This is a genomic window from Dethiosulfovibrio salsuginis, assembly GCF_900177735.1.
GTDB lineage: Bacteria > Synergistota > Synergistia > Synergistales > Dethiosulfovibrionaceae > Dethiosulfovibrio > Dethiosulfovibrio salsuginis.
Genome location: NZ_FXBB01000021.1, coordinates 1 through 45,009 on the forward strand (window position 1 = coordinate 1; position 45,009 = coordinate 45,009).

44 protein-coding genes and 1 tRNA gene are annotated in these 45,009 nt (G+C 54.5%); 40 read left to right on the forward strand and 5 right to left on the reverse strand.

Annotated elements, in window-relative coordinates; genetic code table 11:
* The 10 genes from B9Y55_RS13255 to B9Y55_RS08425 all read left to right on the forward strand — a co-directional run.
* Positions 1 to 239, forward strand: a 239-nt coding sequence (locus B9Y55_RS13255; protein WP_159448291.1) for a hypothetical protein, incomplete at its 5' end; no start/stop codon positions are given.
* Between the two features lie 146 nt (positions 240 to 385).
* The gene (locus tag B9Y55_RS08385) at positions 386 to 1,273 is read left to right on the forward strand and encodes an alpha-1,2-fucosyltransferase (RefSeq protein WP_085544908.1); all 888 of its coding nucleotides are present in this window, start codon (positions 386 to 388) and stop codon (positions 1,271 to 1,273) included.
* Between the two features lie 5 nt (positions 1,274 to 1,278).
* Positions 1,279 to 2,205, forward strand: coding sequence for a glycosyltransferase family 2 protein (locus tag B9Y55_RS08390; RefSeq protein WP_085544909.1), 927 nt, complete (start codon positions 1,279 to 1,281; stop codon positions 2,203 to 2,205).
* Complete coding sequence (locus B9Y55_RS08395) at positions 2,198 to 2,959, forward strand: glycosyltransferase family 2 protein (RefSeq protein WP_085544910.1); 762 nt, start codon at positions 2,198 to 2,200, stop codon at positions 2,957 to 2,959. The genes B9Y55_RS08390 and B9Y55_RS08395 overlap by 8 nt, the downstream gene beginning before the upstream one ends.
* 420 nt (positions 2,960 to 3,379) lie before the next feature.
* The gene (locus B9Y55_RS08400) at positions 3,380 to 4,903 is read left to right on the forward strand and encodes an S-layer homology domain-containing protein (protein WP_085544911.1); all 1,524 of its coding nucleotides are present in this window, start codon (positions 3,380 to 3,382) and stop codon (positions 4,901 to 4,903) included.
* 95 nt (positions 4,904 to 4,998) lie between these two features.
* Positions 4,999 to 5,724: a hypothetical protein gene (locus B9Y55_RS08405; protein WP_085544912.1), complete on the forward strand. Its 726-nt coding sequence runs from the start codon at positions 4,999 to 5,001 to the stop codon at positions 5,722 to 5,724.
* An 89-nt stretch (positions 5,725 to 5,813) separates the two neighbouring features.
* Positions 5,814 to 6,962 carry an AAA family ATPase gene (locus B9Y55_RS08410; protein ID WP_085544913.1) on the forward strand — a complete coding sequence of 383 codons (1,149 nt, stop codon included), beginning with the start codon at positions 5,814 to 5,816 and terminating at the stop codon, positions 6,960 to 6,962.
* Entirely contained in the window at positions 6,959 to 7,567 is a 609-nt protein-coding gene (locus B9Y55_RS08415) for a DUF4276 family protein (protein ID WP_085544914.1), read from the forward strand. Before B9Y55_RS08410 ends, B9Y55_RS08415 begins: the two co-directional genes overlap by 4 nt.
* A 58-nt stretch (positions 7,568 to 7,625) precedes the next feature.
* Positions 7,626 to 8,585 carry a 6-phosphofructokinase gene (pfkA, locus tag B9Y55_RS08420; protein WP_085544915.1) on the forward strand — a complete coding sequence of 320 codons (960 nt, stop codon included), beginning with the start codon at positions 7,626 to 7,628 and terminating at the stop codon, positions 8,583 to 8,585.
* A complete protein-coding gene (locus B9Y55_RS08425) occupies positions 8,582 to 9,421 on the forward strand; it encodes a glutamate cyclase domain-containing protein (RefSeq protein ID WP_085544916.1) in 840 nt (279 codons plus the stop codon). The genes pfkA and B9Y55_RS08425 overlap by 4 nt, the downstream gene beginning before the upstream one ends.
* On the opposite strand, the gene B9Y55_RS08430 is transcribed toward B9Y55_RS08425, so the two are convergent.
* Positions 9,405 to 9,884, reverse strand: a complete 480-nt coding sequence (locus B9Y55_RS08430; RefSeq protein ID WP_085544948.1) for an ECF transporter S component — start codon at positions 9,882 to 9,884, stop codon at positions 9,405 to 9,407. The two genes, B9Y55_RS08425 and B9Y55_RS08430, sit on opposite strands and share 17 nt — an antisense overlap.
* Positions 9,885 to 10,064: 180 nt before the next feature.
* Between B9Y55_RS08430 and B9Y55_RS08435 the strand changes: the two genes are divergently transcribed.
* From B9Y55_RS08435 to B9Y55_RS08475, 9 genes are all read left to right on the forward strand, one after another.
* Positions 10,065 to 10,520, forward strand: coding sequence for a hypothetical protein (locus B9Y55_RS08435; protein ID WP_085544917.1), 456 nt, complete (start codon positions 10,065 to 10,067; stop codon positions 10,518 to 10,520).
* 16 nt (positions 10,521 to 10,536) lie between these two features.
* Positions 10,537 to 11,889 carry a transcription termination factor Rho gene (gene rho / locus B9Y55_RS08440; protein ID WP_085544918.1) on the forward strand — a complete coding sequence of 451 codons (1,353 nt, stop codon included), beginning with the start codon at positions 10,537 to 10,539 and terminating at the stop codon, positions 11,887 to 11,889.
* Between the two features lie 52 nt (positions 11,890 to 11,941).
* The gene (locus B9Y55_RS08445; protein WP_085544919.1) at positions 11,942 to 13,408 is read left to right on the forward strand and encodes a LysM peptidoglycan-binding domain-containing protein; all 1,467 of its coding nucleotides are present in this window, start codon (positions 11,942 to 11,944) and stop codon (positions 13,406 to 13,408) included.
* Between the two features lie 98 nt (positions 13,409 to 13,506).
* Positions 13,507 to 15,093: a CTP synthase gene (locus B9Y55_RS08450; RefSeq protein ID WP_085544920.1), complete on the forward strand. Its 1,587-nt coding sequence runs from the start codon at positions 13,507 to 13,509 to the stop codon at positions 15,091 to 15,093.
* Between the two features lie 24 nt (positions 15,094 to 15,117).
* Positions 15,118 to 16,128: a hypothetical protein gene (locus tag B9Y55_RS08455; protein ID WP_085544921.1), complete on the forward strand. Its 1,011-nt coding sequence runs from the start codon at positions 15,118 to 15,120 to the stop codon at positions 16,126 to 16,128.
* Positions 16,125 to 16,583, forward strand: a complete 459-nt coding sequence (locus tag B9Y55_RS08460) for a hypothetical protein (protein ID WP_085544922.1) — start codon at positions 16,125 to 16,127, stop codon at positions 16,581 to 16,583. The genes B9Y55_RS08455 and B9Y55_RS08460 overlap by 4 nt, the downstream gene beginning before the upstream one ends.
* A gap of 12 nt (positions 16,584 to 16,595) precedes the next feature.
* A complete protein-coding gene (locus tag B9Y55_RS08465; RefSeq protein ID WP_085544923.1) occupies positions 16,596 to 17,753 on the forward strand; it encodes a hypothetical protein in 1,158 nt (385 codons plus the stop codon).
* Positions 17,743 to 18,279, forward strand: a complete 537-nt coding sequence (locus B9Y55_RS08470) for a hypothetical protein (protein WP_085544924.1) — start codon at positions 17,743 to 17,745, stop codon at positions 18,277 to 18,279. The genes B9Y55_RS08465 and B9Y55_RS08470 overlap by 11 nt, the downstream gene beginning before the upstream one ends.
* The gene (locus B9Y55_RS08475) at positions 18,261 to 19,979 is read left to right on the forward strand and encodes an LPS-assembly protein LptD (RefSeq protein WP_143340876.1); all 1,719 of its coding nucleotides are present in this window, start codon (positions 18,261 to 18,263) and stop codon (positions 19,977 to 19,979) included. Before B9Y55_RS08470 ends, B9Y55_RS08475 begins: the two co-directional genes overlap by 19 nt.
* A 39-nt stretch (positions 19,980 to 20,018) precedes the next feature.
* On the opposite strand, the gene greA is transcribed toward B9Y55_RS08475, so the two are convergent.
* Positions 20,019 to 20,513, reverse strand: a complete 495-nt coding sequence (gene greA / locus B9Y55_RS08480; RefSeq protein ID WP_085544926.1) for a transcription elongation factor GreA — start codon at positions 20,511 to 20,513, stop codon at positions 20,019 to 20,021.
* A gap of 141 nt (positions 20,514 to 20,654) precedes the next feature.
* Between greA and B9Y55_RS08485 the strand changes: the two genes are divergently transcribed.
* The 19 genes from B9Y55_RS08485 to B9Y55_RS08575 all read left to right on the forward strand — a co-directional run bounded on the left by B9Y55_RS08485 (position 20,655) and on the right by B9Y55_RS08575 (position 41,668).
* Positions 20,655 to 22,415: a ribonuclease J gene (locus tag B9Y55_RS08485; RefSeq protein ID WP_085544927.1), complete on the forward strand. Its 1,761-nt coding sequence runs from the start codon at positions 20,655 to 20,657 to the stop codon at positions 22,413 to 22,415.
* Positions 22,412 to 23,191: an undecaprenyl-diphosphate phosphatase gene (locus B9Y55_RS08490; protein ID WP_085544928.1), complete on the forward strand. Its 780-nt coding sequence runs from the start codon at positions 22,412 to 22,414 to the stop codon at positions 23,189 to 23,191. The genes B9Y55_RS08485 and B9Y55_RS08490 overlap by 4 nt, the downstream gene beginning before the upstream one ends.
* Before the next feature lie 5 nt (positions 23,192 to 23,196).
* A complete protein-coding gene (locus B9Y55_RS08495) occupies positions 23,197 to 23,784 on the forward strand; it encodes a Maf family protein (RefSeq protein ID WP_234986185.1) in 588 nt (195 codons plus the stop codon).
* Positions 23,781 to 25,694, forward strand: coding sequence for a DUF5693 family protein (locus B9Y55_RS08500; RefSeq protein ID WP_085544930.1), 1,914 nt, complete (start codon positions 23,781 to 23,783; stop codon positions 25,692 to 25,694). The genes B9Y55_RS08495 and B9Y55_RS08500 overlap by 4 nt, the downstream gene beginning before the upstream one ends.
* Positions 25,664 to 26,677, forward strand: a complete 1,014-nt coding sequence (gene csaB, locus B9Y55_RS08505; RefSeq protein ID WP_143340878.1) for a polysaccharide pyruvyl transferase CsaB — start codon at positions 25,664 to 25,666, stop codon at positions 26,675 to 26,677. The genes B9Y55_RS08500 and csaB overlap by 31 nt, the downstream gene beginning before the upstream one ends.
* Positions 26,674 to 27,480: a transketolase gene (locus tag B9Y55_RS08510; protein ID WP_234986186.1), complete on the forward strand. Its 807-nt coding sequence runs from the start codon at positions 26,674 to 26,676 to the stop codon at positions 27,478 to 27,480. The genes csaB and B9Y55_RS08510 overlap by 4 nt, the downstream gene beginning before the upstream one ends.
* Positions 27,473 to 28,411: a transketolase family protein gene (locus tag B9Y55_RS08515; protein ID WP_085544932.1), complete on the forward strand. Its 939-nt coding sequence runs from the start codon at positions 27,473 to 27,475 to the stop codon at positions 28,409 to 28,411. Before B9Y55_RS08510 ends, B9Y55_RS08515 begins: the two co-directional genes overlap by 8 nt.
* A gap of 1 nt (position 28,412) precedes the next feature.
* Entirely contained in the window at positions 28,413 to 29,108 is a 696-nt protein-coding gene (locus B9Y55_RS08520; RefSeq protein ID WP_085544933.1) for a cell division ATP-binding protein FtsE, read from the forward strand.
* Positions 29,095 to 29,979 (forward strand): cell division protein FtsX, encoded by an 885-nt coding sequence (locus tag B9Y55_RS08525; protein ID WP_085544934.1) that lies wholly within the window; start codon positions 29,095 to 29,097, stop codon positions 29,977 to 29,979. The genes B9Y55_RS08520 and B9Y55_RS08525 overlap by 14 nt, the downstream gene beginning before the upstream one ends.
* A 12-nt stretch (positions 29,980 to 29,991) precedes the next feature.
* Positions 29,992 to 31,182 (forward strand): murein hydrolase activator EnvC family protein, encoded by a 1,191-nt coding sequence (locus B9Y55_RS08530; protein ID WP_085544935.1) that lies wholly within the window; start codon positions 29,992 to 29,994, stop codon positions 31,180 to 31,182.
* A 19-nt stretch (positions 31,183 to 31,201) separates the two neighbouring features.
* Complete coding sequence (locus B9Y55_RS08535) at positions 31,202 to 32,449, forward strand: S41 family peptidase (protein ID WP_085544936.1); 1,248 nt, start codon at positions 31,202 to 31,204, stop codon at positions 32,447 to 32,449.
* A 118-nt stretch (positions 32,450 to 32,567) separates the two neighbouring features.
* A complete protein-coding gene (locus B9Y55_RS08540) occupies positions 32,568 to 33,854 on the forward strand; it encodes an adenylosuccinate synthase (protein ID WP_085544937.1) in 1,287 nt (428 codons plus the stop codon).
* Positions 33,855 to 33,928: 74 nt separating this feature from the next.
* Complete coding sequence (locus B9Y55_RS08545) at positions 33,929 to 34,378, forward strand: GNAT family N-acetyltransferase (RefSeq protein WP_085544938.1); 450 nt, start codon at positions 33,929 to 33,931, stop codon at positions 34,376 to 34,378.
* A 60-nt stretch (positions 34,379 to 34,438) separates the two neighbouring features.
* Positions 34,439 to 36,424, forward strand: a complete 1,986-nt coding sequence (locus B9Y55_RS08550) for a proton-conducting transporter transmembrane domain-containing protein (protein ID WP_143340879.1) — start codon at positions 34,439 to 34,441, stop codon at positions 36,422 to 36,424.
* 5 nt (positions 36,425 to 36,429) lie between these two features.
* Positions 36,430 to 37,341 (forward strand): respiratory chain complex I subunit 1 family protein, encoded by a 912-nt coding sequence (locus tag B9Y55_RS08555; RefSeq protein WP_143340880.1) that lies wholly within the window; start codon positions 36,430 to 36,432, stop codon positions 37,339 to 37,341.
* Between the two features lie 7 nt (positions 37,342 to 37,348).
* Positions 37,349 to 37,981, forward strand: coding sequence for a hypothetical protein (locus tag B9Y55_RS08560; protein WP_085544940.1), 633 nt, complete (start codon positions 37,349 to 37,351; stop codon positions 37,979 to 37,981).
* Between the two features lie 7 nt (positions 37,982 to 37,988).
* Positions 37,989 to 39,443, forward strand: coding sequence for a proton-conducting transporter transmembrane domain-containing protein (locus tag B9Y55_RS08565; protein WP_085544941.1), 1,455 nt, complete (start codon positions 37,989 to 37,991; stop codon positions 39,441 to 39,443).
* A complete protein-coding gene (locus B9Y55_RS08570; RefSeq protein ID WP_085544942.1) occupies positions 39,444 to 40,916 on the forward strand; it encodes a hydrogenase large subunit in 1,473 nt (490 codons plus the stop codon). It begins immediately after the preceding gene.
* Between the two features lie 17 nt (positions 40,917 to 40,933).
* Positions 40,934 to 41,668 (forward strand): NADH-quinone oxidoreductase subunit B family protein, encoded by a 735-nt coding sequence (locus B9Y55_RS08575; RefSeq protein ID WP_085544943.1) that lies wholly within the window; start codon positions 40,934 to 40,936, stop codon positions 41,666 to 41,668.
* Between the two features lie 51 nt (positions 41,669 to 41,719).
* On the opposite strand, the gene B9Y55_RS08580 is transcribed toward B9Y55_RS08575, so the two are convergent.
* The 3 genes from B9Y55_RS08580 to B9Y55_RS08590 form a co-directional block, all read right to left on the reverse strand.
* Positions 41,720 to 41,992, reverse strand: a complete 273-nt coding sequence (locus B9Y55_RS08580) for a type II toxin-antitoxin system YafQ family toxin (RefSeq protein ID WP_085544944.1) — start codon at positions 41,990 to 41,992, stop codon at positions 41,720 to 41,722.
* Positions 41,992 to 42,252, reverse strand: a complete 261-nt coding sequence (locus tag B9Y55_RS08585) for a type II toxin-antitoxin system RelB/DinJ family antitoxin (protein ID WP_085544945.1) — start codon at positions 42,250 to 42,252, stop codon at positions 41,992 to 41,994. The genes B9Y55_RS08580 and B9Y55_RS08585 overlap by 1 nt, the downstream gene beginning before the upstream one ends.
* Before the next feature lie 104 nt (positions 42,253 to 42,356).
* Positions 42,357 to 42,431: transfer RNA gene (locus B9Y55_RS08590), tRNA-Val, on the reverse strand.
* Positions 42,432 to 42,634: 203 nt separating this feature from the next.
* On the opposite strand from B9Y55_RS08590, the gene B9Y55_RS08595 reads away from it, so the two are divergent.
* Positions 42,635 to 43,090, forward strand: coding sequence for a hypothetical protein (locus B9Y55_RS08595; protein ID WP_085544946.1), 456 nt, complete (start codon positions 42,635 to 42,637; stop codon positions 43,088 to 43,090).
* A 37-nt stretch (positions 43,091 to 43,127) separates the two neighbouring features.
* Positions 43,128 to 44,762 (forward strand): carbon starvation CstA family protein, encoded by a 1,635-nt coding sequence (locus tag B9Y55_RS08600; protein ID WP_085544947.1) that lies wholly within the window; start codon positions 43,128 to 43,130, stop codon positions 44,760 to 44,762.
* Positions 44,763 to 45,009 lie beyond the last annotated feature (247 nt).

A 45,009-nucleotide genomic window follows, 5' to 3' on the forward strand; every position in this document is an offset into this window, starting at 1 on the left:
TAGAAAACCACGCTCCCGAAGAAGAGGCAAAGAGCGTCAAGGCCATGGGACCATTGATATACGCCGAGCACTTCAAGTTCATCGCCCCATCGCTGGTCCAGTTGGTACTACACCACCAAGGCTTTTTTGTGGACTACATGGATAACCTGCTCAAGTTCTCCTTTGCTGGGAAGGAATACCCATGGCGAAAGGACCATAAGCTTCCTCTGGAGAAGGTGTACCTTAAAGAAAACCATTAAGCAAAGAACATAAAATTCCGTTGACGCAAATGATACCCGTGAAACATCAAGTCTTACGTAACTAAGTTACCAGCTATGGGCTAGCGTTATTTTCTGAAATGCCTAAGAGTTAAGTAGCTAATTAAGCTAGGTTGGGTGTGGGTTGTGTGAGTATAATAATTAAATGTTGTGGCGGCCTTGGTAACCAGATGTTTCAATGTGCCTTTGGTCGAGCTTTGGCGTTGGATCTTGGTCTTGACCTAAAGCTTGATATATCCGATTTTGGAAGTGATAGTCGGCCTTTTTCTCTTGGTCTTTATAGTTTAGCTAAAAATACCCCTTTTGGTTGCTATCTCAGCACTAGCACGAGATTTAAGGTCAAGATGACTAGAAAACTCAGGAGGTGGGGCGTATGGGGAATGGATAAGAATATGCCTGAAGTTCTCGTCGAGCCCTTCCCTCCAGCCCTTGTTCCCCTATGTGAAATGCTATCTGAAAAGCCTAGTCATCTTTTTGTGGATGGATATTGGCAGTCTGAAAAGTATTTTTCTAGACACTCAGAGGTTATAAGGTCCGATTTTAGACTCATGGAGGAGTCCGCCGCCTTCCTGACTTGGAAAAAACGAATATTGAGCGAGTCCAGCCCATCCGTCAGTGTCCACGTCAGAAGAGGGGACTACGTTACCGATAGCTCTGCGAACAGAGTTCACGGTGTTCTCCCCATTGAATACTACGTGAGATCGAAAGAGATCCTTAATGCTATCTCCGATGATCTTGTCTTTTACGTTTTTACCGACGACCCTGTGTGGGTTAGAGATAATCTATGTTTGGGCGACAATACGGTTTACGTTTCAGGCCAAGACCTGAAGGACTACGAGGAACTTGCTCTCATGTCCTGTTGCGATCATCATGTAGTTGCAAACAGCTCTTTTAGCTGGTGGGGAGCTTGGCTCGGTCAGGAAAGTTCTACTGTGACGATAGCCCCAGGTCGCTGGTTTAGAAAAATGGATTCTAGTAATATCATTCCAGACAACTGGACAAAGATTTGGACGTGATACAAATGATATCGGTCGTTATAGTCACTAAAAACAGAGCAGAGGCTTTAAGAGAAATCTCTTTGCCCTCTCTTCTTGCACAGAAAGCACGTGGAGATTCCTTCGAGATAATCGTATGGGATGCCACGGAGGATGAATCTACGCTTAGCCTAATTGAGGAACAAAAGCTACTCTTTGAATCGAAAGGGATTAGCTTTTCGTATTTTAAGGCTACCAGGCCTGGAATGACCAAACAGCGAAATGACTCTATCAAGGCTGCTATAGGCAAAATACTGTTTTTTATAGATGACGATAGTGAGGTGTCTCTCGACGGTATCGATGCCATAAAGGAGTGTTTTAAGAAGAACCCTCGTTGTATGGGTGTGGGGCTGACGGTCAAAGACATCCCCATCGGATCGGAATACAGAGAATCTCAGCCTTCCTTGAAGGACTCCTTTTACGGCCTCGTCGGCTACAGAAAAAAAAGGACCGTCTCCCTATCCGGCTCTGCCAAAGGGATCTCCGCTCCTCCCGGTCCAGCTCAGTGGCTAAGCGGTTGCTCTATGGCTTTTCGGCGAGAGGTTTTTGACAGCATGAGCTTTAACGAAAAACTTGAGACTTTCACTCCCTACGCTATGTGCGAGGACATAGAGTTTTCCTACAGGGTCTTTAAAAAGTTTAAGGCTCCTCTGCTGATTGCCGATAGAGGCATGGTTATCCACCGCCCTAAACTGACCGACCGAATCTCCGGATCCTGGCAAAAGGCGGCAACCCTTTACTACAACAGGTATCTTCTGATGAAGACCACCTCGGAAGAATCCCCTGTTTTAGGCAGATTGCTATTTTTATGGACGTTTTTGAGACTGACTAAGAGAAATCTCAGAGAATATGGATTGAAAGATACGTGGAGGGGATTAACGATGGCGACAAAGGAGGTGCTTAAAGATGGCTAGGTTGTCCGTTTATATGATCACCTTAAACGAAGAGCTTCGTTTGCCGATAGCGCTGAAAGCCCTCTCTGGCATAGCCGATGAGATAATCGTAGTTGACTCTGGAAGCTCCGATGGAACTGTGGAGATAGCTAAGTCCTTTGGTGCCAAGGTTTTTTTCCGGGAGTGGGATAATTACTCATCTCAGAAGAAATACGCCGAGAATATCTGTTCCGGTGACTGGCTCATGAATCTAGATGCAGACGAAGAGGTTAGCCCTGCTCTGGCAAAAGAGATACTGTCCGCTATTCAGCTGGGAAAACACGATGCCTATCGCCTCAGAATTTCCGATATATATCCCGGTCAGAATAAGCCCAACCCATGGGTAAGGCACTATAAGGTCATAAGGCTATACCGAAAGGGTGTCGCTAAAATGGGGGATACCCTGACCTGGGATAGGGTAGCTCTTCTGGACAAAAATGCAAAGGTAGGATTGCTCAAAGGCTTTATTCTACACCGTTCTGTTACCTCGATCAGGCAAGCTCTCGATAAATACAACTCCTATTCCGAGGAGCAGGCTGTTGCGGCCTCTTTATCCGGTAAGAAATACTCTCCTTGGCGTATGGTGTTCGCCATAAACCTGAACTTTATAAGATACTTTTTCATTCACCGAAGGTTTCTCCATGGATTTTGGGGGTACATCGACTCGGTAAACCTCTCTTACGCTCGATTTTTGAAGTTCGCTAAGAGCTACGAGAGAGATAAACATGCTGACTAGTGGGAGTATTCAATAAGGCGTCGGAACAGAACAATACCCGATATGCCATTGTTTTAGCCTCCTCTTGCTTTATCTTTGCCGGGGCATTGTACCGCAAAAACCGAAAATCAGCCCTTGCGTCCTGGGAAATGGATGCTATAATGCTCCTTGAGGGGCTTTAGACCCCGGACGAAGGACATTGACAACTTGACCTTTGGATTCAACAGTTTCGATGATCGCGACGATATCCCGATGGCAAAGAAAGGAGGTGCACGACCCCCAGCCAAAAAGGAAGGAGCGATTTGAGAAAACGCATCGGTTCGTAAAGGGACGAGAGATCCCAGTTGGAGAAGGAAACGTGGAAACTTCCCGAGCGAAGGTCTTTCCGATCCCCTATGAGTCGAGCGATATAAAAACACTTAACCAAGGGGGTTAAACAACATGAAGAAATTTTGTGCTCTTCTGGCTGTAGTGGCTCTTGTGGCTTTTGCCGCTCCCGCTTTCGCAGCCAACCCGTTCATGGACGTTCCCATGAACCACTGGGCCTATGATGCAGTAGGCCAGCTCGCCGCTCGCGGTATCCTTTCCGGTTATCCCGACGGCACCTACAAGGGCAACCAGCCCATCACCCGTTACGAGATGGCTTCCGTCATCGCTCGTGGCATGGCCGTCATCGACATGGAGAAGGCCAGCAAGCAGGATGTCGAGATGCTTAAGCGCCTCGTAGTCGAGTTCAAAGACGAGCTTGACGCCCTCGGCGTAAAAGTCGACAAGATCGACAGCCGTGTAGCGGTCCTTGAGGAGAACATCGGCGGCTGGAAGTTCTGGGGTGAGTTCGAGTTCGACGTAAAATACGGTGATAAAAACACTGCGTCTGCCGTCGATCCAGGTGCTTACACCCGTGGAGATGCTGACTACACCCTCGGTAAGTATCGTCTTTGGATGAGCAAGAAGGTCGACGACAAGATCACCTTTATCGCTCGTCTTGGGAAAGCCGATTCTGTCCTCTGGGATGCTACTACTGGTGCTGCTGATAGTGGCACCGATGCTGTTGTTTGGCAGCGTTATTATATCGACGTGAAAGACATGTTCTGGGGCGTCGACATGATGGCCGGTCTCTGGCTCACCGATTGGGAGGGCGACGACGGCCTTTACACCATGGATGATGCTTGGTTCACCGACTTCACCACAAAGGGTTTCTATCTTTCCAAGGCATTTGGTATGGGTGAGTTTGCTGCCTTTGTTGGTCGTAATGATGCTACTACCGCTGATCGTTTAATTGGTGGTACTCGTGATCGTGATTCCCAGAACTACGGTCTTCGTGTGAAGTTCAACTTCAACGAGCAGTTCAATTTTGCTCTTAACGGGATTGTCCGTGATTACGACTATCCGGCAATCAATACCCTTGCCGCTGGAACGACGGATAAAGTGTCTGTTTTCTGGGCTAACTTCGGAGTTAACTTCACTCCTTCCATCGCTTTCAAGGGTGCTTACTTCATGCAGGCTTACGACTACGCAGTGGCTGCCCCGGCCGGTATCGACGATAGTCCCAAGGCTTGGAAGGCTATCCTTGACGTGAAGCAGGATGCCCTTAAGTTCACCAGCCTGTGGTTGGAGTACGCTAAGCTTGATGCCAACTTTGCCCTTGCCAACAGTCCTTACGGTGACTACGGATACGATGTTGTAAAAGAGACTTTCAGTGATGTTAACGATCGCACCGTCTGGGCCATCAAGGCGGAGCAGAAGTGGAACGATAAGTGGACCACCTTTGCCCGTTACGTCAAAGCTGAGCAGGATAACAGCAACAACGATCAGAAGCTCTGGACTCTCGGAGCCAAGTACTATTACACTCCTGCTCTTTCCTTCGAGCTTGCCTACGAGTCCCTTGATAGAGAAGTTAACGACGCTGGTGCTGCTCTTACCGACGACAGCGTAGTTCGTTTCCGTACTCACCTGAGATTCTAATTCAGGAAAATTGTTCCTTCAAACGGGAGGATCGGTCTTGACCGATCCTCCCGTTTTCTGTAGGATAGTCCTAACTTGCAGGAGGAGATGGGAGAATGCGAAGGTTTCTATTGGCGATAATGTTTCTAGTTCTGCTCTCAAATGTCTCGTTTGCTTCAAATACGGGATGGCATCAGAAAAAAGAGTATCGAAACGATCTAGACTCCAGCGTAACCATAGAGATGACCTACTATGCGGAAGAATACATAGAACAGTTGATTCAGGAGGAAGCCTCGAAAAATCTGTGGACTGCTGACGAGGTTGAGAATTACAAGTACACTCTTCTTAAAACCCTAAAGTTAGATGAGTTTATACCTGTTTTTGTCTCCTTCAAGAACAACGGACCTGCCATTCGATTGGCTCCTTTTGACGATCAGATAGATCTTTATGTAGGTAGCAAGAGGTATAAGCCAGCTGAATACGATAGGCGTTTCAATTTTAAGATAAGCGACTCCAGGGATGGCTTTGTCTATTTTCCTCGTTACGATGAAGAAACCGGTCAGCCTATCTTAAAAAAAGGAATGATAAAGGTGATACTCAGGGATACGGCCACACCTGTAACTATGGGTAAAAGGGTAGAGTTTCTTTGGGATATCAGAAACGATAATCCAGGAAAGGCCCTCTCGACAGGCAAGGCCGCCGACCGCCTTGAGCTCGACCGCCTCATAATCCGTCTGGGGAACCTGAAGGGCCAGAGGGCCGAGATCCAGAAGCAGTTGGACGAGTTGGACACAGAGCTCTCCACCATCCAGTCCAGAATAACCGAACTCCAGAGCAACTGATCATCGAAGCTCCCAGCTTGAACTGGGGGCTTTTTTCTTTGCCCGTGGTAGAATGGGGTCGGCTATCTTCTTGAGAGGAGTTTTTCGCTTTGAGCCTTATAACCAATATAAAAATAGATGGCTTTAGACGTCTACACAGTTTTGAAGTCGAGATGAGGCCCCTTATGGTCCTTATCGGGGCCAACGGTGTGGGGAAGACCTCTTTTCTAGACGGTCTGTCCCTTTTTTCCGCCTCTGCCTCCGGGAAGCTCAACAGGAATCTCTCCGATATGGGAGGTATCGAGAGCCTTTTGACGAGAGGCAGGGCAAAGGAGCTGTCCTTTGCCGCCCATATGGAGGTAGAGGGACGAAACCCCATCCAGTACGATCTGACCTTGGAGTCTAAAGGGGTCGGCTATTCCATAGCAGGGGAAAACCTAGTCCAGAAAAATGAACAGTTCTCAGAGCCTTTCAAGCATATTTGTTCTCATCCTGGGGATATAAAGTATTACGAGGTTGAAGGCAGAAACCTGGTCAAACCGGACTGGGATTACGACACCCTGGAGACATCTCTCTCCCAGGTTCCCAGGATGTTCCGTCAACCTGAGGAGTTAAGGACTATTCTCGCTACCGCAAACAGATATCATGTACTTGACGTAGGGGGCAGATCTCCGGTCAAACTTCCTCAGTCTATGAGACCAGCCCTTCATCCAGGGGAAAACGGCGAGGACCTAGTTCCTTTTCTCTATTATCTGAGGGAAAGCGACTCGGATAGGTTTGAATCGGTGGTCGATTCCATGAGAGCGGCTTTCCCCGGCCTTGAGGGATTCAGTTTTCCACCTGTAGCGGCAGGTATGCTTACTATGACCTGGAAGGATAGGGACTTTACAAAGCCAATCTACATGAACGAGCTTTCAGAGGGGACTTTGCGTTTTCTCTGGCTGGTGGCCCTTCTTCACAGTCCCAAACTTTCATATATCACTATGATAGATGAGCCAGAGACCAGCTTACATCCCGAGTTATTGGGTCTTCTGTCCGAACTAATGAGAGAGGCCTCAAAAAAGACCCAACTTGTCGTGGCGACCCACTCCGATCGGTTTGTAAGGTTCATGAAACCTGAAGAGGTTTTAGTGATGGATCTGGACGAGGACGGGTTAGCTGTTCCGGCCTGGGGGGATTCCCTGGAGCTTGGCGATTGGCTTGAGGACTACTCCCTGGACGAGCTTTGGAGAATGGGTCGCATAGGTGGTCGTCCATGAAGATCGTTATAATAGTTGAGGGAAAGACGGAAAAGGTCTTTTTGCCTCACCTCAGGGAGTTTTTAAAGGACAAGATCCCCAATCGCATGCCTAAAATTGAGCCTCTGAGCTACGATGGCAGAATCCCAAAGGGCGATAAGCTAAAGAATTTGGTGGATAAGCTCTTAAGAGATCGTCGTCCTGCGGATTATGTCATCGCTCTTACCGACGTTTACACAGGTTCCAATCCCCCTGATTTTAAGGATGCCGAGGATGCTAAGGAAAAAATGAGAATATGGGTAGGTAAGGAGCCTAGATTCTTTCCTCATGCCGCTCAGCACGATTTTGAGGCTTGGCTGTTGCCCTATTGGAAGACCATTCAATCCTTGGCTAAACATGACAGAGGGGCTCCTTCTGCCACTCCAGAGTTGGTTAATCATGGAAAACCTCCTGCTGAGTGTATAAAGGAAATCTTTGAAGCGGGGAAAAGCCGCAGCTATTCTAAAACTAGAGATGCAGCGAGGATTCTTAAGGATAACGATCTATCCGTATCTATCGAGAGATGTCCTGAGCTAAAAAAACTGGTCAACAGGATTATCGAGCTTTGTGGTGGGCAGGCCCTGTAGTTTCGTTTCTTCACCGTGATACAATAGGCTAGAGTCTTTTTCGTTGGGAGGGGTTTGTATGCGACGAATCGCAGTTCTCACCAGCGGGGGCGATGCCCCCGGAATGAACGCCGCCATCAGGGCGGTGGTCCGTACCGCTATTTACAGGAAGCTGGAGGTTTACGGAGTCTTACAGGGCTACGAGGGGCTTATGGACGGTGCCTTTCAGAGGCTCGAGCCTAGAGACGTCGGGGGCATTATCCACCGAGGCGGAACGGTCCTCCGCACCGCCAGGAGCGAGAGGTTCAAGACCGAGGAGGGCCTTCTTGCGGCCATATCCTCCATGGAGAAGGCGGAGATAGACGGTCTGGTGGTAATAGGGGGAGATGGGTCCTTTAAGGGGGCCTGGGAGCTCCACAGGCGTGGTGTCCCTGTGGTGGGGATCCCCGGCACCATCGACAACGACGTCGTGGGCACCGACGAGACCATCGGTTACGACACCGCCTTAAACACCGCCCTCGAGGCGGTCAAGAAGCTGAGGGACACCGCCTCCAGCCACGACAGGCTGTTTATAGTCGAGGTTATGGGCAGAGAGGCGGGGTTTTTGGCCTTAAACGTGGCGGTGGCAAGCGGCGCGGAGTTCGTTGTCGTGCCGGAGCGTAAGTTCGATATAGGTTTTCTGTGCGATCGGCTCCACCAGTCCCGAAAGTCGGGCAAACAGCACTCCCTCATCATCGTCGCCGAAGGGGCTATGTCGGCGGTGGAGATGAAGGCCAGGCTTCAGGATACCGGAGGATACGACGCCAAGGTCACCGTGCTGGGCTATATCCAGAGGGGAGGTTCGCCGACTTCCTTCGACACCATTCTGGCGTCCAGGTTGGGCTCTTTCGCCGTCGAGAGGCTGTTAGAGGGGGATAGAGGCATTATGGTGGGGACGGTGTGCCACGGCATGAAGGCATCCCCTCTGAAATCCTCCTGGGAGGGCAGAAAGCCCCTAAACCCCGAGCTTGTCGAATTGGTGGACAAGCTGAGCATATGAAGGACGTATGTGAATCGCTGATCTCCCTGGTGGCGTCCGACCGGCCAGGGAGAGGGCCTTCCAGGCTCTGTCGGTGGGATATGTTGTCCCGTGCCCTGGAGCTTTTAAGCGGGGCAAGCAGGGTTGGGGTGGTGACGGGGTTTTTCATACCCTCAGCGGGAGTGCCTGAGACCGACGGCCCCGGTGGGGCGGTCGCCTTGGCTAGGGCCTTACTCCTGTGCGGAAAGGAAGTGTCACTCTGGACAGATAGTTCATGTTTTTCGGTGGTCCAGGGGGCTTCCTCGGCGATCGGAGGACCTCCTGTGTCGGTGGCTGTTTCCGGTCCTGAGGTTCTGGACTGGGGGCCCGATCTGTTGGTCTATATAGAGAGGCTGGGCAGGGCGGAGGACGGGGAATATTACAACATGAGAGGCCAGGCTATAACCTCCACCGTTGTCCCACTGGACGAGGGGTTGCTCTTGGCGTCTCAAAGGGGGATAAAGTCCATCTCCGTCGGAGACGGTGGCAACGAGGCGGGAATGGGAAAGCTCTTTGAGGGGTTGTCTCGAATTCTGCCGGGTTACGGCTCCTGCCTTTCGGTGGTTTCCTCCGACGTGGCTATTCCGGTGGACGTGTCAGACTGGGGAGGCTACGCCCTTGCAGGGCTCCTATCCATGGAGTCAGGCCTCTGGTGTGGCGTCTCCGGCGAGGAGATCAGGGCTATGATAGAGGCGGAGGTCGCCGAAGGGGCGGTGGACGGGGTGACCCTCCTGGGGAGTCCGTCGGTGGACGGCTTTCCCCTGGAGGATCAGATGGCTATCGGAGAGGATATCCGTCGGCTTACAGCACCGGTTTGAGCTTGCTTTCCAGCAGAGAGGAAAGAGGGAGGGCTATGGCTATTCCGACTCCCGTCTGGACAAAGTCGGTGACCAGCTCCACCGGTGCGGCGGCCCAGCCGTACAGAAGCCCTGCGGATAGGGTGTAACCTGTGGCCATGACCGCAGCTCCGGCGATCATGGCCTTTAACCTGCCCCTAGGGGCCAGGGTTCCGACCACATATCCCTCAAGGCCCTTTATGAGCAGAGTGATAGGGGCCCAGATGGGATATCCAAGTATGAGGTCCGCTAGGGCCGCTCCCAATCCCCCTGCCACAGCCCCGTGTTTAGCCCCCCACAGTATAGCCACGGTGTAGATGATTCCCTCCCCCAAGTTGAAGTAGAGCCGAAACCCCGGAACGGGGACGCTGAGGATGGTTGCCCCGGTCACCATGGCGGCGGCAAGTGCGGCTAAAACCGTTTTTTTCGTCCTCTTATCGGTCATATACATCGTCCTTTCCATAAAAAAGTCCTGTTGCCCTTGCCTTATCCCTTAAGTTTCTGGTACTATCACACTGTGCTTTGTGCCCTATATTATAGGGTTGGTTTGTAGTTCTGGCCCGGTCCAGATTTAGGCCTTGTCCCTCCTCTTTGGACCAGTCCTTCGGAGAGTGGTGTTTCGCCCTTGAAGTCTAAAAAATCCTTTGCTCTCTTCTCCTTCTCTACCATACTCTTTTTCGCTATTTTCTTCGTCGTAATCACCGGCTACAGAGGGGATCTCGGTAGCTTTCGTCTTGATGAGGCTGTGGTGTGCATCGACGTCGACGATTCGGCTATCCCATGGGGTGTGGGGAATCGGTTTGAGTTCGGCGTCAGGCAGCTCTGTGTGCTTTTAGGCTACAGCGGCGGCGACGACGATATGGTCCGTTTCAGCTGGTTTTTTCGTGGACAGCTTGTCCACGAGGAGATCCAGATACTGGACGACGAGAGCAACTATCGCATGTTCTATATTCTGCGGGAGGACGGATCGCCCCTCCCTGTGGGATCCTATTCGGTTCAGATAGACGTCAACGAACGTAAGGCCAGAAAGATGGCCTTTTCCGTCGAACCAAGCGACGAATCTAAGGCAAATTCACAATGAGAGGAATAATCGCGGAATGACCCAGGAAATAAATCAAGAGGAAAGAAAAATAGAGCTAGAAGAAAACGGGGTCGTCTCCGATTCTCCTAAGGAGGAAGAGAGAAAGTCTCCTCCTAGGCCTAGGTATTCCTACGGCCGACTGGCGTCCTTTAGCCTGGTGGATCTCAAGCGGATCGCCAAGGAGGAGGATCTTACAGGCTTTTCGTCTTTGCGGAAAGACGACCTCATAATCGCTATACTGGAAGCTCAGGCTAAGCAGATGAACACCCGGTTCGGTGGGGGAACCCTTGAGATTCTTCCCGAGGGCTACGGGTTTTTGAGGCCTAAGGGCCTTCTTCCCAGCGACGGCGATATATACGTCTCGGCGTCTCAGATCCGTCGTTTTGGGCTCAGAAACGGCGACGTCATATGGGGCATGGTCCGTCGCCCTAAGGAGCAGGAGCATTACGAGGCGTTGCTTCGGGTCGAGGTGGTAAACTTCACCGACCCAGAGGCCGCCAAACGCCGTCCCCATTTTGGGCAGTTAACCCCTATTTTCCCCGATCAGAGACTTTCACTGGAGACCGAGAGCCGTCGGCTCTCAACCCGATTGATAGACCTTTTTTCCCCTATAGGAAAGGGCCAGAGGTCTTTGATCGTGTCTCCCCCTAAGGCGGGTAAGACCACTATACTCAAGGATCTAGCCAACGCCGTTACCACCAATCATCCTGAGATAATTCTGATGGTCCTTCTCATAGACGAGAGACCTGAGGAGGTAACCGACATATCCCGATCGGTGGACGGCGAGATAATCGCCTCGACCTTCGATCGCCCTGCGGAAGAGCATATGAGGGTTGCCAACCTCGCCCTTGAGAAGGCAAAACGGCTTGTGGAGGCAGGAAAGGACGTGGTGCTCCTTCTCGACTCCATAACCCGTCTCGCCAGGGCCTCAAACCTCACGGTGCCCCCTTCGGGGAGGACCCTTTCGGGAGGTATGGACCCCGCAGCTCTTTATTTCCCTAAGAGGTTTTTCGGCGCTGCCAGAAACATAGAGGAAGGCGGAAGCCTTACAATAATAGGGACCGCCCTTGTGGATACCGGCAGTCGTATGGACGACGTTATCTACGAGGAGTTCAAAGGCACCGGTAATATGGAGATCCATCTGTCCAGAAAGCTGGCGGAGCAGAGGATGTTCCCTGCGGTGGATATAGGCCGTTCTGGCACCAGACGGGAGGATCTCCTCATGTCCGAGGAGGACCTTCAGAAGCTCTGGGTCCTTCGGCGGAAGCTGGTCAACGTCGACGACGGAGGGGCTCTCAACCTTATCATGGAACGGCTGAGAAAGACGGCTAGCAACGTGGAATTTTTGCAGGGTATTAAATCTTCCTGATGTAAAAAATTAAATAATGGCGGACTTTACCGCCAAGGGGGAGTGGTGAATTTTGAGCGGAAGAAACTCTAGGTCTTCGTGGCATACGGGCTTTTTTATGGTCGTAGGCCTGTCCATTTGTGTCGGCGTTTTTCTGGCCGTTTCCGCCGGTAGACAGGCGGAGTCGGACGGATGGGGATATTCGATCGATTCCGATTCTGGCGACGGGGTTCCCTCGGGCTTTGTCGTAGTTGATATGTCCAGTGCTTTTGTGGCCATGAGGAATAACTCCGGTGATCCCGGTCCCACCGGAATAGGCCCTCTGTTCTCCGAGCCTATGTACGAGGAGGGCGACCTGATCCTAGACGAGGTTTTGCCCGACGATCCTAAAAGGCCCTCCCTCCTCCAGAGGATGGATAAAGGGGACAGGGAGAAAAGGCTGACCCTGGTCGATATAAGGGATTCCAGTGGGACAGTCTCCTCCTCCCGGAAGGATCAGTCTCCAGGGAAGGTTGACGTTCTGGAGGGGGTTACCCTCGACGAGGTGTCGGTGGCCTGGGTGGAGCATACGGTCCGGTCCGGTCAGACCCTGTTCGACCTGGCAAAAAACGCCAAGGTAACTCAGGAGCAGATCGCCAAGGCAAACGGTTTGACCAATCCTGACAGACTTTCGCTCGGTCAGGTGCTCCTTATACCTAACACCCCTGACGATATAGACGTGACTCTTGACGAGGTTCGTCGTCGTAAGGAGGAGCGTTTGGCCATAGAGAACAAGCTGGTTCCTCTGGAGACAAAGACTTACACCGTGAAGAACGGAGACAGTCTATGGAGCATCGCCAACGAGTTTAACGTCACCATAGATACTCTCTTCGGTGCCAACGATCTGAGAGACCCCGATCGCCTGAAGCCCGGTGTAACCCTTAAGGTTCCTAACCAGGACGGCCTGTTCTATAAGGTCAAAAAGGGAGATAACCTAGGGGCTATCTCGACGAGATATTCGGTAGATATTGACAAAATAGTAGAGATCAACGGTGTCGATCCCAAGAGACTGTCCATAGGTCAGGAGCTTTTCCTCCCCGGCGCCAGCCAGGTGGCTGTGGCACAGGGCTCCTCCCGCTCTAGCGGAAGATCTACTACCGCATCGAGTCGGTCCAGCAGCTCCTTCCGTTGGCCTGTTGTCGGCCGTATTAACAGCCCCTTCGGGTGGAGAAGGCATCCCCTATCGAAGCGTCGATCTTTCCACACAGGGGTCGATATAAAAGGCGCCCGTCACACTAAGATAAGGGCCGCTAAGGCCGGTACTGTGGTCCACTCCGGCTGGATGGGAGCATACGGCCGGGTGGTGGTCATAAAGCACGATAACAAATACAGCACCCTCTACGCCCACTGTCAGCAGCTTTACGTCAGAAAGGGACAGAAGGTCTCCGCCGGTGCGGTAATAGCAAGCGTCGGTACCAGCGGTCGCTCTACCGGTCCTCACCTCCATTTCGAGGTCCGGGTGAATAATAAGCCGGATAATCCCCTCAAATATCTCCGTTGAGGCCGAAGTTTTCCGTCGTTTCCTGTATAATCGGGCATGGGTCGGTATAACCGGTCATGCCCTTTTGTCGTTAATCTGTTTTGGGATGGTGAGATAATATGGCAAAGTTCGTCCTGGTGACAGGGGGAGTGGTTTCTTCTCTCGGAAAGGGTATCACCGCCGCTTCTCTCGGTGTATTGCTCAAAAAAAGGGGTTTCAATGTCTCCATAATCAAGCTGGACCCCTATATCAACGTGGACGCAGGGACTATGAACCCCTTCCAGCACGGCGAGGTTTTCGTAACCGACGACGGGGCGGAGACCGACCTGGACCTGGGGCACTACGAGAGGTTCATAGACGAGGACCTTTCCTCCGCCAACAACCTGACCACCGGAAAGATATACTCCAGGGTCATAGACAGGGAGAGGAAGGGAGGCTATCTCGGTGGGACGGTGCAGGTTATCCCTCACGTCACCGACGAGATCCAGCAGGCCGTTCTAAGGGCCTCCGAAGGGGTCGACGTGGTGATAGCCGAGATAGGTGGAACCGTAGGGGATATAGAGGGTTTGCCTTTTCTGGAGGCAATAAGGCAGCTTAGGAACAAAGTGGGCAGGGAGAACATCCTCTACTGTCACGTGACGCTGGTGCCCTATATAGGGGCGGCTGGAGAGCTGAAGACCAAGCCCACTCAGCACAGCGTTCAGGAGCTCAGAAAGATAGGTATCCAGCCGGACGTCATAGTCTGTCGGTCCGACAGGGCTGTCCCTCAGGACATGAAGGAAAAGATAGCCCTTTTCTGCAACGTGTCCTCCGATTCGATCGCCGAGGCCAGAGATGCGTCCACCATATATCAGGTTCCTTTCAGCCTTTACGACCAGGGATTCGATAAGCTGATCCTCGGTAAGCTCGGTCTCGACGCTGGCCCCGACCCCGATCTCTCCGACTGGAGGAAGGTGGTAGATGGTTTCGCCTCTCCCTCTGGCTCGGTAAAGGTGGCTATGGTCGGAAAATACGTAGGCCTTAAAGACGCCTATCTGAGCGTTATAGAGGCCCTTTACCACGCTGGGATACATAACGATGTTAAGATAGAACTTATACCGATAGAGGCGGAGGATATCGAGACGAAAGGGGCCGAGGCCCTTCTCGAGGGGGTAGACGCTATACTGGTCCCTGGAGGTTTTGGATCCCGAGGGATAGAGGGGAAGATAGCCGCCGCCAGATACGCCAGGGAGAACAAGGTTCCCTACCTGGGGCTATGTCTCGGTTTGCAGATCGCCGTTATGGAGTTCGCCAGAAACGTCTGCGGTCTGGAGGGCGCCAACAGCACCGAGATGGACCTGTTCACCGCCTATCCGGTTATCCACCTGATGGAGGATCAGCAGGGTGTGGTAGATCTCGGCGGTACTATGAGGTTAGGGGCCTACAGATGTGATCTCGTCGAGGGCACTAAGGTCAGAGACGCCTACGGGGTGGATCACGTTATGGAGCGTCACCGTCACCGTTACGAGTTTAACGGAGCGTACAGAGAGCGATTTGAGGGCGCAGGGCTTAAGGTAGCCGGTGTATATTCGGAGCTGAACCTGGTGGAGGTAGTGGAGCTTGAGGACCATCCCTGGTACGTGGGGGTTCAGTTCCATCCCGAGTTCAAGTCCCGCCCTGTGAGGCCTCACCCGCTTTTTATGGGGTTCATAAAGGCCGCTCTCTGATCCTGTATTAGGAGGGGTAGAGTCTTGTATAAGTCTATCGGTTTTTTTGCCCTTTGTCTGGCCCTTTGCGTCTTTGTAGGGGTGTCCCAGGCTTCCGACGAGAGTCCCGCTTTTCAGAGGCTCGACGACATGGAAAAAGTGGTCTACGGCGAGGTTAAAAGCGGAGGGCTTATCTCTCGGCTGAGCGACCTGGAAAAGTCCCTTTTCGGCAGAGAACTGCCTGGGACTGTCGCCGAGAGACAGACGGCGGTGGTGAACTTTCTGGAAAAAGGCAGCGATACCCAGCCATCTTTGCTTTTTAAGCTGGCTATCGCCGAGTGGATCACCGAACAGCGGTCCCAACCCTCTCGGCCTGTAACCGACAGGGTGCGGTCTCTGGAGCGGAAGCTCGAGGGAGAGGCTATGGGCGAGGGGCCTATGGCCATGAGGTTGGAGAGGCTTCTTGGCCTTCTGATAACCGAGCCGGTGAGGTGGGAAAACCTAAGCCTCGCCCAGGGTACGGTGGTAAGGGTGGCACTATCCAGGACGATCTCTCCTTCCAACGTGGCGGTAGGGGATAAGGTTAAAGGAACCCTTACAACCGACCTGGTGATCGGTACCCACCTTGTGGCCCCTAAGGGATCTATAGCCCAGGGAACGGTCTCTAAGGTGTCGAAGCCACGAAGTTTTGGACGTCCAGGGGAGGTCTCCTTTGTCTTCGATACGCTGTTGCCCCCCTCTCTTGGCCCTGTTCCCCTGATGGTAGGAGAGGAAGCTGTCAAGGCCGCCGAGGCGGAGAAGGCCCAGATAGCCGCAGCTGGTGGAAGCCTTGTAGGAGCCCTTTTGTTGGGGCCGGTGGGACTTGCCGGTGGCTTTCTGGTCAGAGGAGATGTCAAGGAAATACCGGAGGGAACCATATTTCACCTGGAGGTCGGTCAGCAGTCCTCCTCTTTGGCCTACCCCGTTCCTGAAGGACTTCAGAGCCTTATAGTGCCTACAGAGGTGGTAGGGGCTCAGAACACCGAAAAACCTAAAAGCGAGGTGGATAGTTTATGATCTCTAGAGGCAAAAAAATAGGTCGTTTTATGGCGGTAGCGGTGCTCTCGGGATCTCTTTTTGCCGGATCTCCCGCTATGGCAATCGATCTTGGCGATGTCCTTAAAGACGTCGCCGGTGTGGCTGTAGGTGGTTTTGTAATAGACCAGATAGCAGGCCCTATAAACGATTTTATAAACACCATCACCTTCAATAAAGGGGCCAAAGTGGAGGGCCATACTAAGGTGGTCCCTATCGTTTCTTTAGGAAGTGGAACCAGAATAGGCGCCGCCCAGGTTGCAGGACCTAGACAGGATGGGGTGGCTAAGGTAAAGGCGGTAGCAGCCATAGAGACCACCTTCAGGGATCGTTTCAGGGTTAAGATATTGGTGCCTGTGGACTCGGTCAATCCGCTTCAGAGATTTGTCAGAGTGCAAGGCGTAGGGGTCTCTGCGGTCATAGACTTCAAGCTTTAACAGGTTTTCGTGATGAGAGGAATCAGATCCGGTTTTCTCGCCTCTTTGATTTTGGTCATAACGGTGGCGGTCTCCCCTGTTTTTGGCTCTCCTCTTGAGGAGGCCACCAGGATCCTTGAGCGAAATACGTCTTTTCACTGGGGAAGAGATTGCCTGGTCTGGGTGGTTCATTATCCCGAGTCTCTGGTCGAGCCTTGGGTCGACGCCGATGCCCAGGCCAGAGGGTATTCGCCCTCCCAGAGGGAGGAGTACCTTCGCTCCTTCAAAGAGCAGCTGCGAATAGGCTCGGCGGAGCCTTTTTTGGTGACGGTGTATCACTTTGGGCCTCAGCCTCTTTCTCTGTCTCCGTTGGGGGACTACCTGTCTCTGACCACCGACGGGGCCAACAGGGTAGCCCCTCTTTCTTACGAGAAGAAGATGGATCAACCTATATCAGGGGTCGTGCAGGGACTGGTCTTTTTTCCTAAACAGCAGGGGGCCTTCTCCCTTGTCTTCAAGGGGTTAGGGGTTTACCCCGAGCAGCTTTTCGCCTTCGATAAGGCGGTTATCTCCGATACGGTGGCTCAGGCTCCTACTGAGGTGGTCAGCCGGATCGTCGAGCTGCCCCCTGTGGAGACCGAGACAGTCCTTTCGTCCAAAGGTGGAAAGACCTCGGTGCCCAAAAAGGAGCCTGAGCCAAAGGCACCGGAGCCCGAACCCCTTCCACCTCCGTCGGATACCGAGCCTCCTGCGTGGCTCGGTCCCGGGCCTGTCCTGACTCCTCCTGACCCGGTGGTGGAGGAAAATCCCTTCGAGGGAATATCGGGAGATATCGCGAGGCAACTCGACGATATCCTAAAAGACGACGAGCTAGAGGCCGACGATAGCTCTTTGGTGTTTTCCAAAGAGACGGTGGTTGAGGAGTTTCTGGATCTGTGGTCCAAAGGGGAGACCGAGGCTATGTTCGACATGATAGCCCCTTCGGCCAGGTCCGAGGGCCTTGCCGCTTTTTCCGAGAGGGCCAATAAATCCCCTCTCCGTTGGTGTCTTTCCGATGGGTACAAACTTAGGTGGTTAGACGATGGAAGGGTCAGGGTTTCGGTGGCCCAGAAATTGGTCCTCATAAGGGTCCTTCAGAGCGAGGTTCTCTCCGTCGTCCGAGAGGAAGGGCGAAGTTTCGTTGTCTGGTAGGCCTTGGGGGATCATTGTCTCTCTTCTGGCCGCTGGAGGGCTCCTGTGGGTCTTTATCGGCGATCTGAACCTCGACGATTTCACCGACGACGATCCTCCCCCTATGGTGGTCGAGATGGATCATGTTACGTTGAGGAGAGGGCTGTCCGGGGACCTTTGGCTTTTCGAGGTCGATTCCGTCAGGAGGACCTTGGGCGTCAGCGACCTTGAGGGCATAGAGGGCAGGAGAAAGGGCCCCGACGGTTCGGTGTGGACCTTGCGATCCCCTACAGGGGAGTATCTGGAGGAAGGCGATAGGCTACACCTTCAGGACGGTAACGGAACCTTTGAGGAGAGGGAAGAGAGTTTTTTATGGAGGGCATCCCGGATCTCCTGGGGAGGCGCTTCGTCGGATGTCTGGATGTTCCCCGATGGCCTGGAGGTCTCCGGGGATAGATACAGCCTTAGCGGTCGGAGAGGAGAGGCTCATCCTTCCGGCAGGGTTTTTCTGGAGGAAGGGGTTATGGAGTGGTGGAACGTAGAGTAGTCGGATTGGCGATGGCCCTTTTCGTGTTTTTAGCGGGGACCCCTCTTTGGGCGTCCGACGATAGCATGGCCACTCTGGACGCCGAGGAGCTGGTCTTCGACGAATCCCGAGGTGTGGCTGTGGCCGAAGGGGGTGCGTCCCTACGGTATCAGGGTATAAGGATGTACGCCGATACCCTGGAGATGGACACCAACACCAACAAGGTCAGGGCCTCCTCTCCAGGATCTAGGGGGGTTACCATAATCTCCGGCGGGAAAGTCTTAAAGGGCCGTTCTGCGGAGTTCGATATATCCTCAAACGAGGGAGTTCTCTACGAGACCGACGTCGCCCTGCCTATCGAGGAGTCGGAGAGCTTGGTCTATCTGAAAGGCGATCGGGTGGAGGTGGCTACGGTGGCCTCCGCCAGGGTAAAGGGATGGCTTCCTAAAAAGACGGGGAAGGTCTCCGAGGATACCACCATCGGGCGGTGGGAGGGGGTCACTGTCACCACCTGTCCACAGCCTCATCCCCACTATAGGCTCAGGGCTAAAAGGCTGGTCCTGATACCCGACCAGAGGGTGGTGGTCCAGTCCCCTCAGGTCTACATAGGTGACCATCTGCTGTTTACCTATCCCTTCGATTACCCTGTTGACCTTCAGGCCCACAGAAGGGATTCCGGTGCCTCTTTTATGCCTAAAGTCGGTTATGACTCCGACAAAGGGGCGGGCCTAGGGCTCTCCGGTCCCTTTATGTGGGAGAAGGGGACTCTGGATATCACCGTTATGGGGTGGTCCAGAAAGGGCCTCGAGTGGGGTGCCAGGGTGGAGCAGGAGCTCCGTCCATGGCTAAGGATTTACGGCGAGACTGTCTGGGAGTACGAGTCCTCCTCCGACGAGAAGAGCTACAGGCCCTCCTGGGGCTTTGTGGCCCAGAGCGAAGGGTGGACCTTTAACGGCCGATGGACCCAGAGGGAGGCCCTCAAAGAGGAGCTTAGAGCTGGGACGTCCTACAAGACGACCTTATGGAGGATGCCCGAGATGGAGCTTTCGTCTCCCTGGTGGCAGATCTCTCAAGGCAGCCCTAGGGAGTATTTTCGGTTTAAGGCCCTTTGGGGCCGTTACGAGGAGACCGGCAAGGGATTGCCGGAGATAGAGAGACTGGGGCTAGGAGGGGAGATTTACGGCAAGATAGATTCTCCCGTCTCCACCTGGGAGCCTTTCTGGCGGCTCTCCTATACCGATTTCCGTTACGACGTCTCCGCAGGAGAGGACCGCCAGAAGGTGACCGACGCCACTGTAGGGGCGGTGTACCGCTCTCCGTCGGGATTTGAGGCGGGGACAGCCTACGTTCGGCGATGGGTGAGCGGTAGGTCCCCTTTCGTCCTGACAAAGACCGATAAGTCCGACGCATGGGACGATTACGACGACGAAGAGCTTATCTACCAGAAGTTCGGCTTTTCCCTGTCCGATAGCTTCCGTCTGGAGCTGAGAGGGGCCTATTCTCTGAAAAAAAGCACCTTAGACGAGATGGCCTATCAGCTGACTTACCGTAAAAACTGCTGTTACAGCTGGGTTCTGACCTACAGAGACGATAGGTACGAAGGGGATAACTGGGCGTCCTTGAGCTTTAACCTGACTGCCTTTCCCGATAACGTGGTCAAGTTCGGGGATAACGAGCTGGAGGATCCTTTCAGAGAGCCTGAAGGTCTTCCAGGAAGGTAAAAGGGAGAGGACCTGCCCTTAAGGGCAGGTCCTCTTTGGCTATACCACCTGTATGTCCAGTATGTGGAGCTTTCTTATGCCGTTAGGGACTTTGACGTGGATCTCGTCGCCTACCTTTTTGCCCATAAGTGCCTGGCCGACGGGGCTGGCGGAGGATATCCTGTTTTTCTTTGGATCCGCCTCTTCCGACCCTACAAGGGAGTAGACGAATTTCTTCTTCAGGGTACTGTCCTCTATGGTTACCGCGGTGCCAAGGGCTACGTGGCTGCCGTCCAAGGTGGAGGAGTCTATTATTTTGGCCTTGCTGAGCTGGGTCTCCAGCCTCTGGATTCTGCTCTCCATCTTCGCCTGCTCGTCCTTGGCGGCGGCGTATTCTGCGTTTTCGCTGAGGTCTCCGAAGGATCGGGCCTCCTCAATCCTCTGGGCGACGGCGTAGCGAGCTTCGCTCCTGAGGTATTTCAGCTCCTCATAGAGCCGATCATATCCTTCTTTTGTCATATCGATTCCGTCGTTAACGGTTGCTTTATCGCTCAAGACTGAAACCTCCCTGGTTACTGTGTTCGTTGAACAGCAATTTTATCAGATACCTGGGGCGGGCACAATCCGATCCGCCCCGATTGCGGCTATGGTGAAAAACTTAGATACTTTTTTGAACTTATGGAGGAATAAATAGACGTGAATAACACAAACCAAGAGAACAGCGTCTCTCCGGTCAACAAGCCGAAGAGCAGAAACAGAAGACGTAAAAAGACCGCACCTGCTTCCAGACCTAAAGAGGGCACCTTACGTTTCATCCCTCTAGGCGGCCTTGGGGAGATAGGGAAGAACATGTATCTCCTGGAGTTCGGAGACGATATCATGATAATAGACTGCGGTCTGATGTTTCCCGACGACGAGATGCTGGGGATCGATTTCGTCATTCCCGATACCTCCTACCTGGAGGCCAATAAATCCCGTATAAGAGGTGTTTTCCTGACCCACGGTCACGAGGATCACGTTGGAGCCCTGCCCTTTGTGCTTCCGGGGCTCGATGTCCCTCTCTACGGGACCAAGCTGACTTTAGGCATGGCCAGCCACAGGCTCTCCGAGGCTCGGCCGGACTATAAGCCTAAGTTTATGGAGATAAAGGCGGGAGATACGGTCAAGGCGGGCTGTTTTTCCGTGTCCTTTATAGCGGTGTGTCACTCGATCCCCGATGGGGTCGCCCTGGCGGTGGAGACCCCTCTTGGCACGGTGGTCCATACAGGAGACTTTAAGCTTGATCCTACCCCCGTAGACGGCAGGGTGACCGATTACAACGCCTTCGCCGAGCTCGGGAAAAAGGGCGTTCTGCTTATGATGTCCGACTCCACTAACGTGGAGAAAGAGGGCTTCACCCAGTCGGAGAGCACTATTTCCGTCACTTTAGAGAGGCTTTTCAGGGAGCATCGGACAAAGAGGATGGTTATATCCTCCTTTTCCAGCAACCTTCACCGAATACAGCAGGTGGTTGACGCCGCAGGGCGGTTCAACCGTAAAGTCGTCTTCGCCGGTAGGAGCATGCTCAACAACGTAGATCTGGCCAGGCGACTGGGATACCTGAAGGTCGAGGACGATATGATGGTTCCCCTTCAGGAGATAGACAAGTATCCCCCTAATCGTATAGTCCTGGTGACCACCGGAAGCCAGGGGGAGACCTTCTCCGGCCTCGTCCTTATGAGCAAAGGAGAGCACCACAGGGTCAAGCTTGGCCCTAAGGACGTGGTCGCCGTCTTCGCCACCCCTATACCGGGGAACGAAAAGATGGTTAGCAACACGGTGAACAGGCTTTTCCGCTGTAAGTGCGAGGTCATCTACGAGAAGAACTCCGGAACCCACGTCTCAGGCCATGCGTCGAGGGATGAGCTCAAGATCATGCTCTCTATGGTTCGGCCGACCTACTTCGTCCCGGTCCACGGGGAGTATCGAATGCAGGTTCGTCACGCCCAGCTGGCTTCACAGGTAGGTGTCCCGAGCAGAAATACTTTCGTCATGGATAACGGCGACGTGTTGACCATCACCGACAAAGGGGCTCACGCCAAGAGCAAGGTCCAGGCTGGAGCTGTTTTGGTGGATGGTTTGGCTTTCGGTGAGCTGGAGAGCAGCGTTATGAGGGAGAGAAAGGTGTTGGCCGAGGAGGGCGTCATGGTGGTCTCTCTGACTATGGATAAGAGATTTAAACTTCTCTCCGATCCGACATTCGAGAGCTGTGGCTTTATGCACCTAAGCGATGCGGAGAATATGAGACGGGAGTTCGTCGATGCGGTCAGACACACGGTGAAAAAGGCATCTACCGTGAAGGGAGTAGATCTGGAGGTAGTGGAGAACAAGGTGGTTTCCCGTTGCAGGGAACTTCTGAGAAAATATACCGGATCGAGCCCTAAGGTGATTCCGATGATAACGGTGATGGATAGATGATCCAGTCGATTATTTTAGGCCTTTTGCAAGGATTGACCGAGTTTCTGCCGGTCAGTAGTTCCGCCCACCTTGCCCTGGCTCAGGCTTTTTTCGGTTTCTCCGAGCCTATGCTTACTTTCGATATCGCCCTTCACTTCGCCACTATGATAGCCACTATGATCTATTTCAGGGAGGATCTGGTTAACCTGGGAGGTCAGTGGTTTTCCGGTCTGGTCAGACCGGATAGCCGAAAGACTCCCGGATGGAATATCGGATGGGCTATGATAGCCGGTACGGCTATCACCGTCGCCTTGGCTCTACCTCTAAAGCCCCTGGTGGAGAGGCTATCCACCTCCGTTTTTGCGGGTGGAGTGGCTTTGCTGGTCACCGGTGGGATTCTCTGCCTGGCTTCTTCGATGGCCCCTAGGACCGGGGCGGTTCGGCTGTTTAACGCCCTTCCTATGGGCCTGGCCCAGGGGTTGGCGGTTATCCCCGGGATATCCCGGTCAGGGGCTACCATAGTGGCAGGGATGATTTCTGGCCTGTCACCTCAGGAGGCTTTCAGGCTTTCGTTCCTGATGTCCCTTCCTGCGGTGTTAGGGGCTACAATTCTGGAGCTGAAGGACGTTTCCTCGGCGGCTATGCCCTCCGGTTGGCTTGTCGGAATGGTTGCGTCCGGGGTCTCGGGGTACTTCGCCCTCAAGGTGCTTCACAAGGTCGTGACGCTGGGGAGATGGAGAGGTTTTGCCCTCTACTGTGTGGCCGTCGGCCTTATCGCCATGTTTATCGGGAGGTAAGCGATTTGCGCTCGGTTATTCTTGCTTCCGCCAGCCCCAGGAGGAGAGAGCTTCTCTCCCTCCTCGGCTGGCCTTTTTCCGTTAAGGTTTCGTCGATCGAGGAGGTAATAGCTCCCTCCGAATCCCCTCAGGGTGCGGTGGTTAGGCTGGCGACGGAGAAGGCGCGCTCTGTCCACTCCGCCTCCGAGGATATGGTTATCGCCGCCGATACGGTGGTGGTATTGGATGGGACGATTTTGGGCAAGCCTTCGTCCCAAGATGAGGCTTTTGATATGGTCAAGTCTCTCGCCGGTAGGAGCCATCTGGTTATGACCGGAGTCGCCGTCGCCCAGGGAAACAGAGTGGTCTCCGATGTGGAGATAACCTCTGTGTCCTTCCGTGAGCTCGACGACGATGGTATAAAGGCTTACGTGGAGACCGGGGAGGGCATGGATAAGGCCGGTGCCTACGGTATTCAGGGCTTAGGGGCCCTCCTGGTCAGCCGAATAGAGGGAGACTATTTTAACGTCGTAGGGCTCCCTCTCCACAGGCTTTCGATTATGGTGGGGGCTTTCGGCTGCTCCCTTGATTCTCAGTGGGGGGTCGATTTATGATGGTCTTTTCCTGGAAGCGTTTTTTTGCCCTATCCCTTTTGGTCAGCCTTGCCCTCAGCTTACCTGGGCTGGCTGTCAGGTGGAACTCGGAGGTCGCCCGTAAGTCGTCGGTTATAGTCGTCGACTGGAAGCAGATTCCAGCCCTTGCCTCTCAGGGGGAGGTGACCTCGTCTGTGGCCCTTAGGTCCCTTATGGACCAGGGAGTAAGGGGGATAATAGTCGGCGAGGTTACCGGTCAGGAGCTGGATAACGGTGTACTGCCCCTGTGGTACGGTCCCCTTGAGGATCTTCCCGGATCCCTGAGGTCCGCCTTATCCGCCGATCTCACCGGCACCGCACTGTCTTTCCCGTCGAACTTCTCTATGGCGGAGAGATGGAGCCTGTTTTTAGGGCTTCGTTTCCCTAAAGGCAGAGCGGTAGTCGCCCAGGGTCACAGTGTTTTTGTCATACCTCAGACCAGAGAACAGCTGGCGTTAAAAGGGGTTTTACCCGACTTTGCAGGGCTCGATATGGCTTCAGAGCTATCCCTTCCGGTTATATACAGGCCAGCTCCTAGAGGTATGGAGCCCTCTAAAACGGTGATCGATACGGTTCGGCTGATATGCGAGCGTTACAACAACGTTATCGGCCTAGCCCCATCCGGCGAGATGGTCGCAGGTTATCCCGATATTTCCGGTCTGGTGGAGGTCGTAAAGGAGAGGAATCTTTTCGTCGCCCAGGTCGAGTTTTCCAGACAGATAGGCGATAAGCCTCTCCAGTGGTCCGTCTGGCCCAGGGTCCTCTCGGTCCACAGCGTCACCGACGAGGAGATATCCTCCCGGAGGCTGGACCGTAAGACCATCGTCGATCGTATGGTCAGAGCGTCGGTGGAGAGGTCGGTGTCGGTGTTGCTTTTCCGGGTCGATCCTCTAGGGGGAGGCAACCAGGTTCTAGATCGATACGGTACGGACGTCAAGGAGCTCAGGGAGATCCTCGCCAAAAGAGGCATAGACGACCGGTGGCCCGCTCCGATGGTCGACTGGGGCTGGTCCCCTACAGGGGCGGTGGCTCTGGCTCTGGTGGGGTTGGCCTGCGTCTGGGCGGTCGGTCGACGGTTTGCCGGAGCCGATGGTCCTGTCTCCATCAAGCTGATTTTGTCCTTCGTCCTGGCGGTGGTCGGTTTAGCCGTCGCCCTCATGCAGTTTTCCTTCGTCTCCCGTCTGGGAGGGGCGATGGTGGCCGCTTTCGTGGTTACCGAGGCCTCTTTGGTCTCACTGGATAACTGGCGAAAGCCCGGCAGGGCGGTCGTAGTAGGGCTGATCGTGGCCCTCGTAGGAGGTCTGGCGATAGCCTCCTTCTATGGCTCTCCCCTTTATATGATGAGGCTCAAGACCTTTTCCGGCGTAAAGCTGACCCTCTTTTTGCCTTTGGTCCTGGTGTTGCTTCACGATATGAGGAGGCGGGAGTATCCCGAGTCTTTAGGGGAGCTTCTAGGCCGTCCCCCGATATGGGGAGAGCTCTTTCTGGCGGGGTTACTGGTTATGGCCGCCGGGCTCATGGTCTACAGAAGCGGCAACGTCAGTTCGGTCCCAGCCTGGGAGATCCAGATGAGAGACACTCTGGAGGCCTGGCTGGTCGCCAGACCTAGGACGAAAGAGGTCTTTTTAGGCTATCCCTGTCTGGTCCTGTGGTGCGCTATAAGGAGGAAGGACTGGATCCCTCGGTACAGGGAGGTCTTTCGTCTCGGTGCGGTGGTGGGCTTCGCCTCGGTGGTGAACACTTTCTGCCACTTCCATACCAGGCTTCCTATAACCCTTTGGCGGGTCTTTAACGGCTGGTGGATAGGTGTCACGATAGGGCTTTTAGCGGTCCTCCTGCTGTTTTTCCTGGTCGTGCCTCTTTGGAGAAAGCTGTCGGTGTCGGTGGAATGAGCCATTTCTCCGCGGTTTTGTGCGGCTTTTACGGTATGAAAAACTTAGGTGACGAGCTACTTTTGCAGGGCATGATCGATCTTTTTGCCTCGGTAGGTGTGGGGAGAGACCGTCTGGCCGTCCTCTCCGGCGATCCCGATCACACCTCAAGGACCTATGGCGTCAGGTCGGTAAGCAGGTGGTCTCCGAAGGATATCTGGGAGCTCTGTAGATCCTCCCAAAGCCTCGTCCTCGGAGGAGGGGGCCTGTTTCAGGATAGCACCAGCGTCAGATCGGTGTCCTATTATTCCGGCGTCATGGCCTTGGCCCGTATGGCGGGCTGTGTCACCTGGGTTTACGGAAACTCTCTGGGCCCCCTTTCGTCTTTTGCAGGCCGGTCCATGGCGAGGTTGGCTTTAAAGGGGGTTAGGTCTTTGGCCCTTAGGGACAGGTCCTCTATGGCTCTGGCGAACCGTCTGGGCCTAAAGGCGGTGATGTGTCCCGACCCTGTCACCGCTCTCTCTCTGGAGAGAGCCTACGGAGACCGGGTTTTGGTCAACCTCAGGCCCTGGGACGGTCGTCTTGAGATCGAGGCTGCCAGGGCCATAGGGGGTTATCTGTCCTCTCGGTCTTTAACGGCGGTAGGGGTGGCTATGGCCCCTGAGGATAGGGATCTCATGGAGGGACTAGTTGGAAAGGGTTTGTTAGATCTTGAGGACATAGTCCTGCCCGACGGGGCTAACCACCCTGTGTGGCGTTCCGGTGGTTTTTCCGTAGGCATGAGGCTCCATTTTAACGTGCTTTCCTCCCTTTCCGGCATTCCCGGCGTGGCGGTCCCCTACGATCCTAAGGTGAGGGACTACGGCTCTTCCGTAGGTTACGGTGTGCTAGGGCATGGAGGGACAATAGAGCCCTCTGGCCCCGATTTTAGCTGGCTGGAGAGCTGTAAGGAGATGTCCGGAGAGGTCTTTAGGTCCTGCTGGAAGGATGTGATTAAGCCTTGAATCTGGACGATATAGCTTTATCGGTGAGAAAAGACGTGGTGAGAATGGTCGGGAACGCCCGGTCGGGCTACGTGGCCTCCGCTCTTTCGGTGCTGGATATCCTGGTTTACCTTTACGAGAGGGAGATGTCGGCAAACCCTTCCGGCTCGGATAGAGACAGGCTGGTTATGGGAAAGGGCCACGGTTGCCCCGCCCTCTACGCCGTGTTGGCCCACAGAGGTTTTTTTGACCGAGAGGCTTTATGGAACTTTCGGAAGCTCGGGGCTCTGCTACAGGGCAGGCCCGACGGAGCTCGAACCCCAGGGGTCGACGCTTCCGCAGGCTCTCCCGGTCTGGCACTAGGTATCGCCAACGGCATAGCCATGGCCCACCGTATGGACGGACTTAAGGGGAGGGTGTTTTGCGTCATAGGGGACGGAGAGCTTCAGGAAGGGGCTCTCTGGGAGTCCGCTATGACCTCATCCTATCGAAAGCTGGGGTCGGTGGTCCTGGTTGTGGATCAAAACGGCGATCAGATGGCCGGTCCTGTTTCTTCGGTGAAGGCGGTAGAGCCGTTAGGGGATAAGTTTACCTCCTTCGGCTGGAGGGTCTCCCGCTGTGACGGCCACGATTTCAACAGCATGGCCCAGGCCTTTTCCTCCTGTGGCGACGGTGACGTTCCCTCGGTGGTAATAGCTAAGACCAAAAGGGGAAAAGGCATCTCCTTTTTCGAGGACCATCAGGAAAGGGATCTCTCTATGTCTCGAATAGAGGCGGAGAGGGCCCTTGAAGAACTGGACGACGCAGGTGAGTTAAATGGCTGATACGATAAAAGACGTTCTTTGCCGATCTTTGGTCGGTTTAGCGGAAGAGGACGATAACATGGTGGTCCTGAAGGCCGACGGAGTTTCCCCCTGGCTTTCCGGCTTTGAGAAGGTCTTTCCCGATAGGTGCTTTAATTTGGGCATGGCGGAGCTCGACCTCGTCTCCACCGCCGCAGGTATGGCCTCGGCGGGAAAGAAGCCCTGGGTTTTCTCCACCGCCTCCAGGCTTGTGGGCAGGGCTTACGATGCCCTCAGGACCGCCGTAGCCCTTCCTGGGCTACCTGTTAAGGTGGTGACCTTTTACGGAGGGGTCTCCGCCGGTGAGGACGGGGCGGTTTCCCAGATACTGGAGGATCTCTCCCTGATGAGGTCCCTTCCGGGGATGTCGGTGTGGGTTCCCTGCGACGGCCTGTCCTGCGGCCCTATCCTAAAGGAGGCCTATAAATCCGATGGGCCCGCCTACGTGAGGCTTTCGGCCACCGATATGCCCGATGTCTACGACGGTCAGTCCCTTCAGGCGGAGGTTCTCGGCGCTGTTTCCCTCAGAGCCGGAGACGGCGTCACCCTCTGTGCCTGTGGTATTATGGTCCACGAGGCTCTCAGAGCGGCCTCCATTTTGGCACAGCAGGATATCACCGCCGAGGTGCTGGACTGCCGTTCTCTGTCCCCTCTGCCCGAGCGGGCCATTCTGGATTCGGTTCACCGAACGGGCTGTTGTGTGGTGGCGGAGGAGCATAGCTCCAGAGGAGGATTAGGGGAGGCGGTGGCCTCTATGCTCTGCAAAAACTATCCTGTCTCCTGCCGATTTGTATCTATCGAGGGCAGGCCGGGTCAGAGCGGTTCGCCGAGAGATCTTTTAGAGTACTACGGTTTGACATATCAGCAGATAGTGGGGGCCGCCGTTGAAGCGTGGACGATGAGGAGGCGATAGTTTGGATATCCGAATGTCCGGAATCACCAAGATGTTTAAGCCCGATATACTTGCCATCAGCGACCTTTACCTGTCTATACCTAGAGGGGATTTCGTCTATCTTATAGGGGAGACCGGCTCGGGGAAGAGCACTTTGCTCCGGCTTCTCACCAGAGAGGTCCGTCCCAGTCGAGGTCAGCTGTCGGTGGGAGGCATCAACCTCAGAAAGATTAGAAGAGGACAGCTGGCCCACTACAGGAGGGATATCGGCGTAGTCTTTCAGGACTTTAAACTACTATCCCATCTCACGGCGTGGGAGAACGTTTCCTTCGTACTGGAGGCTATGGGGTTTTCCCCAAAGCTGGTAAAAGAGAGGACCAACGACGTCATGGATCGGGTGGGACTGTGGCACAGGAGAAACCTCTACCCTCCCCAGATGTCCGGCGGAGAGCAGCAGCGAGTGGCTATAGCCAGGGCGATAGTGGGCTCTCCTCCTCTCTTTCTGGCCGACGAGCCAACCGGAAACCTCGATCCCCATACGGCGGAGCAGGTCCTGAAGCTCCTCCTTTCCATTCACGCCTCAGGTACGACGGTCATAGTCGCTACCCACGACGGAGGGCTGGTCGATTCCTACAGGCAGAGGGTGGTAGTGCTCCGTCAGGGCAGGCTTATCCGTGACGAGAGAGGAGGGAGGTACGAAATAGATGGCGACCTTTAGATACGCTTTCAGAGACGCCTTCAGGATAATGAAGGCCCACTGGGGGGTCAGCTTTTTGACCCTCCTCACAGCTTCGGCGGTGTTCTTTTTGGTAGGAGGAACCGCCCTTTTCTCCCTGAATATGAATCAGGTTACGTCCTCCATAGAGGGGGACCTGTCCATCCAGGCCTTTATAGATCAGGAGGGGGACGCTAAGGCGGTTGCAGGAGCGATGAAGAGCCTTCCGTGGGTTTCGTCGGTAAGGCTGATATCCCCTGATGAGGCCCTTTTGAAGCTTAAGGCTAAACTGGGAAATCAGGCGAAGGCTGTGACCCTTTTAGGTAAAAACCCCCTCCCCTGGACCGTCGAGATAGGCTCCAACAGGGCCCAGGACGTGCCCTCTATCGTGAGGGAATTGCTTTCCCACGGCTCGGTGGACGACGTGGTCTACGCCGGTGCCCTTGCGGAGCGGCTGGCCAAGGTCTCCGCTACCTCAAGCAAGATAGCTCTGGCGGTGCTGTTGGTGGCGGTGGTGGTCAGTGCCTTGGTGCTTTTCAATACCATCAGGATAGCTGTTTACTCTAGAAAACAGGAGATCTCCGTTATGCTTCTAGTAGGGGCTACCAGGCTTTACGTGGTCCTTCCTTTCGTCATTCAGGGGGTCTTTATAGGTTTATTCGGATCGCTGATCGCTGTAGGGGTGATTCAGGTCTTTTACGGCGACGTTATAGCTTCCCTGTCCTCCACGATGCCTCTCCTGCAGTTTATTCAGGAGGGAGAGCTGCTTTACAGGCTCTACGGTATATTGATCGGTACCGGAGTTATGGTGGGGTGGATATGCAGCTGGATGGCTGTAAGTCGGTTTATAGCTCAGGCGCTGAAACCCTGGTGAGGAGGTGCTTTTTTGATCAAGAGACTTCCCCTTTTAGCGTTATTCGTCCTTTTGTCCCTTTTCGCCGGATCTTCCTGGGCGGAGACTCCGGAGGATCTGGACCGTAAGATAAAGGAAGAGCAGAGGCGTATGGAGATCCTGGATCGTCAGGCCAGGAGGCAGGAGGAGCTTTTAAAGGCATCTAAGGTCAGGGAGGCCAGCTACCTTCAGGAGCTTTCCAAGTTCGATCAACAGCGTAAGGCGGCGGAGCAGAGCATGTCCCTCCTGGAGCTTCAGAGGCGAAAGGTCCTCGGGGAGATCTCCGCTATGGAGAAGGATATCGCCAGGCTGGAGAAGGAGATCGAGAGGATAAAGGCTTTCCTCTCCGAGAGGCTTGTGACTATATACAAGTTCGGAGGGACAGCTGAGCTAAATCTACTTCTATCCTCCCAGAACGTCTCCGACGCCATGAACACCGGATATCTGCTTAAAAGGCTGGCGAACCAGGACGAGGAGCTCATAGGCTCTGCGGAGAGGGAGACCGCCCAGGTCAGGACCTTGATAGCCGGTCTGGCCGCCAGGGAGAAGGACCTCCAGAACAAAAAACGCCAGATGGCAAACCAGAAAAAAAAGCTGGAACAGGCGGTGGCGGAGAGAAACGGCTTGCTCAAAAAACTGAGGGAAAACCAGGACGCCTATCGCCAGAGCCTCAAGGAGGCGGAGCAGGACCAGAGGGAGATTCAGGCGAAGATTCAGGCCTACATAAAGGCGAAAGAGGAGCTTGCGAGGGCTAAAAAGCCCGGAACTCCTGAGGCACCTCCCCTTCCTAAACACGGTGGTAAATTTCAGTGGCCCGTCAGAGGCAGGATAACCAGCCGCTTTGGGACCAGGGTTCATCCGGTGTTTAAGACCAAGACCGTTCATACCGGAATAGATATATCCGCTCCTAACGGGACTCCAGTCAAGGCGGCTGGAGCGGGAGACGTCCTTTACGCCGGGTGGCTCAGAGGATACGGCCAGATTATCATTTTGGATAACGGAGGGGGATACTCTACGGTCTACGCCCATCTCAGCCGTATAATAGCTACCGAGGGCCAGAGGGTCGCCGCTGGTCAGCATATAGGAAACGTAGGGGATACTGGGGTCACCACCGGCGCTCACCTTCATTTTGAGGTCAGGGTAAAGGGAGATGCCAAAGATCCTCTCAAGTATTTAGGTAGATAATCTGACAGGAGGGGATTTTTTGAAAAAAATTAGGGATCTGCTGATAGGAGTTCTCATAGGTGCCGGTGTTGTCACCGGAATAGTCGCCGCCCAGGCAGGAGGCCTTAAGGACATAGACAGGGTCGCTCCTTTCGACCTGGATTCTCTCTGGCTGATGAAACAGGCCAGAGCCATTATAGAGGCCTATCAGGTGGACGCCGACAGCGACGATGTGACCGAAAAGGACCTGCTGTACGGCGCGGTGGATGGAATGGTGTCAGCCTGGGGCGATCCCTATACCCGCTTTGTCGATCCTGAGAGGCTCGAGCAGGAGCAGACCGATCTGAGGGGAAAGTACGGTGGTCTAGGAATATACATAGGCCAGAGGGACGGGGCTATACTGGTGATAAGCCCTATAGAGGGGACCCCTGCGGAGAAGGCGGACCTCAAGCCTCAGGACCAGATCGTCAAAATCGGCGACGAGGTGGTTATCGGCTGGGATCTCCATCAGGTCGTCGAAAACCTGAGAGGAGAGCCAGGGACCCCGGTCACCATATGGATAAGGCGGGAAGGGGAGCAGGATCTCCTCAAAAAGGATATGGTTCGAGAGGAGATAAAGCTCGAGTCCGTCCGTTACGAGATGTTAAGCGACGATATAGGGTATGTAAGGCTCTCTCAGTTTAAAGACACCAGCCCTTCCGACGTCGGCAAGGCCATTATCGAGCTCAAAGCTCAGGGAGCTACAGGACTTATCTTGGACCTCAGAAACAACGGTGGAGGGCTTCTAAACGCAGCAGTGGAGATATCCGATATGTTCCTCGACGGAGGGCTGGTGGTGGGAACTAAGGGCCGGGTCGATCGGGCCAACGAGGAGCTTTTTGCCACTCCCGGAGTGCTCACCGACCTTCCTCTGGTGGTCCTCATAAACGAGGGCAGCGCCAGCGCGTCGGAGATAGTCGCCGGTGCGGTCAGAGACAGGGATAGGGCCCTTCTGGTGGGGAGGAAATCCTTCGGAAAGGGGTCGGTCCAGACCCTGTTCAACCTGATGGACGGTTCCGCCCTCTACGTGACCATCGCCAGATATCACACCCCTAACGGCACCATAATAGACCATCTAGGGATATCCCCCGATCTGGACGTAAAGGGAGACTGGTCCAGGGAGAAGGACAAAGACGTCCAGCTTAAAGGTGCTCAGAGGCTTATGACCGCCATCAAAGAGGGCAAGGTAGTTCTTCCTCTGTCCGGTGACCTTTCTTTCCTGGTGGTTTCGGAGGACCATGAATCCTAGACTTTAGTTCGGTTGCATAAGCTCCCAAGAGAGGTTATTATTGAAAAGCTGTCTAGTCTATACCAGTGGCCCCGGGTCTCTTTGGGCGAAGGGGCACTTTAATGAGGAGGCAAACGCCTTGAAGGGAAAAGTTGAAGCCATCATAGGTGCCCAGTGGGGCGACGAGGGCAAGGGAAGGATCGTCGACTCCCTTGGAGATAGAGTCGAGGTTTTCGCCCGGTATCAGGGAGGAGCCAACGCTGGCCATACGGTGATAGTGAACGGTGAAAAACACGTATTTCACCTTCTGCCGTCCGGGATGCTCTACTCCGGCAAGACCTGTGTTATAGGTAACGGTGTGGTTATAGATCCTGAGCAGCTTCTCAAAGAGCTGTCGGACCTCCAGGCGGGGGGGAAGGATCGTTCCCGTCTAGTCATAAGCGGTTCGGCCCACGTGGTTATGCCTTACCACAAAAAACTGGATCAGGCTCAGGAGGCCTCTAGGCCTCAGGGAACCAAGATAGGAACCACCGGCAGAGGCATCGGCCCATGTTACGTGGATAAGTATAACCGATGCGGCATAAGGGTGGAGGATCTTCTCGATCCCCAGGCCCTCAGGGAGAAGCTCCAGAGCAATCTGGACGAGAAAAACCTGCTGTTCACCAGGATCTACGACGAAAGCCCCGTCTCCTTCGACGAGGTCTACCGTCAGGCGATCTCCTGGGGAGAGGCCCTGGCTCCCTACGTCGACGACGTATCTTTGGTCATCCACAGGGCCCTCGAGAAGGGGCAGACAGTCCTTTTCGAGGGAGCCCAGGGAACCCTTCTGGATATAGATCACGGAACCTATCCGATGGTGACCAGCTCCAGCCCGACTTCCGCCGGAGGCTGTGTCGGACTAGGGGTGGCCCCTCAGTACATCAGCCGGGTCTTCGGGGTGGTCAAGGCCTATCTAACCAGAGTCGGTGAAGGGCCTTTCCCGACGGAGGACAAAGGCGAGATGGGACAGAAGCTCAGAGACGCCGGAGGCGAGTACGGAGCTACCACAGGACGGCCCAGAAAGTGTGGATGGCTCGATATGGTGGCCCTCAAGTACGCCGTAAGGATAAACGGCATGACCCACATGACCTTGACCAAGCTGGACGTTCTGACCGGTCTGGACGAGATAAAAGTCTGCGTAGCCTATAAGGTCGACGGCAAGGAGACCGAGGATTTCTCCGGCAATATCTCCTTTCTCGAGAAGGTGGAGCCGGTCTACAAGGTCTTTCCCGGCTGGAAGGAGGATATCTCCTCCGCCAGGACCTTCGAGGATCTTCCTGATGCGGCCAGAAACTACGTTTCCTACATAGAGGAGGAGACCGGTGTCCCGGCGGCCCTCATCGGTGTAGGTCCCGCCAGGGACGAGATGATCCTCAGAGGCATCTAAAGGAAACCTCTAAAAAGTCACGTACAGGCGAGGCCCTAGGGTCTCGCCTTTTCTTCTCTTCAGGAGGGGTTATAGTGATACTGGTGGACATAGATTTCTGCGATGAGGGAAGGGCCAGAGAGATCGCGGCGATAGACCTTCTCTCCCAGCCCGCCCCCTGGCCTCTGGAGGCTATATTGAAGGACATGAGGGAACGACAGGGAGAGGTCGTGTATCTAGGGGCTTTCTATAAAAGTGGGATGGTCGGATTTGTCGCCTTAGAGCCTAGAGCAGAGGACCTGTGGGTATTGCAGCTCTCCGTGGATCCCGAAAGGCGCAGGTGGGGCGTCGGAAGTCAGCTTATAGGGGCGGCGTCGGTCTTCGCCGACGAGAGGGGATGTTCTCGGATATTCCTGTCCGTAAGGGCCTCTAACCGAGGGGCCTTGGAGTTCTACCGAGCCTTAGGGTTCAGGCAGAGAGAGGTTTTGATCAACTATTATTCAAACGGAGAGGATGGAATAAGGATGTTTTTAGAGCTTTGGTAGTATAATCTGTCCGCTGTGTCCTCCAATTTGACATCATATTTCAGAAAGGACGTTTTTGTCGTGGAGTTTTTGCTGTTAGGATCTGTTGCCCTGTACTTTTTGTCCGCCTTAGGGGCTTTGTGCTTTGGGAGGCGGGCTCCTGGAGGTTGGATAGTGCCTGTTTCCACGGTTTTATCCTCCGCCATGGTCGCCTTGCCTCTGATATCGGTGCTCTTAAGAGGGACTATCGTCGATATTCAGGTTCCCTGGGCTATACCTGTAGGTTCCTTTCACCTCCGTATGGACGGCCTGTCCGGTTGGTTCGTCCTGATCCTCTCTCTGATATCGCCTGCTGTGGCCTTTTACGGCAGAGGATATCTGAGGGACAGAGGCGAGACCTCCGGCGGTTCCTGGATGGGCTTTTGCCTCCAGATCCTCTCCGGCGGTATTTTCATGGTGTTGATATCCTACGATGGGATTCTCTTCCTTCTCTCCTGGGAGATAATGTCTATGGCCGCGTTTTTCCTGGTCATGTTCGATCACCACAAAGAGGGTAGCAGGAGGGCCGGTTGGGTCTATCTTATCGCGACCCATCTAGGAACCGCCTTTTTGTTTTTTATGTTCTTCCTGCTCGGAGGGAAAACAGGCTCATACGATTTCAGCTCCTTCGGCGGTCTGGCCGGGGTTGCGGATTTGGTATTCGCCCTGGCGGTGATCGGATTTGGGGCTAAGGCCGGTTTCTTTGGCCTTCACCTCTGGCTTCCTGAGGCCCATCCTGCCGCTCCCTCTCATGGATCGGCGATGATGAGCGGCGTCATGGTAAAAACCGGCATATACGGCGTCGTCAGGATTATGACGATGGCCGAGGTCTGGCCTCAGTGGTGGGGCTGGACCCTGTTGATACTGGGTGTCATATCCGGCATAGGCGGGGTGATTCACTCGGTGGTGCAAAAGGATCTCAAAAGACTGTTGGCCTTCTGCACGGTGGAAAATATAGGTATAGTCCTGATAGGGCTTGGAATCGGGGCCCTTGGAGCGGGATACGACCGATCCATAGGTATCATAGCCGTCTGTGGAGCGTTGCTTCACTGCCTCAACCACTCTATATTCAAGGCCGGCCTCTTTATGGCGGCGGGATCGGTGATAAAGGCCACCGGCACAGGGGACATGAACCTCCTCGGAGGGCTCTACAGGACCATGCCTAAGTCGGGCCTTGCCTTTCTCCCTCTCTGTCTCTCCGTTTGCGGCCTCCCGCCTTTTAACGGTTTCGTCGGTGAGTTCCTGATATACAAGGCGTCCTACTGGACGGTGGTGCCTCAGGAGCTTTCATCAGTGGGCCTGAGGATAGGCGGCTTCGTCGCTATTTCCTCTTTGGCCCTCATAGGAGGGCTGGCCGCCATGGCCTTCCTGAAGGCCTATGGCACGGTTTTCTCCGGCCAGCCCCGGTCCGATCTGGGCTATACCGAGGATCCAGGGCCTTTCATGACCTTGCCTATGCTGTCTCTGGCGGCTTTCTGCCTCGCCCTTGGACTTTGCGGCTCCCTGTCCATCCTGCTGGCCGGGGCGGTGGCGTCGTCGATCCATCCTATCGGCCTACACCAAAGCAGCCTGATGTCGGTCATAAGGATATCCAAGGTGTATATGAACGTGGCGGTGCTCTCCATAGGGCTGCTAGCTGTGGTCTTTGGACTGTACAGCCTCAGGGCGAGGCTTCAGAAAGGCAGGTCGGTGTCGTACGGCCCTGTGTGGGGATGTGGCTATAGCTGTCCCTCCCCTAGGATGCAGTACACCGGTTCGTCTTTTTCCCAGCCTGTGTTGGTGGCTTTTAGCTCCTTTTTACGCTCCCATATCGGTGGGTCATGGCCGGAGGGCTATTTCCCCGGGCCCTCCAGCTTCTGGACCGAGAGCACAGGGGTTTTTCAGCGATATCTTTACGATCCTATGTTTGGGACGGTGATGAAGGTGGTTCAGGAAATTAAAAAGCTCCACAGCGGTGGAACCCACCTGTACGTGTTTTACGTCTTTGTGGCCCTGGTGGCCGTTCTCACCTGGAGCCTGCTATGGTAGGGGAGTTGTTTTTTTCGATCCTGGCGGTGGCGATGGCCCTGGTGGGAGCTCCTTTTCTGAGGACCGTCGTAAACAGGACCAAGGCGGCGATGGCCGGAAGGCAGGGACCTCCTCTCCTCCTTCCCTATCGCTCTTTGCTCAGGCTTCTGTCCAAAGGGGCGGTGTACGGAGACGGCACTACCTGGGTCTTCAGGGCTGGCCCGGTGGTCTCCCTGGCTACGGCCTTTGGGGCCCTTTGTCTGGTTCCCTTTGCCGGTAGACCCTCGCTGATCCACTTCGACGGTGACGTAATCCTCATGGCTTATCTCCTGGGGGTGGGCCGATACTTCACCGTCTTGGCGGCTATGGACACAGGGTCCAGCTTTGAGGGCATGGGGGCCAACAGAGAGGCCTTTTTCTCCGCACTGACCGAGCCGTCGTTGCTCTTAGGGGTAGCGGGACTGGGTGCTATAACCGGATCTCTGTCTCTGAGCGGCATATACGGCGGTATAGGAGGGGCCGCTTTTCTGGGGGCCAACTTACCCGCTATGATCTTTATCCTGGCGTCTTTCGTCATCGTCTACCTCACCGAGAACTCCCGTATCCCTGTGGATGATCCCACTACTCACCTGGAGCTGACCATGATACACGAGGTGATGGTGCTGGACCACTGCGGCGTGGATCTGGCTTTCATAGAGTACGGTGGAGCTCTGAAGCTGTGGACCATGGGCCTTCTGATCACCGGTTTGGTCTATCCCGGAGGGAGCGGTTCTCTGTTTCTCGATGTGGCTCTGTCGCTGCTCTGTCTTTTGGGATTGCAGGTCGCTTTAGGGCTGGTGGAGTCCTCTATGGCTCGCCTTAAGATGGGCCGAATCCCCCAGTTTTTGGCGGTAGGCTTCGTTATGTCCACTCTGTGGATTATGTGGGTCGTGAGGTGATCCTGTCATGAGTCAGTTTCTTATAGCCCTGCTTTTGCTGGTGAATCTGAATATGTTCGCCACCTCCAGAGTCGACAGCCTTATAAGGTCCGTCGGAGTACAGGGCCTGTTGGTGGTCTGTCTGGTGGCACTTTATCCTGAGGGCGGTTTTTCTTGGGGCGGATGGGTCTTCCTGGCGGTGACGGGCTTGATCAAGGCGATAATTCTCCCTGCGGTGATGTTCAAGGCGCTAAAGTCCGTCGGTATAAGGAGGGAGCTTGAGCCTATGGTAGGCTACAGAAAGTCGCTGTTTATAGGCCTCATAGCGATAGGTTTTTCCTTTTGGGTTTCGGTGAAGCTCCCTCTCCCCTCCGGTGTTCTGGAGCCCGCCCTTACTGTGGCCCTTCTGTCGATGATAGCAGGGCTGTTTCTGGTGGTCTCGAGGAAAAAAGCCATATCCCAGGCCATAGGTTATCTGGTCATGGAGAACGGAATTTACGTATTAGGCCCCGCCCTTGCAATCCATAGCCCTCTTATCGTCGAGGCAGGGGTGCTTCTGGACCTGTTCGTCGGGGTATTCGTAATGGGAGTGATTATCCTCCATATAAGGCGGGAGTTTAACCACATCGACGTGGATAGACTGTCCGAGCTGAAGGACTGATTTTGATATGATCTGGATTATAGTGCTTTTGCCCTTTATCTCCGGGCTTGTGAGTTTCGTCGTTCCCTGGTCTCCTATCAGGAGAGCTATGTTGGTTTCGGTGTCCTTTGCCCATACGATAGGGGTGTTCTCCCTGTGGTCAAAAGGCTACGATCTTCCTGTGGAGAGCTGGATAGCCGTAGATGGGCTTTCGTTGTTTTTTCTGCTCATAACGTCGTCGCTGTTTTTTTTAGGCTCTTTCTCGACGGTGGCGTACCTCAAAGGCCATAGGTTCCCCGACTCGGAGAGGCCTTTTTCCAGGGAGTCGGTTTTCGTGGCCTCGATGCTCATTTTTCTGGCTACTACCACCCTGGTTATCGTCAGCCACCATACAGGGGTTTTCTGGATGGCCATAGAGGCCACTACCTTGGCTACCGCCCCTCTCATAGCCTATCAGAGGTCCCCTGGAGCTCTGGAGGCCGCCTGGAAGTATCTCCTGATCTGTTCCGTAGGGATCGCTATGGCTCTGGTGGGAAACACCGCCCTTGCGGTGTCATCCCTATTCCCCGGCGGTGGACACTCTATACCTATGACCTTCCAGGGCCTGGCGGAGCAGGGGATAGGGCTGAACCCTCTGTGGCTGAAGATAGCCTTCGCCTTTATCCTGGTGGGATACGGAACCAAAATGGGTCTCGCACCTATGCATACCTGGTTGCCCGACGCTCACAGCGAAGCTCCCTCTCCGGTATCGGCGTTGCTTTCCGGTGCTCTGTGTAACTGTGCGTTGCTGGGGATAATAAGGACGGGATCTATCTTAAATGGGGCCGGCATGGGCTATTACTGGAGAACCTTGATGATCGCCTTCGGGGTCCTCTCGGTGATCATGTCGGGGTGTATGGTTCTCAAACAATCGGGGTTTAAGCGGCTTCTTGCCTACTCTACCGTGGAGCATATGGGTATACTGGCTATAGCGGTAGGGGTTGGTGCCGGGACAGGAGGACTCTTTCACGCCCTTAACCATTCCCTAACTAAAGGCTCTCTGTTCTTCGTCGCCGGGTCGGTGCTGAGCCTGTACCACACCAAGGCTATCGCTTCCGTCTCGGGGCTGATCCGCCTTGCTCCGGTCACAGGGGCTATTTGGATAGGTGGTTTTATGTCCATATGCGGACTTCCTCCTTTTGGGACCTTCTTCAGCGAGATGATGATCCTATCGTCCTTAGGGTCTCAGGGAAGGTGGCTAGTCATGGGAATCCTCCTTCTAGGGCTCTCTATGGTATTTATCGGGATGTGGAAGGCGGTTATATCCATGGTGTTCGGCGACGTGTCCCCTGGTCTGGACGTTCCTTCCGGTCGAAAGATAGTCTGGGAGGACCTGCCTCCTATGATCCTCTGTGGGACGGCCCTCGCCCTGGGGATCTGGACTCCCGCTCCTCTTTGCCGTCTCATAGAGAGCGCCGCTTCGGCGATATTGGGAGGTATTTAGATGTACTGTTATTCGACGAGAAACATGGTGGCTTTTCCTCTTTCCCAGGTGACCGTACGGCCTGTGGAGGACTTTCTGGATTGGGTCGCCGACGGAGTCGTACAGGGTGAGCGGTTGATCTCGCTCTTTTACCGCAAAAACAGGACCCTCTGTGCGGTTTTAGCCGACGACTCTAAAGGCTCCCTCTCGGTGGCTATGGGGGAGGTTAAAGGGGATTCTTATCGGTCTTTGACCCCCTCCTGTCCTCAGGCTCACCTGTTTGAGAGGGATATAGCCGAGAGGGGAGGCCCTACCCCTGAGGGCCATCCCTGGCTGAAGCCCGTCAGGTTTCCCGAAGGCGGAGCTCTAGGAAGCTCCGTAGGGAAGATGGACTTTTTCGAGGTTCGAGGTCAGGAGGTCCACGAGGTCGCCGTAGGGCCGGTTCACGCTGGGGTTATAGAGCCAGGGCACTTTAGGTTTCAGTGTCACGGCGAGATAGTCCTCAACCTGGAGATATCCCTCGGTTACCAGCACAGAGGTCTGGAGAGGGTTTTTAGAGGGGGCAGATCGGTAAGGCAGGCTATAGTGGCCGAGTCGGTGTCGGGAGACTGCACCGCCGGTCACGGTGGTGCCTACTGCGGGGCCATAGAGGCCCTGTCGTCCTGTGAGGTGGAGCCTAAAGCCTGCGCCATAAGGTGTATAGCCCAGGAGCTGGAGAGAATAGCCTGCCATATAGGAGACCTAGGGGCCATGGCCGGCGACGTAGGCTATCTCCCTACATCTTCGTTTTGCGGCAGGATCAGGGGAGATGTTCTAAACCTCACCGCCTCGCTGTGTGGAAACCGTTTTTCCAGAGGGCTTTTCCGTCCAGGAGGGGTCCTGTGGGATATAGACGATACCATGGTCGCCTCGCTGCTTGAGCGAATGGCCAAAATTCGCTCCCAGGCCAGGGACGCCATAGGCCTTCTGTGGAAGACCCCTACCGTTATGGCCCGGTTCGAGAACACCGGAATGCTCTCCCCAATGGACTGCGAGTCCCTAGGGCTGGTCGGCCCGGCGGCCAGAGCCTGCGGATCCCTCCGGGACGTCCGGTTTTCGTTCCCCTACTGGTCCTATCGGCCCTGTCCTATGAAAATAGCGGTGGAAAAAGGAGGCGACGTCCTGTCTCGGGCCAAGGTTCGGTGGATGGAGATAGAGAACTCCTTCGACTACGTCGAATCGCTGCTGTCCGACCTGCCCGACTCGGCTATTACGTCCCCTGTAGGGGATTTGAAGCGGTCCTCTATGGTTATCTCCATGACCGAGGGATGGAGAGGGGAGATAGTTCACGTCGCCGTCACCGACGAGCTTGGTCTGGTGGAGGACTATCGGATAGTGGACCCCAGTTTTCACAACTGGACGGGTCTGGCCATGTCCATGAGAAACAGGGCGATCTCCGACTTTCCCCTGTGCAACAAGAGCTTCAACCTATCCTACTGCGGTTTCGACCTTTAGGCCTTGGAGGCGATTTGATGTTTTTTGATATCCTTTCGGTGAGGGCAAAACAGGGGAACAAGACCATGACCTATCCTGATGGTCCTCCTCCGACTTTGCCCGACCGGTTTGCCGGATTGCCGGTGATAGATCAGTCTATTTGCTCCACCTGTCCCGGCCCCTGTGTCGACTCCTGTCCCTCCGGTGCCGTCGAGAAGGCGGATAATCTGACTATCGACCTGGGCAAGTGCCTTTTCTGTCGTGAGTGTCAGAGGGCCTGCCCAAAAGGGGCCCTGTCTTTCGGACAGGACCACCGCCTGGGGTCCTCCACCAGGGAGGGGCTTATCTCCTTGGGAGACGGTGCAGCCCCTTCCGCCTACAACGACAGAGCCGCCGACCTCTACGGAAAGGTCTTTTCGATCCGGGTGGTAAGCGCCGGAGGCTGTGGGGCCTGCGAGGCGGACACCAACGTACTAAACACCTTGGCCTGGGATCTCAGCCGATTCGGCATAAACTACGCCGCTTCCCCTAGGCACTGCGACGGAATGATAATCATAGGCCCGGTGCCCACCAACATGGTGGAGGCGGTCGTCGAGACCTACCGGGCCATACCGGAGCCTAAGTTCGTCATAGCGGTAGGTTCATGCACGGTGACAGCCTCGTCTAAGGAGGGCTTCCCCGTCCCGGTGGACCTGTACATACCGGGCTGCCCTCCTCACCCTCTCACTATACTGGACGGAATGCTCCGCTTTTTGGGAAAGGTGAAGGAGTGATTGTCTCAATTGTGCATAGCAAAAGAGGTGAGCCCCCGCTTAAGCTGGGGCTCACCTCTTCAGTATGTCTGAGTGTGTTCCTGTTCTGATCAAAGAAACTCCCTCTTCGTCGAGCTTATATATCAATATCCAATCGGGCTCTATGTGGAGAGAGCGGTGGTTGTCCCAATTGCCTAGCATCGGATGATCGTTATACTGGGTCGGAACTTCTCCGATGGAAGCCAGGATATTGAGTATATTTTTTAGCTTTTCTATATCCTTGCCTCTTTTTATCTGTAGCTTTACGTCTCGCTTAAATTGGCTTGAGCGTTTCAGTTTTGGCATTATATCCCAAGGTCTTCGTAAAGCTCGTCGAGCGATTCAAATTCCGCCCCATCTCCAGAAGCCACCTCCTCCATGGCCTGTACGGTTCTGCCGTTAGGTATCTCCACGGTAAACGGAAGTTTCCCGTTTGCTCCGATCTGGACCAAGGTCATCCTGACGGCATCCGAAACCGAAAGTCCCATTTTAGACAGGGCTTCCGACGCCTTTCTCTTCGTTTCGCTGTCGATACGAACTCTGATAGAGCTGTCGCAAGTCGTCATGTTTATCGCCTCCTTTGTGATCACATTGTAGCAACGAGTTTTAGTGAGGTCAAGGTAAACATCAAAAAAGGCCCCGGCGAGTTCGCCGGGGCCTCTGCTATCTATGGTGGGCGACACAGGGTTCGAACCTGTGACCCCTTCCGTGTGAGGGAAGTGCTCTACCGCTGAGCTAGCCGCCCGTATGAGACGATGAGAATTATATCCCCCCTGTTGAAATAATGCAACCCCTGGGCGGAAAATGGCCCTTCACTAAAGCGACAGGTGGAAGTATACTGATGGAGTGGTCGAATATTCCCTCTTGGAAGAAAGCCCTAAATGGTGGTATAGTTCACCTGTGAACAAGGTGTATGTTGTATAAGGTGTACAGAGAGGGGTGGTTTTTTTGGTGGATTTTTCCGTTCTGTCCAAGCCCTGGGATATCTGGGAATGCTGGCGGTTTGAGCCCTGGGCGGACCAGGGGATGGAGGGAGTATTTCGCAGGGTGACTTTCATCAAGGCGGGGCTTATGGGCGAGGTGGCCCGGTACTGTGCCGACGACTATATCGTCTGGCGGTACGATCCTTCCTCCCTGGAGATGGTCAGGAAAACCTGGTCTCCGGTGAAAGACGTCATGATCCAGAGGGTTATCTTCGTCTCCCCTGAGGATCGTTTCGAGAAAAAGGTAAAGGCCTTCGCCCTGGGGTTCAGGGGATACCTTGAGACATACAGCTACGCCCCTATGGGACAGGGATACAAAAAGATAAAGGATCTAACGCCTTTGATAGACAAGGCGTGGGAATCGGTAAAAGACAGTGGCGAAAAAGGAGGTGTGGATTTGGTGGTCGCCAGCGTGGTTTAGGCCTTTTGCTTTTAATTATATAGGGGGTGTTTTAAAAGTGACTTTTGCTCTTATGTTTATAGTGTCCTTTGTGGTTTTTGTGGTCAGCTACAAGGTGTACGGTGCCTTTATGGCTGATGTTTATCAGCTCGACGACAGCAAGCAGACTCCTGCGGAGTGTCTGTTCGACGGGATAGATTACTGTCCTGCCCATCCTGCGGTGCTTCTGGGACATCACTTTGCTTCCATCGCCGGGGCCGGTCCTATAACCGGTCCTATCGCCGCCGCCGCCATGTTTGGCTGGCTTCCGACCCTTCTGTGGTGCATTATAGGGTCCACTTTCCTCGGCGGTCCTCACGATATGGGCGCCCTTGTGGCCTCCATGAGACACGACGGAAAGTCCATCGGTGAGGTCATAGAGAGATGGATAGGCCACAAAGGAAAGATCCTCTTCCTGTGGTTCACCATACTGGCCCTTATACTGGTCGTAGCGGTGTTCTTGGTCCTCTCAGCCAACACCTTCGCCGCTGACCCGATCGTCGCCTTCGTCGGGTGTCTCTACATCGCCATGGCGGTGATCTCAGGACTCCTTATCTACAAGTTTCACGTTCCTCTGTGGATCGTCACCGTCGTTATGCTGGCGATCGTCGGGACGGCCTGTGTGAAGGGCTCCGATAGCGAGACCATAATTACCCTCTTCAAGCTGCCTAACACCACGTGGAACTACATCTTGGCGGTGTATATCCTGGCGGCTTCGGTGTTGCCTGTGTGGCTTCTCCTTCAGCCTCGTGACTATCTTGCGTCCTACTTCCTCTACTTCGCCGTTATTATCGGTGCTATAGGGATGCTCTTCGGAAGCAAGTTCAACAGCGGCGCCATTCCTATGATCAAAGCCGACGTAAGCTATATAGGTTTCTCCGGCCAGCCTCTTTGGCCGATGATGTTCGTCATAGTGGCCTGCGGAGCTATTTCGGGCTTCCACTCTCTGGTTGGAAGCGGCACTACCTCCAAACAGCTTCGCAGAGAGACCGACGCCACGGTAGTAGGTTACGGCTCTATGCTCATGGAGGGGCTGGTGGCCTGCATAGCGATCGGTACGGTGATGGTAGCCGGCTCTATAGTTAAAGGCGGCCCTGTGGTGACCTTCTCCCAGGGTTTTGGACAGTTCGCCTCTATCGTCGGAATAGATCCGGAGCTCGGTACCAGGCTTGGTGCTATCGCCATAAACAGCTTCCTTCTGACCTCCCTTGACACAGCGACCCGTCTCGCTCGGTATCAGATTCAGGAGATATCGGGGATGAAGATAAACAAGTACGTCGCCACGGTTATCGCCGTCGTAGCAGCCCTCGCCCTGGTCATGGTCAAGACCCACGACGCGGCGGGGAACCCGGTGCCCGCATGGCTCGCCATATGGCCTATCTTCGGTGCGGCAAACCAGATGGTCGCCGCTCTCGCCCTTCTCGCCATCGGCGTGTGGGTCATAAAGGGGCTCAAGAAAAACGGCAACTTCGTCATGGCTCCCTTCTGGTTTATGTTGGTTACGACCCTTTTTGCCCTGATAATACTCCTCAAAGGCTGGCTGACCTCCGCTCAGCCTAATTACCTTCTCGCCGGAGTCGCGGGGATCCTGCTGGTCCTGGCTGTCATGCTGGTGTTAGAGGCATTTAAGGCCCTGAGGGAAAAGTCTATTTAACTTTTCAAGGTAGAGCGAAGCCAACAGGGAGATAATCTCCCTGTTGGCTTCGTCGTTTTTCCTATGGGCACCTCTAAAAACTCTAATCCTCGGAGAGATCGTTCCGACGGAGCCCAGAGCCCGTATACTCGACATGCCGTCGTGTAGTCGAATGGGGCGACAGGACGTCGCCCCAAGCCGAGGGGGCACAGGACGTGCCCTCCGAGGCGGTTCGTACGGAACAGGCAGGTCGAGTATACGATTGGGC

What these genes read in the sequence shown, in the direction of transcription:
- B9Y55_RS08560 (WP_085544940.1), top strand. Translation starts at nt 37,349, where the DNA reads ATGAGTCAGTTTCTTATAGCCCTGCTTTTGCTGGTGAATCTGAATATG.
- B9Y55_RS08500 (WP_085544930.1), top strand. Translation starts at nt 23,781, where the DNA reads ATGATGGTCTTTTCCTGGAAGCGTTTTTTTGCCCTATCCCTTTTGGTC.
- rho (WP_085544918.1), top strand. Translation starts at nt 10,537, where the DNA reads ATGACCCAGGAAATAAATCAAGAGGAAAGAAAAATAGAGCTAGAAGAA.
- B9Y55_RS08460 (WP_085544922.1), top strand. Translation starts at nt 16,125, where the DNA reads ATGATCTCTAGAGGCAAAAAAATAGGTCGTTTTATGGCGGTAGCGGTG.
- B9Y55_RS08425 (WP_085544916.1), top strand. Translation starts at nt 8,582, where the DNA reads ATGAAGGACGTATGTGAATCGCTGATCTCCCTGGTGGCGTCCGACCGG.
- B9Y55_RS08570 (WP_085544942.1), top strand. Translation starts at nt 39,444, where the DNA reads ATGTACTGTTATTCGACGAGAAACATGGTGGCTTTTCCTCTTTCCCAG.
- B9Y55_RS08465 (WP_085544923.1), top strand. Translation starts at nt 16,596, where the DNA reads ATGAGAGGAATCAGATCCGGTTTTCTCGCCTCTTTGATTTTGGTCATA.
- B9Y55_RS08450 (WP_085544920.1), top strand. Translation starts at nt 13,507, where the DNA reads ATGGCAAAGTTCGTCCTGGTGACAGGGGGAGTGGTTTCTTCTCTCGGA.
- B9Y55_RS08515 (WP_085544932.1), top strand. Translation starts at nt 27,473, where the DNA reads ATGGCTGATACGATAAAAGACGTTCTTTGCCGATCTTTGGTCGGTTTA.
- B9Y55_RS08525 (WP_085544934.1), top strand. Translation starts at nt 29,095, where the DNA reads ATGGCGACCTTTAGATACGCTTTCAGAGACGCCTTCAGGATAATGAAG.
- B9Y55_RS08565 (WP_085544941.1), top strand. Translation starts at nt 37,989, where the DNA reads ATGATCTGGATTATAGTGCTTTTGCCCTTTATCTCCGGGCTTGTGAGT.
- B9Y55_RS08490 (WP_085544928.1), top strand. Translation starts at nt 22,412, where the DNA reads ATGATCCAGTCGATTATTTTAGGCCTTTTGCAAGGATTGACCGAGTTT.
- pfkA (WP_085544915.1), top strand. Translation starts at nt 7,626, where the DNA reads ATGCGACGAATCGCAGTTCTCACCAGCGGGGGCGATGCCCCCGGAATG.
- B9Y55_RS08575 (WP_085544943.1), top strand. Translation starts at nt 40,934, where the DNA reads ATGTTTTTTGATATCCTTTCGGTGAGGGCAAAACAGGGGAACAAGACC.
- B9Y55_RS08415 (WP_085544914.1), top strand. Translation starts at nt 6,959, where the DNA reads ATGAAGATCGTTATAATAGTTGAGGGAAAGACGGAAAAGGTCTTTTTG.
- B9Y55_RS08580 (WP_085544944.1), bottom strand. Translation starts at nt 41,992, where the DNA reads ATGCCAAAACTGAAACGCTCAAGCCAATTTAAGCGAGACGTAAAGCTA.
- B9Y55_RS08585 (WP_085544945.1), bottom strand. Translation starts at nt 42,252, where the DNA reads ATGACGACTTGCGACAGCTCTATCAGAGTTCGTATCGACAGCGAAACG.
- B9Y55_RS08405 (WP_085544912.1), top strand. Translation starts at nt 4,999, where the DNA reads ATGCGAAGGTTTCTATTGGCGATAATGTTTCTAGTTCTGCTCTCAAAT.
- B9Y55_RS08390 (WP_085544909.1), top strand. Translation starts at nt 1,279, where the DNA reads ATGATATCGGTCGTTATAGTCACTAAAAACAGAGCAGAGGCTTTAAGA.
- B9Y55_RS08400 (WP_085544911.1), top strand. Translation starts at nt 3,380, where the DNA reads ATGAAGAAATTTTGTGCTCTTCTGGCTGTAGTGGCTCTTGTGGCTTTT.
- B9Y55_RS08395 (WP_085544910.1), top strand. Translation starts at nt 2,198, where the DNA reads ATGGCTAGGTTGTCCGTTTATATGATCACCTTAAACGAAGAGCTTCGT.
- B9Y55_RS08430 (WP_085544948.1), bottom strand. Translation starts at nt 9,884, where the DNA reads ATGACCGATAAGAGGACGAAAAAAACGGTTTTAGCCGCACTTGCCGCC.